This is a genomic window from Halobacillus amylolyticus, assembly GCF_022921115.1.
GTDB classification, from domain to species: domain Bacteria; phylum Bacillota; class Bacilli; order Bacillales; family Halobacillaceae; genus Halobacillus_A; species Halobacillus_A amylolyticus.
On the sequence record NZ_CP095075.1, the window covers coordinates 1,268,087 to 1,325,757 of the forward strand.

Sequence of the window (57,671 nt, forward strand, 5' to 3'; positions counted from 1 at the left end):
TTGGCATAGATTAGTGCTTCTCTCATCGCACCAGAAGTATTCGTCTCGGCAATCGCTAGCGCATCGATCATAACGGTTGGCATATTGTTCATAATCGATGACAAGATGGCTGCAATGAATCCCATCGAAATCGTCGCGACGAACATCCCTTGATCAGCAGTGTATTGGATGACATTAGCTAGCACATCCGTTAAACCGACATTACGCAGTCCATAAACAACCACATACATGCCTATAGAGAAAAACACAATCGCCCAGGGAGCACCTTTTACAACCGTTGTCGTTTCAACTGCAGCACTTCTTCTCGCCATTAACAAGAAGAAGATCGCAACAATTCCAGCAATGATTGAAACCGGGATTCCCAAAGGTTCACTTGCAAAATAGCCAATCAATAACACCGCAAGTACACCCCAGGACATACGGAACATTTTATGGTCTTGAATCGCCTGCTTAGGTTCTTTAAGTTGAGTTAAATCATAGTTGTCTGGAATGCTCTTCCTAAAGAAGAGATAAAGCACAAGGATACTCGCACCTATAGAAAAGAAGTTCGGAACGATCATCCGTGACGCATACTCAATAAATCCAATACCAAAGAAATCTGCTGAAACGATATTTACTAAGTTACTCACAATCAGCGGTAACGAAGCCGTATCTGCGATAAAACCACTCGCCATGATGAATGGCAAGATCATCGCTTCTTTAAAGTTTAAGTTTCTCACCATCGCAAGTACGATTGGTGTGAGAATCAGCGCAGCCCCATCGTTAGCAAAGAGAGCCGCAACGACAGCGCCTAGAAGAATGACATAAACAAACATCTTCTTCCCGTTTCCTTTGGCTACTCTAGCCATATGAAGGGCAGCCCACTCGAAAAAACCGATCTCATCAAGAATTAGTGAAATAATGATGATGGCTACAAAGGCTAATGTGGCATTCCAAACAATGTCTGTTACGGCCAGCACATCTTGAAAATCAACTACATCAAAGAGTAGCGCAAGAATCGCTCCCCCACAGGCGGACCAGCCAATCCCTAGGTTTTTCGGCTGCCAAATCACTAACACCAGTGTAAGTACAAAAATAAATATGGCTACAATCGCTAAATTCAAATGAATCCCCCTACAAATCGCACTGGATACGCAGACCAGCCTTCTCCAATGCACGTAATTTCTCTTTCTGATCAGGTATCTGCTCTAGGATCTGTTGAATGATTGGGTACGTGGCATGAGAAGTATTTAATGAATAAAAGATCCATTGCCCTCGCCGTTGCTCTTTCACAAGCCCTGCATCTCGCAGTTTTCTCAAATGCTGGCTAATGGAAGGCTGACTCATTTGCAGCACTTCAACAAACTCGCACACACAACATTCCCCATCTTTTATTAGCCCCATAATCGTTAAGCGTGTTTTATCGCCCAATAGCTTCAATGTTTGAGCAGCATTTTCTAATTCAATCATCGTTTTTTCCATGAACATCACCTCGCTCAATCATTATATTAGCATATGCTTATATTTGCAACAGATAATTATTCATATTTCCTACCTGACTTCCATCCCCTCTAGGATACATCAATTTTTTTGATTTAATGCTTGCTTTTCAGAATATAATAAACTACACTTTATTATATCAAAAAAAATTGATTTAAAGGAGGGTTCGAATTGAATACACACCTACAACTAACAGATGTATCCTTAGAAAACACCTTTAGTAAATATGAAAAGAAGTTTAAAGCCCTTGCCGATCAAAGAAGGCTCCACATCTTACACGAAATCACAGAGTATGATGAAGTTTGTGTTTGTGACCTGTCAGAAAAGTTACAGTTGCCTCAATCGAAGTTATCGTACCATTTAAAGATATTAATGGATGCCCAGCTGATTGTGAAGGAAACACGTGGTACTTGGAGTTACTATACATTAAATCATTCCGAGATCAATCATTTACTATCCGAAGAGCTTTGTTGCCTATTTCGTCGAGACTAATTTTTTTACTTGATAAATCAAAAAAAATTGATTAATGGAGGGGTTCAAATGAATGTACATGTTGGGTTAAACGTAGTGGATCTTGAAAAGTCTATAGAATTTTATACGAAAGTTTTCGGTGAAAATCCCGTAAAAACAAAGGAAGATTACGCTAAGTACTTACCTAATGGTTTGCAATTAAACTTTACTCTGAATGTAAGACCTGAAGTATCAGGTAATCAAGTGGGCCATTTTGGAATCCAAGTAGAGAAGCAGGAGGACATCACCCATCATAAACAACGCTTAGAAAGGTTCGGTTTTTTCACCCGGGATGAAATGAATACGAATTGTTGTTACGCGCTCCAGGATAAGTTTTGGATTACTGATCCTGATGGTAACGAGTGGGAATTTTTCTATACCAAGAAAGATGCTGAAAAAGATAACATTGAGCAGAAATGCTGCTAACAGGTATATTATAGCTAAAAAGATTAGCAAAACAGATGACTTAAGGCTTAAAAATGAGGTGCTGTCCCTCATATGTTTTAAAGCGCTGAGGGACAGAAAACTTTATTTTTCTTCATCACATTCTTACATGTAGTTAGCTTCCTCCTTCTCATCAGCAAGACAGGTTACCAAACATCATTTCGCCACTTTTTGTAAATAATAAATATCACAGCAAATGAACCAGTATGTAAGGAGAAAGGTGTAATGAACAAAACAGTAGAAATAGAGAATGTCCTAGAACGTTTGTCAGATTGGGACCAGAAATTAAATTTTCACAAACCCGTTAAAAAGACTCCCGATATTAAAGCATACCTGAATTATTATGGCTTTGACCTTCAGAATGTCGATCTTCATTTTGGGAAGATTGAAATTGATGGTAAAGAAATTTTTGTACAACTATTTAAAACCATTAAAAGTCAGGGTACAGTCTTTTTATTACATGGTTATTTAGAGCATGTCGGTTATTTGAACCATATTATTCAATTTCTTAATAAGCATCAGTATAGTGTAATCAGTTATGACCTGCAGGGGCACGGACTATCTAACGGCAAGACAGCTTCAGTTGAACACTTCTCTGAATATGTGTTAACGATGGAAAAATTAATGAGAAAAGCCAAAGAAGAGATGCCGGGCCCTTTTTACGTGATCGGTCATAGTACAGGTGCCGCGATCGTGATTAATTTTGTTTTAAAACACAAACACGACCATTTCGATAAAATAATATTGGTTGCCCCGCTTATTCGGTCAAATCATTGGTATCTGACAAAATTAAGCTTTTATTTAACCCGAATTTTCCCTTTCATCGAAGGGATTAAGAGACGCTTTCGGGAGAACTCATCGAACCATAAATACCTGAAATTCACTCGTAAAGATCCTTTACAACCGGAGGCAATCCCCTCGAATGGATTGAGTCACTTATAAAATGGAACGAAAAAATTCAGACGTATAGTCCAGCAACCATAGATACTTGTGTCATTCAAGGAAACAAGGACAAAACGGTGGAATGGAAATATAATCTCAAATTCGTCAAGGATAAGTTTTATACCTTGCAGGTGGTTCACATAGAAAACGGGAGACATGCACTGTTTAATGAGTCAAAACACATCCGCGAAAATGTCTTCACGAGAATTCATCAATTCTTAAAAAATTAACATCCTCAGGAGGGACCACTGAAAAAGTCTATGTATAGTAAAAAAGAAGATGCCCCACTCTATTATTGTATAGCCGATCGTATTTATACAGAATTCTATCATGCCGATATTTAAGTGAACTCGCTATATAATGGAATACATGATTGCAGGAATAATGGGAATGTGCTTATTGAATTAAAGAGCCGTTATCTAAAATAAAGGTTAGGAACAGAATCACGGTTCCGTTGTTAGAAACAGAGACAGGGGTCAGGGGAACGACGCTTTTCCAGCCCCCTGTCTCTGTTTTATAACGGAACCCACCAAGAGGGCACAGATATACATACTTGTTTTTATTCATCAGCTTGTCTATCTGAGGTCTTTGCACACAGAAATCATACGTCCATTTGCCAAATACATTCCTTATAGAAATGAACAACGTCACTTTTTCAGCGGCCTCCCTCAGGATCGGGATATTTTTAACTCTTCATCACATAAATTAGCCTGTTTTCGATTAAAATATTCTTGCAAAGTTACTTTAATAATGAGGAGTGAAATGAACCATGAGTAAACGATCAAAATCTAAACGTAACATAAAGAAAGGGAAAGATGCTGTGCAGCCTAGTACAGGAGAAGAAAGAATTACTATCTCAAAAGTCGGTAGAGAATTAGGGGATCGAAAAGAGTAGTATTCACAGGTATTCGTTGTAAAAAACTGCCTGTTACCTATAAAAAGCACGGGGTAACAGGCAATTATTGTGAAGGGCTTCTAGCAGGAGTTTAGCCCTTTGATGTTCGTATTAATCCCTTCTTCACCCCATTGTTTCGCCCCTTTTCTAATCGACCATAGTTCACCTTACTCTCCCCTTATGATGAAGATGGCTTACTTTCTCGCCTTAATGGCTGTTTTTTACGGTAGGTTAACGTCCGCCAAAGCCATTCAAGTGGACCAAAACGAAACTTGTTCAACCAAGCTTTACTTAGGAAAACCTGCGACGTGAAGACAACTAAGACAATGATAACACTTAGAGAAGGAGAAATTTGTCCATATAGACCAAATCCAACAGAATAAAAAAGGACGAAACAGACAAGTGACTGAAAGATATAATTCGTCAAAGACATGCACCCTACCCATCTTAATGGATTGAGCATCTTCCTTCCCCTATTTGTTCTAAACATGAGAGTAAGCGATAAAACGTAAAAGATCGCTGAAGCCGTGCCTCCTACATTGTCTTGCAGAAGTTGGAACCATTCAGGATTCCCATACAAATAAGGTCCTGCTTTAAATAGTAGAAAAACAACACCACTAATCCCACACCACTTTTTGATGGAAACTAGGTGTTGGTCTGGTTCATGAAGCCATCTCTCTCTTGCGATATACATCCCAAACAAAAACATAGGAATAAGACTGAAAGCAAGAAATGGGATTGAGCCAACATTGTTTGCATATGTCCAGTCGACAGCATTCTGCTGCCAAATATCTAGTAAACTCCCTTCCCCATAATTTCGCTTAGCCGTATTGATCGCCTCGAGATTATAAAAACCACCCAGACGGTCTCGAATAGAATACAAGGAAAGGGTCAAAGGGATGATAAGAATCGCAAGCATGGAATAAGCCCATAGTAAAAGTGTTCTTTTGGATCTATTAAAAAAGGCAAATAACACTAAGCCAAATAATCCATAAGATAACAGAATATCACCATGCCAAATAAGAAAACTGTGAATGAGTCCAAATCCGATTAAAATGGCCAGTCTTCTTAGAAGAACGGGACGGTAATTCAACCCTTTTTGATCTAAACGGTCTTTCATCATTTGCAGACCAAACCCGAACATCAAAGAAAATAATGTATAAAAGCTCGCTTGAAAGAAAATGTCAATGATCGTTTGGACAGCATCGCTGGTCGGGGAAGGCCAAAAATGCCCCTCCCCTCCATATAAAAAGTACGGAGCATTAAAGGCTGGTACATTCACCATAAATATTCCTAAGATAGCGAGACCGCGTGCTGCATCTATCCAGCTAAGCCGCTCAGCTTCCTTTAGTGGTGTTGCATTCTGTTTCATACGTAACCCCCCTGATTTATTTTACTTTTTATACGTAATTTTCACAATTACGTTTCATATTTATAGATAAGGAGTTTTCCTAATATGCCTGCAAAAGTTGGAATGGTAAAAGTGCTAAACGTTTCTAACTCCAGTATCTTTAACATTGGAGACGTTTATAGCATGTCACCCGCAGCTTCTGCAAAAACGTTCGCTGGAGGCGGCTCTTTTAATACAGGAAATGGTATTCGGATTAATATCAATCGATCCTCCACTTATGTGAATGATCGAGAGCTTGTAGACCAGTCAATAATCAATTCTTAGGAGGGAGAAGTTTGTTATGAATTTGACGATTCACCAAACCATCTCAATTCGTTTTTTAAAAATTGGATCAGTGGCCAATTCATCAGTTGTACAGATTGGAAGTTCCGGTGCCATCCAGGCAAAAGCAGACCTTTATAACACAGGCGGATTCACGGAAGCTGCAGAGGTTCCCCAACCGCTTGAGGGGCAAGTAACTGTACCAGAACCTGGGCCAGCTACCCTCGTACCTCTCTCAGTATAATAGACACATATCACGTATTTTTTCCCATAGGATAGTAATGGGGGGTGAATGCCATTGAATAACTATCAATCATGGAATGAATGGATCAACCAAGTTATGAAACGAATACAGGACCAGCAGCAGACGATCGATCAGCTTACTCAACAAATTGAGCATTTACAATCACAAGACCACCCTAAGACTGTCATTGAAAAAATTGAATACCATTTTGATCAATTAAAAATTGAAACCCTTGAAGGAACTTTGCAAATTGGACTTACCCCAAACGGGATGGATGCAGGCAACATTGAAGATTTATATACCCCTCAACCATCTCAAGAAAAACATGACGCAGCATTAGAAGAGCTGACGAAAAACGGTGTCCCTCTTGATATTGATCATTATGCAGCAGAGTATGGCATCCCACTTTCCAATCAACATCGTCAGCAAATCATTGACGATATCAATAAACAGCTTCCTGAACGGTATGCTTTTTATAAAAAGCAACAACCCAATCTTGACTCGGCTTCCATAGTCGAGAAACTTCAACAAGAAATCCGTCGTTCTGTAGCCCAATACTTTACCCAAAGAGGGGGAGACCAGGAATGAATTACACCGTCCATAACTATGGATTAGACATAGGTAACATTGACGTGTCAAGCGTAGCGTCTTCATCTGTTTTTCTCATTGGTGATAGTGAAACAATTAGGCTTTATTCTTATTATGATACACCACCTGAATCGTTAATTATTGGTCCATTTGTCCCGATTGAACAAGAAGAGGGTTTTACTGATGAATAAGCGGACTGTAGTAACCGAATCCGTTCATGTAAACTCCTTCACCATCAGTTCAGGATTTTTGATTGGCGACTTAGAAAGATTAACCCCAACTTCAAGAGTGATTGCCATTCAAAGAGAAAACCCTGAAGTTATAGAGGAGAATGCCGATTTTAACTCCTATCCTATTTTCCAACGGGAATTACCTCCTCTGTTGCCTCCTCTATCTCTTCCATCCGTATTCCATCATCATCGTAACGAAATTTGTGTAGATTCCGTCACTTCTTTCGGAGCTTCAACAGCCTCGACGATTCAAATAGGCGGAATCAGTTATATCGATGCACACTCTCGTGTAAAACACATTCGAGTATTAAGTGACGAACAGTAGCACTGATGCATGCATACTTTGTAGGAATAGCTCGGGAAGGAGGGCTTTATATGCCAGCCATTGTAGGTCCCATTCGCATCAATAGTGTTGGTGGTGGGGTAGTAAACTTTGGAGATGCCTTTTATCTCGCCCCCAAAAGCACGAGCAAAACAAATGCTGGATCAGGAGCATTAAATACGGGTGATTTTATCTGCACCAATAATGGAATCAGCTCAACAAACCCTTTTGACCCTGATGTGAACGATCAAAATGTAACCGCGAACGCCTAAGAAAGACGCAAAAAAGTCCTGGCCGCATTAAAAAAGATTCAGGACTATTCCAGTGCCGCTGCCACCACATTGTGGGGCATAAATGGAAACAGTGCACTAGACATAAAAAGAAGGTATGGGCCAACCATACCTTCTTTTTAGTGTCACTCCCAAGATAAGATCTAACGAGGACTTGCTTATTGATTTTTTCTTCGATTGGATTTCCGAGTGGTTATTTTCTTTTCAGGATCCTGTTTCTTTACCCAACGTATATACTTTGCCATGTCAGGGTGATCGGCTAGTCTCTCCAATGTATGATAAAAGCCGGCTAGCTCTTCGTTTGTAAATAAGGCGTGAATTTGACGGTGACAGGCACTGCAAAGCATGGCTGTCGCCCCAGCCACGCCCCCATATTGCTTAGGAATTAAATGATGCTCCGTTGTCCTAACCGATGCTCTTGAACAAAGATCACACGTTTCTTCCACGTTCATCAACCTCCACAAGCAGAGATCCATTAAAGAAGTAGAGGCAGCTCCTCACAACAGGCTGCTTCCAGATTTTTTCAAGCGCTGTTTTATACAACTGAAGTTGTGTTTGATACCTTTCCTTCAGTTGCTCAGGTGCTTCTTCATGTGCCTTAGTAATGGCATCACTCTTATAATCTAGAATCAGCCAGCCCTCTTTATATGGAATCATCGCATCAATAACTCCTTGGATAAACACCTTCTCTTCCGTCGGTTCCTGCCAATCCTTATACACTTCATGAGCTGGCAGCGTCATACTGAAGGGAACTTCCCGCTCCACATATTTGGCCTCTTGAGCCAGCTTGCCGATCGGTGTTTGAAAGAAGTTGGCAATGGCCTCAGCATCGATGACATCGGCTTCCTCTCTCCTCAGTAACTCTCTCATAACAAGTTGCTCGACAAATTCGATAACATCTTCAACTGTATGATCTTTTTGTAACGGAATATGCTGCATGACCGTATGCATGGCACTCCCCTTCTCCCCTGCTGTTAAACTTTGGTCTTCTTGCATAAACCGCGGTCTTTTTACAATAGGGGAGCGATGAGGGGTGAGAAGCTGGTCACTTGAATACTCATCCTTGATTTCACGCTGCCGTTTAATCTCCGTCACAGACTGTTTAGCTCTGGACGTGGCGGCCTTCTTGTGCGGGTATTGATAATTCAATCTTGCTGTGATGAACTCATGATCTGTTTCTGTTGGTACAGGGGTCCAGTCTGATATGTGCTCATACACTTGTTCATCCCGCTGCTTCTCAAGCTCACTGAGCTCAGCATAATCCTTTTTATGCTTAAGCATCACTTGCCATTGGGAGGCATCCTTTTCAATCGCTTCCGCCGTTTTAACCATCATATGTTCTGCTCTCAGTGATTCGGTATCTTGATGGCGGATCAATGCAGCCCCTACCCAGTCAAGGTAGGACTTTGCATCAAGGCGGTCATGCGGAGGCAATACCCAATCTTTTCTTTCAATAAAGGTCTCCCACTTTTGCTGTTTTTTCTCAAAAGAGGCCACGTTTCCAATCATGAGCAGTTTTTCCTTCGCCCTTGTTAACGCTACATATAACACCCGCATTTCCTCAGCTAATAGTTCCCTGAGCTTAATCCGCTTCAAGGCATGGTAGGCGAGCGTTGGATACATCAGACGCTTTTCTGGATTAATATAACGTGACCCAAAACCATAGTCTTTGTGAAGTAAATAACGATTATTTAAATCCATCATATTGAATTGCTTATCCATTGCTCCTAAGATAACAACAGGGAATTCAAGGCCCTTACTTTTGTGAATCGTCATGATCCTGACAACATCCTCTTGCTCACCAAGAGCCCGAGCAGCCCCAAGATCATCTCCTCGCTCTTCCATCCTTTCAATGAACCGCAAGAAGCGGAATAGTCCACGGAATGAGGTAGATTCATACGATTTTGCCCGGTCATACAATGCTCGGAGGTTGGCCTGGCGCTGTCTTCCGCCTGGCATCCCGCCTACGAAATCATAGTAGCCGGTCTCACGGAAGATCTCCCAAATTAAATCAGCTAACGCGCCTTGACGGGCACGCTCTCTAAAACTGCCCAACTGCTGTAAAAAATGCTGTACTTTCCGACGGGTCTCCGGCTGATCATGATAGGCACGGATTGATTCATAGTAGCTTACCTTTTGGTTTTCCAGGCGAAGCTGCATTAATTCATCCTCATCGAGTCCAACAATAGGTGATTTAAGCACAGAAGCCAGCGGAATATCCTGCATCGGATTATCGATCACCTTTAACAGGTTGAGCATGACTTTTACTTCAATGGCTTCAAAATACCCCGTTGATAGTTCGGCATACACAGGGATCCCCTGCTTCTTCAGTTCATCAACGATCGTAGGAGCCCACGTCATGGACCTCATCAAAATAACGATATCTCGATATTGCACAGGCCGCTTCATACTGGTGGTTTTATCCACAACCATCAGCGGAGTCTCTTTCCCATGTCCAAGCCATTTTCGAATATTTTCGCCGTAAGCTCTCGCCTCAATTTGAGCTTTTTCCAGATCTTCATAGCCTTCTTCGTTCTCAGCATCTTCGTCTTTCGTTTCACGGTCGATAATTAACAGTTCGGCCTTGGCATCATCACTCGTCCATTCATCATAAATCGTATTACTATAAATAAGTTCTGCTTCTGGCTCATACTCCATTTCACCAACGTCTTCATCTAATAATTGCCGGAAGATATAGTTCGTTGCATCAAGCACCTGCTTCCGGCTTCTGAAGTTACGGGCAAGATCAATTCGCTCGCCCGCGTCAGGACTCTCGCCGTAGCTTTTATATTTTGTTAAAAATAGTGAAGGTTCGGCGTGTCTAAATCGATAAATGCTTTGCTTCACATCACCAACCATGAATAATTGACCAGCATTCTGACCATCTGTTAACAGACGAAGCAATGTTTCTTGAACAAGGTTGGTATCCTGGTATTCGTCAATTAACACCTCGGTAAACTGATCATGAAAGCTTCTTGCTACAGAAGAAGGCACAGGGTTTTCTTTTGTGGACGACTCATCTAACAAAATTTGCAAACAGTAATGCTCTAGATCTGAGAAATCTACCAGCGCTTTTTCTTTTTTCAAGAGGCGGTAGCGTTCGTGAAAATCTTTAATGACGACAGCTAGCTGTTCCATGACGGGATGCAGCTCATGCATGTCTTTCAAGTAGCTGTCGAGCGTACGCTGGAACCACTCGTCCTTCATATCATTCCAGCGTTTCTTATACCCGCTTCTGATGTCTTTAGCCCGTTCTTTCTTCGCTTCATCACATTCCATCTTCTTGCGAGAGAGTGTGGCAAACTTGCTTGTACTGATATAGTTTTGCAGTTCATTCCAAGAAACAGCATGAGCTCCTTTGGCCTGTTGAATCATTTCAAGATCCTGGACGGCGGTTTCTCCGTAGCTTGACGGTCCATCAGGTTCGCGAGTGAGTTCGAGCATTTGATAAGCCTCCGCCTCAATCGCGTGGAGCTGGCTCGTCACATCCCTCTTTAAATGTGACAACCAAACCAACTCATCCTCGTTCTCGACCTGATCCACCTTATACATGTCGACCATCTCATCAAGCCATTGCTCAGGCCACGGATTTTGCATCGCAAATGTGTATAAATTGAGTACTAGTTTTTCAACATCTACATCACTGCGGTCACTTGAGAAGCGATCAACAACATCAAAAAAACGCTCGCGTTCTTCTCCCTCTTTGCCATACCAATCTTCAAATAAATCCTCGAGCACCTCCTGCCTGATTAAATCTGCTTCAATATCATCGGCAATCCGAAAGCCAGGATCGAGATCAAGCAAATAGGCATTCCTTCTTACAACTTCCATACAAAAGGAGTGTAATGTTGAGATGGAAGCATTTTGCACCAGGGAAAGCTGCTTTTTCAAATGTTGTGAGCCTGGATTCTCTTCAAGTGCCTGACTTAATGCCTGGCCGACACGGTTCCTCATTTCCTGTGCAGCGGCATTGGTAAATGTAACAACGAGCAGAGAATCAATGTTCACAGGGGACGTTTTGTGGAGCAGCTTCTGAATAATCCTCTCCACTAAGACGGCTGTCTTTCCCGATCCTGCGGCAGCTGCTACGAGGACATTGGTTCCTTCTGTATAGATCGCACGTTCTTGTTCTTTAGTCCAGCTTACCAAATCGATTCTCCTCTCCCATCGCAATTTGTTGAATCACTTCTTCTTCCTTCCATTCCTTAAGCTTACGGTATTCGTTATCCTCAAGGGATGGATCGAATTGACATACGGAGCGGAATGGACAATAATCACAAGCCCTATGCTGACCTTTTTGATAAGGGTTGAGGTCAACCTCTCCCTCTGTCACCCGTTGGCCCGCTTCTGTCATCACCTGGCGGATATAACTTCTTAGGTCGTTAAACTTATCAGCTTCCACCGTTTTTGAACCTTTATAAAAGCCGCCGTTTGCTTTAAGCCCGGCCGGAATAATTTGGCTTCTGCCTTTTTCAAGACCCGTGTCCATCATCTGGACAAGCTGCTCATTCTCAAGCAAAAGACCCTTCATTTTAAATTTCTTAAGGATCTCTTCTTCTATTTGATCATCTGCAAGCATTTGCTTTCCGGACACCATCGGATTGTGGACATGGAAATACAGCACTCCCGCCGGTATTGCCGGCGCCCCCAGCCAATGCTCAGCGTTTGTTAGAACAACGTCCAAATAGGCGAGCATTTGTAAAGCAAGGCCATAATATACGTCAGTCAAGTCCAGCCCTTTTTCACTAGATTTATAGTCAATGATTCGCAAGTAGAGTTCTTGTTCACTTAAAGCACGATCGACCCTGTCAATGCGTCCTCTTAACATCAGTTCATGTCCGTTCGGAAGCGCAAGCGATAAAGGCGGCAGCTTTGCATCCGGACCCGTGCCAAATCCAAGTTCGAGACCAACTGGCGAGAACCGACTCTTCCGGGCTTGCTCACTTAACATAAAGGCCGCACGCGCTACAACTCCCTCAAGCTTGTGCTTAATGTAGTGATGGCGGTTTGAACTGTGTAGGATTTGGTTTTGCAAAATAGGTGCAAGCTTGGTGATCACTCTTTCGGCATAATGAGTCGTTTCACTTTTACCCAGCTCGGCAAAATCCCGGCCTTCCTGCTGTACCCATTCTGTGATTTGTTTTAATGCCTCATGGAAAAGCTGCCCGATATCTGGTGCATCAAGCTTGTATGTTTTACGTTCCTGCAAATTCAAGCTATGTTGTGAAAAGTATTGGTAGGAACAGCGATGATAGGTTTCAAGCCGTGACACACTTGTCTTAAGCGGGCCGTCAAACATACGTTTTTTTGTATCTTGGGCAAAATTGACGGGCTGATTTTTATAAAACAAACTGTGTAAAATTCGATTAGTCAATCCATTATTTTCCTCATCTTCCATATACCAATTGAGCACATTCCACCAAACAGGCTGAATCGGATATCCTCGTAAATAACGTGAAAGCTGTGAGGTTAAAGCCGATCTCGTTTTGACAGGGGTGGTGATAAACCGTGTCGCATCCTCAATATCATCAGGATCCTGGAGAAGGAAATGGCCTTGCACAGATGGAAATAATTCGTCGACCCGCTGGATAATTTGTGAGGGAACTTTCGATTTACCCTCCTCATTACTTAATGGGTAACTGATCCATACTTGATCCGACGCCATTGTCAACGCTAAATACATGTAGAAACGATCATCAAGCAGCTGTCGATTGGTACCATCAGCTAGCTTGAGTCCACTCTCGGCAAGAAGGGAACGCTCTCGTTCGGACATCATGCCATCCCCTGTTGGTTTCAGCGGCCATACACCGTCTGTCACACCTAATAAAAAAGAAGCTTTGATGCCAGTGATACGGGAACGGTCAACATTGCCTACGATTACATGATCCATACTTGGGGGGACGTGTGCGAAGGTAAGTGACTCTAGTCCGCTTTCTAACGTGCTTCTAAAGACTTGCAGTGAAATCCCTTCATCTCCAGCCATCTCAACCATTTCGTCTAACAGTTGAAGCACTGCATCCCATACTTGCTCTTGCTCGCGCGCATGCTCTATTTCTCCTTTTGCATCGTAATAATCACGCCATGTTTCCAATTGGCTGGGGATGTTCATTGAGTCCAACCAAATGTAGACAGCTCGGGCTCTTTCCTCAATCGTGTCTGCCTCTCGAATGGATCGGTCAAAAGGTTCAAGGACACGCGCCACCTGCTCACGATAAGCATTGATGCGCTCTTGCTTTTGTTTTTCATCATCCGTTTGTGAAGCCTGGTCAAATCCTCTAAACCGTTGGTACACCCATTGGTCTTTACTAAACCAGCGTTCACGCCGTCGTATCCCATACTCAAGCACATAGTTCTCAAGCTCATCAATCGCATCTGCTGTTAAAGGATGCTTGGAATCCTTTACTGGAATAAGTCCAGTTTTAAGTAAGCGGAACACAGCATCGTAACGAAAGTTTCCCTCTACAACATCTAGTCCAGAGCGAACTAACTCCACCACTGGATGGTTCAACATCGTCCTTTTTTCATCGATAAAAACTGGGATTCCATAGTCTTCAAACAACGTTTCAATTAAACTATGATAGACCGCAGGTTCGCGCATGAGTACAGCCATATCCTTGTAGCGATAGCCATCTTCCCTAATCAGGCGCAAAATTTCTTGGGCAACACCTTCAACCTCTGCCCGTGGATGTGCAGCTTCGGCAATCCGGATGGGGGCTTCCCCTTCATACACGGGAGCGGGGCGCTCATCAAAATATCGTTCAAGATGCAGCAAAGCAGGACGTCCCTGCAAACGTCCCTGCTTATGATCAAGCTCGACAACACACTCTACTTCTACCCCTGCTTGTTCAGCCAGCTGCTTTAATGTAAAGTATGTTTCTTGCGTTTCATGAAACAAATCTAATTCTTCGTTTCCATCGTGTTCAGGTGTTTCCATCGTCAACGTAACAAATACACGATTTGCCTTTTTAAGCAATGCTTCAATAACCGTATATTCTTGTGGTGTAAAACTATGGAACCCATCTAAATAGACATCCGCCCCTTCAAGAAACCGGGCTTCGGGAATTTTATCAGCAAGAAGCTGAAGCTGATCCTCGCTATCTATATACTGTTCCCTCAAAGCTTCCGTGAGATGTTCAAAAATGTACGATAAATCATCAAGCTTCTCCCGCAACCCCTCTTCATGACTTGTTTTATGTACAACCTGATCCATCGCACTCATCTGCATTTGCAACGTTTCCGGCGAGATTTTATAGCGTTTAAATTCCGTGATCATTCCTTCAAGCTGCTCAATAAACCCTTGTTTTTCAACAGCTTTTTGAAAAACTCTCCAGTCTGACTTCCGCTCTTCAACAATCTTCCGGAGCATCATTTGCACACCTGTTGAGCTGATAAACTTCTTCGTCCCGCCTCCAGTCTCCTGAAACACACGCCAGGCCAGACGGGAAAAACTGAATACTTGAGCTCTAATTGACCCTTCAAGCCCATCCCTTTTCAGCAAGGCATATTCCTGCTGAAAGGTCATTTGGTCTGGAACAATGTACATGATGGACCGACCCTTAGGATCCTCTTTTAGCTTTGCTTCAATTTCATCTAGCACTCGCACTCCTTTGCCAGTCCCGGAACGTCCAAGCAAAAACTGTATCGCCATTTGATGTAGCCCCTTTTCGGTTATTTTCCTCTTCTTCTAGTATCCTTTATTTTAGGGGATATGGTCAATCATTGCAGTTTTTTCGACAAGGAAATAATCGGCTTCTATACAATCATTTGGAGTTCAACACCCCATTCATCGAAATTTTTATTGTTCCCTAACGTTTAATGATTGTTCCCTAACTGACTGGATTGTTCCTTAGCTCAAAAGATTGTTCCCTAACATTGCTGGATTGTTCCCTAACGCTGTTATGATCACCAGATGTGATCATAATCGGGAAAACTCTGGACCCATGTCGCAACAATAAGAAAGATGACAACTTTTCACCACTCAAAAAGCCGTCCACTTACGGACGGCTTTGTAAAACTATTTAAATTGTAAATCAACTTGTGAAACTGGCCAGTAACGCACATCAACTTTACCCACAATACTTTCAACGGGAACAAATCCAAAGTAACGACTATCCAAGCTGTCCCTGCGATTATCCCCCATTACAAACAGATGCCCCTCTGGAACCACGCTTTGATCTGTTACCCCTTCTAGGGTGAAGTCCCTTGTAAATAACCTTCCATCATCTGGTCGTAATTCCTCTAAATAAGGCTCCGGAACACGCCTTCCATTTACATATAATACATCATTCTCAAAGGCTATATGATCTCCTTCTATACCAATTACACGTTTAACGTAATCTTCTTTTTCATTGGCATGAAAGACAATAACGTCTCCGCGGTTTACACCTTGCCAATCATAGACTACCTTATTAACCATTAATAGATTCCCATCATAAAGTGTAGGCTCCATAGATTCACCATCTACAACATAACTCGCAAATAAATACGATCTTAATACCAACGCCAACAACAACGCAAGCAGCACAGCACGGATGATACTGCGGTATTTTTTCATTACTCTATCCTCCAGCACATGTTCTTTTCCTACTATTTTACCCTTTAGAACATGGTTTTAACCGCTGCGATGAGAACGTTTTTCCGTTTTTTGCTGTAGTCTTTTTTCAATAAATTTTCCGAGAATCCAGAATAACAGGATACAAACACCGACGACGATTGTCTTTACCGGATTTTGCGCAAACGAGGCTATGCTGCTTCCAACATAGGAAACTGTGAAAATCATAACCGATTTCCCTAAAAATACAGCTAAAATAAATTGCTGGCGACTTATCGTGGATAGTCCAGCAACAACATTAATTACCGATGATGGGGAGAAAGGAAAGCACATTAATAGAAACAGAGGACCAAATCCATGGTCCTCAAACCACAACATAACTCGTTTCACTTGTTTATTACGCCTAATCACATTAAAAAATCGCTTCTGACCCAAACGGCGCACAAGCATAAACACAAGAACCGAACCAAACGATGTTCCAATCCACGAGTATAAAAACCCTTGAAACAGACCATAGACAACTGAGTTCGCCAGCACAAAACCTACCAGCGGCAGAATTGGTAAAAATGCCTCCAGCATAGGTAGCAGGATACCGGGCAACGGACCAAGACTCTCAAATTGCTGTAATTGGTTAATGATATAATCAAATAATCGATCATTTTCAGCTAAGTTTTTTATTTTCTCTACCGTGATATTTAACAAATACATGACGGTACTCCTTATCGCTATCAAAACAGCGGATGCTTTTCTTCTATTTTAATGGATACATGAGCTCCTGCCTACCAAAAGGTAAGGTTATCCATAGTTTCTCCTTCATTCCCAAGTTTAACCTTTGAAAAATATTCTTGCATACTTTTTCAAAAACCATGATATACTAAAGGGAACAAACGTTCTTATATGGAGGGGAGCATCATGCGTTACTTAAAACAAAAAGAACTGGATATTGCTTCACGCTATTTATTTTTAACGATGGCCATTGCCGTCATTCGTCAGGATCGTAAACATTTTGAACAGGGACTGTTTAAAATTAAGGAGCCTTATATGGAACTGCTTAGTAAAATGGAGCTTGAAGCTAGAGAAGAAAGAAAGAAGCTGAGAACTCAAATGAACCATCGAAAACTGCAAGTCGTCGAATCAGGACGTAATGATTCATTTACTTCTTTTTTATTCTTAGCACATGGCTATGAAGAAAAACGTAATTACTTTAATCCAGCTATTAGAAAAAAGGTGGAAAACATTCTATTTGAGCTTATCCAAAATTCTCAGCAATCCTCTCAGCCTGAGAAGCAAGAGACTGTGGCGTTGGGAAATTGCTTAAGCGGTCCTCAAGAGTGAATCGAAATTGTGCAGTCCGCTGGATTTGGTTAGCAATCATCCCCTCAGAAACAGGAACATTAACGGAAACGCCGTTGACGAAGTGAATGGTCGTGGTATGATCCATCGCTGGGTCATAATTCCGAATGTACTTATGTGCAATCCAAGAGCACTCTTTTCGTTTCGGGGAGATTATTGGGAAGAAATACATGCCCATCTTCTGGGAAATCACAATAGGAGGCTTATGGGTAAATCCTGCTACTTGTTTTGTACCTGCCATACGACCTTCCAGACTGCTGGCAAAATAACGACAGGACTGGTCAATGATATGACCTGGATAGAAAGGTAAATCAAACCGTCCCCCACTTTCAATAACTTCTGTAATAACCTGCCCATGCTCATCATATTTAGCAATCAGAGCCATAGTCTGGGGGTTCACCTCATATTCTCTTGTTTGAACATAATCCATTTTCTCTACTCCCTTTCTGGTTTTAATGCGACTTTTCCATCACATAAATGGAAGTAATAACTTCCTCTCCTTAAATCTACCAGAAAACGATCAAAAAGTCTAAAATTATTTAAAAATTAACAATTTTATTTTACCCTCGCTCAATCACTATCACAATGCGAGTAGAAAACCTTTAAAAGGGGTACTTTTATTATGTGAGATTAAATTTTTCAAAGGGGGACGAACAAATGTGGAAACGAAAGCAAAAGAAAGATCAGTCCAATAAAGACGATACTCCCAAAGTGAAAGACTTATCATTGGGTGAAGTCCGTAAGGCGGTCCATATGTATGCAGATCATAAACCAAGTGAAATCCCGTTAAGTGTATTAATTAAGAGTGATCTAACATTAGATTATCAACTGCTGTCCCCTTATCTGGATGGAATCCCTAAAAAACGTTATTACATGTCACGTGAAACCTATGAATTATTCACCGAAGAAAATCAACAGTTAGCCCGCGACTTAGATAGAGTTCAACAAGCAGTAGATCAATATATGCAACTAACACAAGAACCTCCAATCATTGAAGGAGATCCTTATAAAAAAGTAAGCTATTTTATGCTTGAAGGTTTGGGATTACTGTCAGATCGTCCAGAAAGAGACTTTTATTTAACGAATGAAGAATTTATGATTACGTACAAAAAGCCTAGTTAGGCTAAGAAAATCGCAGAAGGATGTTTAGCATAATGAAGCAGCACAGCGGGGTGACCTTTTCGAACCAAAGGCAATTGATTAGTCTTTCCTATCTGAGCAGCTTTCGCTAGTCAAAAAAAGAACAAAAAAATGCCAATGCTCCAAGGTTTGGGCATTGGCCAATTGAGACGACTGGTTAACTTTTGAGTGAGGGAATTAATTGTATGAAAAAACTATATCAATTATAGCTCCTTCATAGTGTACACTCATCAGTAAGTTCATTACTGATCCAATTATGACTAAGAGCCATAAATGTTGTGTAATAAATAAGCGCGATCGCTTATCTAATTTTTATTGTAATATATCTTTTTCTTCTCTTCACCGAAAAAGTTTTGCGGAAGACCGCAAGCCATTGCGTTATTACTAGATAATGACATGCTAACCTCTTTCGGTGGAGCACGATATTACAATTTTAAATCTTTTTCCATTCATGACTGTGTAAGCTTTTCACGCAAGTTTTTCCTTAGAATCTTCCCTGTAGTGTTCTTCGGTAATTCCTCCATAAAGTGAATTCTTGCCGGCTGCTTATATTTTGCTAAATATTCTTTGCAATATTCTTTTAATATTGATTCGTTCAGAGATGGATTGTTTGATACAACAAAGCTAATGACAGATTCTCCAGAATTTGGGTCTGGAGTACCGACCACTGCTACCTCAGAAATATCCGGGTGATTATAGAGCACCTCTTCTACTTCTCTCGGGTAAACATTGTAACCGCCAACGATGATCATATCCTTTTTACGATCGACAATATAAAAATAGCCTTCGTCATCTACACGAGCCATATCGCCTGTGTAAAGCCAGCCCTCACGGAGCGTTACAGCAGTTTCCTCAGGCAGCTTATAGTATCCCTTCATTACATTTGGCCCGCGAACAATTAACTCGCCTACCTCCCCAGGTGGCAGTTCCTCGCCAAGCTCGTCTACTACTTTATTTTCTACATTAACGATGTTTGTTCCAATTGACCCGGGCTTACGTGGACGATCAAGTGGATTAAATGCTGTAACAGGAGACGCTTCTGATAAGCCATATCCTTCAGAAACTCGTACATTAAACTGCTCCTCAAATTTGTTCAGCAAGGCAACTGGCATGGAGGCTCCTCCCGAAACACAAATCCGTATATTTTTAAACGTATCTGTCTGATTGGCACCTGTTTGAACTAAATAGTTGTACATTGTGGGCACACCAGCAAACACAGTTGCCTTCTGACTGCTTGCCAGCTCGAATATTTCCTGTGGTGAGAACTTCGGTGCAACGAGCACTGTTCCCCCGTTCATCAATGGAGCATTGAGGGCAACCGTTAAACAAAACACGTGAAACATAGGGAGTGTGGCAATGACGCGGTCTTCACGAGTATACTGCAGATAATCAGCTACATCTTTAGCATTGGAATAAAGGTTCTTATGAGTAAGCATGGCCCCTTTCGGTTTTCCGGTAGTACCTGAAGTGTACAAAATAACAGCCACATCTTCTTCTTTTAATTCAGGCTTTTGAAAAGTTATTTCACCCTCATTAATTGTATTTGTAAACGATTTCATTTTATCAGATAATAAAGACTCTCCAATTCCCATCTCCGTTTCAGCTACAAAATAATGAGAGATCGTTAGTTCTTCGTCCGTTTTCTCAAATTTTTCCATCAGCACATCCATCGTCATAACAGCTTTCACGTCACCATTTTTTAAAATATACTTCATTTCTTCAGCCGTATAAGTAGGGTTAATCGGAATTACTGTAGCCCCCACCCTCAAGGCTCCATACAGACCGATCATAAACGACGGACTATTTCCACTGACAAGGGCTATATGGTCTCCTTCACCATAACCAAGTTTCTCTAAACTTGAAGCAAATTTAGTAACAGATCCATCAAACTCCTGATAGCTTACCCCTTCTCCATGAAATATGTAAGCCTCCTTAGATGGATTCTCTGAAGCTGCGGCAGACAGTTGATCACTTAAATTCATTTGCTGCTCCCCTTTGTTATGAATGACTATTCATTCATTTTATTTTTTGAAAATATTCAACTTTATTATAAAATACAGAAAATTAATAAGCAAATCTTTCATAATAAAATGACCGACGTCAAATGACGCCGGTCCCATTTTCCATTAATACACCATGTCCAGAAAATCGTCTTTTGTAATTTTGCCTAAGTAATGAGAAATGTCCACATCTGATAAAGCACCTGAAATCGCTTGGCGTTCATACTTAATATCAATCAACTTATTTTCAATGTCGGCAATATCTCCTATTCCGAAGAAATCCCCGTAAACTTTGGCATTACGAATATATCCTTTTGCAACATCTAAACGAATATCATAGCTGCCTGCTCCTTCGATCCGTTTCGTATGCTGGATATTAAACTTAGGTGATTTTCCGTAGTTCCAATTCCAATTATTGTAGCGCTCATCAGCAATCTTATGAATTTCTTCCCAGTCTTTTTCGGTTAATTGATAGTAGGGCGCCTCTTTTTCGTCCTCAACATTAAATATATACCGAATGATAAGGTTTTTGAATTCTTTTATCGTAATCGGTTCTTCAAGGAATTCAGAAATATTGGCTACGCGGCTTCGGATCGACTTGATCCCTTTTGACTTAATCTTTTCAGTTTTAACGTTGAGGGCCGAAACGACGTTCTCGATCTCAGAATCTAACATTAACGTACCATGACTAAACATACGGCCTTTCGTTGTAAACTGCGCATTACCTGATATTTTCCTACCGTTCACCACGATATCATTACGACCGGACAGTTCCGCTGCCACTCCTAACTTGTTCAAAGCCTCTGTTACCGGCTCTGTGAATTTGGCAAAGTCGTGGAAACTATCTCCGTCATCCTTAGTTATAAAACTAAAACTCAAGTTGCCAAGATCGTGGTAGACTGCTCCGCCTCCAGATAAACGGCGAACGACATGAATTCCATTCTCTTCTACATAATTCGTATTAATTTCTTCCACTGTATTTTGGTTTTTTCCGATGATAATAGAAGGCTTGTTAACATAAAAAAGTAGATACGTCTCATTAATATCTAAATTTTTCAGAGCGTATTCCTCTACCGCTAAATTAATGTGGGGATCATTACTTTCCACATCATGATTGATTACTAGCATACAATCATCCTTTCCAACTTTTTACCCAATGCCTATTGTACGCAATTCGACACGATTTAACAATTTATTGAGTACCTTCTCCCCAAGTTAATCCTTCGGTCGCTAACTGAATCGTCCCGTGAAAAAAATCTTCCGCTTCTTGTTTCAGACGGGTGTGTTGACCGAAATGGGGAAGATGGCTTAGCCAAAGGGTATCAACATTTGCTTGGCTTGCAATCGTAGCCGCTTCCTCACTTGTCATATGCCCCGGTCCGCTACCATCCATTCCTTTATAAAAATTGGTATCTGTAACTAATAAATCTGCTCCTTTTGCAAATGGGATCCACTCCCTGCTATAACTTGTATCAGCTGTATAAACAAAAGTATCTGTCCCATCACAGATCCTCATACCATAGCAAGGAACAGGGTGAGTTGTTTTTAAGAAACTTATAGAAAAAGGTCCTAATTGAAGGGTCTCCTCTGGGTGATAAGCAATGCCGTCTGTATATTGGTGGGATAGCTTACTAAATGCCACATCTTCTGAATGTCCATAAATGGGCAAAGTCTTCTTCGTTTGCTCTACTGAATTTTGCACGAGCCAAGCATACTGTAATACACCAAGATCAGCTATATGATCATGATGATAATGAGATAAAATCACAGCATCTAAATCTGTAACTTTTTTGAATTGTTGCAATCGTGACAACGTCCCACTTCCACAGTCCACTAATAACGTATAGTTACCTTTCTCCACTAAATAACTCGATGTGGCACTTCCTGCAGCAGGATAGCCACCCCAATATCCAATCACGGTAATTTTCATTTTCTCACTCCTTATAACTTTTCGCCTATTTATTAATTGTTTTATAACAGAATGTTGATTTTTGCATATTGTTATAATACAATGATAGTAATCAATAAATTGGAGGCGATTTTTCATGATGAACGTACTTGAATTCTTCCGTAACCTTCCGAAAAAACAGTGTGCGAGTTGCGGCAATGTCATTCAGGAACAAGCAGACTGCTACGGCAATCTGTGCGATGAATGTAACTCACCTGCTCGTTAAAGATAGTATTCCACACAATAGAATGATTGGAACATCCTCTTTTTTGAGCAGCTGAAATAAGCTGCTATTTTTTTGCCTTACCCGTAGTGAGATCGTTGGTTTTTGACTCATTTCCCACAAGAAGCTTGATATTCGACCGGACTTCGCCACGCTCTACTCGAGTTTCAAATGCTCCCTCAATGATTCTTCCCTAATTCTCAAGTATTCTACCCAAACCTCTCAGGATTCTTCCACAAACTTGAGGATTCAAACCAAATCCAGAAAGATTCTAACCATAATTCCGATGATTCTGTCTAAACTCCGAAAGATTCTCCCCTAACTCAATTTCTCCTTCTCCAACAATTGTTTAAAGCATAAAAAAACCGCACTATAATTGTGCGGAAGAAGAAACAGAATGACGCTTTGTCGAATCTCGAATGATCAATTGGTATGGATAGATAAAGCAGCTATTTTGGCACGATCGTTTATCACTCATTTTCCTTACTAGAACTTCGACTGTTTTAGCAGCCATTTCTTCGATCGGCTGTTCCACTGTCGTAACGGCTGGGACCATAAGTAAAGAAAGCATCTGATTGTCAAAGCCTATGACAGCGAGATCATTAGGTATCGTCCAATTAGACTGGCTGGCGGCATAAATAATTCCGGCGGCTACTTCGTCCGAACCTGTAAATATCCCATCAACATGGGGATGGTTTTCTTTTAAAAACTGAAAAACTTTCTGACCATCACTTACGTCTAATGCCCAGTCGATCTCCATACCCATTTCAAAAGGCAGGTCATATTCAGCTAAGGCCACTAAAAATCCGGCTTTGCGTTCTGAAGCGAGATATGTTTTGTGTCCACCACTCGCATAGGCCAAGTGCTTGCAACCTTGATGAATCAGATGCACGGTAGACTCGTAGGCTGCTTGCCTATGATCGATGTGAATCATGGACACCCCATTAATGGGCATATATTCATTACATAACACAATCGGTCCTGAAGTAAGATAGGGTTCCACATCTTCCCAATCATTGGTCAATGATGCCATCACAATCCCATCGACTTGCTTTGTTTTTAAGAGTTGTAAATAATCGATTTCTTTTTGCTTTTTATCATGTGTTTGACAAACGATTACCTGATAGCCGGATTTCGAGGCTTCTTTTTCCAACGATTCAATTAGGTGGCCGAAAAAAGGATTCGTAACTCTTGGCAATAATACGGCAATAGTTTCCGTTCGCTGACTACGCAATCTGCGCGCTGATGAATTCGGCACGTAACCTAAGTCTTTCATTGCATGTATAATTCGTTTCTTTTTTTCTTCTGTAACGTAAGGCTGATCATTAATGACACGGGATACAGTGGTTCTTGATAACCCCGCTAATTTTGCTACATCTTCAATCGTAGCCATATAATTCCCCCTGCAAGACTTCCTTTTTTGAAATCGCTTTCACAACAAAGCATACTAACAGATTCCAAAAGATGCAAGAATATAGCGCTTGCGTAGTGCTAGGTTAGGGATGGAGAGCATGTTCAAAGTCTATTACCATCGTCGACCTCCAGCCTCCTTTCGATTTCTTACATTCTTCCATTACAATAAAAAATGGCTGCTTAGTCGCAGCCGTTTAGCTTGTCTTCATATTTAAATGTTGTAGTATGTTTTGTACAGCCGTTTCACCTTGATCGATACAGTCTGGCAGACCAATGCCATTATAAGAACCCCCTGCTAAATAAATCCCTGGAAGTTCATTTCGCATGTGTTCCTCCACTTCATTCAAGCGTTCTTTATGACCAACGAAATATTGCGGCATGGCATTATACCAGCGGGTTACGAGGGAAAACTCAGGTTTAGCTGTAATATCCATCGTTTGATTTAAGTCCTTTAAGGCTATTTCAATTATTTCCTCGTCAGATAAATCAACAACTTCCTGATCACCCGGCTTCCCTAAATAGCAGCGAAGCATAACTTTTCCCTCTGGTGTAGAATGTGGCCATTTTTTATGTGTCCATGTACAGGCAGTGATTCTGAACTTGCTGTTTCTGGATACGACAAAACCAGTACCGTCAATATCCTTCTTTATAGCTGATTGATCAAAGGTCATGACCACGTTAGCCACAGATGTAGCTTTCATTTTCTTAAAGGGATCCATGAATGAATACTGAGACAGCATGCGCTGGGCTGCAAAAAATGGTGCCGCAATGACGACAGCATCACATTTTTCTACGGTTCCATCACTTAAGAGAAGATAATAATAGCCCTGTTTCTTCTCGATATGGTCGACTTGCAAACCTTTACGAATCGTTCCTGACTCTAACTGGTCAGCTGTTGCTTCGACAAGAGATTCAAGGCCATCGCGCATTGTCCGAAACATGCTTGGCTTCTTCGCTTTTTTAGGTGGAAGCGTTCTTGTTTTTCTTAACCCTTTAATTAAGCTCCCGTATTCTTGTTCTAGTTCATAGAAATGGGGGAAGGTCGCCTGCAAGCTTAAGTCATCAATATTTCCGGCATAAATCCCTGATAGGAGTGGTTCAATTAAATTTTCTACGACTTGGCTGCCTAATCTGCGTCTAAAGAACAACCCAAGTGATTGATCGTTTTCTGCGGTTTGCTTGGACTTAGCTAAGTCGAAAGCGGCCCTCACTTTGGCTGCTGGCGTAAAAAGGCCAGAAAATAGAAAGGGGCGAACTCTTGTAGGAATGCCCATCACAGACCCCTTAGGCATTTTATGAAGCTTTTCATTGACTAAAATGTAAGATTGACCTGTACCATTTGGAACGAGCTGGTCTTCCATCCCTACTTCGCGAGCCAACCTCATTGCACTCTTTTTACGTTCTAAAAAGGAATCAGGACCGCGCTCAATGGTGTACCCATCATGTTTGAGTGTACTTATTTTCCCACCTAAATGCTCGGTAGATTCGATCAGTTGCACATCCAAGGGCAGTTGATGTTGTTTTTTTTCTTTTTGTAAATAATAAGCAGCGGTTAATCCGGAGATTCCGCCGCCTACTATGATTACTTTTTTTGTTTGAGACATCTGTTACACCTGTTCTTTCACTTTTTGCATGACTACACCAGCTAACGTGTATATAAAAGTCGGATGAGTGTTTGGCATTTCTGGACGATAATAATTCGCTCCAAGCTCTTCACAAACGACTTTACATTCATAATCATTGTCATACAACACTTCTAAGTGATCGGAGACAAATCCAACTGGAGCGTAGACAAACGATCTATACCCCTTCTCGCTATACAAGTCTCTCGTTAAATCTTGAACGTCAGGACCCAGCCACGGATCTGGTGTGTTCCCTTCACTCTGCCAGCCAATCTCATATTGTGTAATTCCTGTTGCTTCAGAGATGAGTTCAGCGGTTTTCTTCAGTTGGTCAGGATAAGGATCGCCGCCATCCAATATTTTCATTGGTAAACTATGTGCTGACACGACTAAACAAGCTTTATCTTTCTCTCCCTCGTCCATTTTTGCGTACTGTTCAAGAATTTTCTCTTTCCAGAATTCAATAAAGCCGGGTGCCTCATACCAGCTTTCAACGGAACTGATTTGGATATTATGCTTGGCCGCTTCTTCTTTCGCGCGTCCATTGTAGGATTTCACGCTATACGTTGAGTAGTGTGGTGCTAGTACAAGGGACACCGCTTCCTCTATGCCATCCTTCGCCATTTGTTCGACAGCATCCTCTACAAATGGTTCAATATGTTTTAAACCTAGGTATAGTTTGAACTCAATATCATCTTGCATTTCATTTAATGCATTCGCAAGTGCTTCCCCCTGATCCTGTGTAATCTGTGCTAATGGAGAAATACCGCCAATCGCATCATAGCGATCTCGCAAGTCCTGCAACATTTCATCAGTTGGTTTACGGCCATGTCGAATATGTGTGTAATAACGTTCTAAATCTTCTTCTTTATAAGGGGTTCCGTAAGCCATGACGAGAAGCCCCATTTGTTTTTTTGCCATTAGTCTTTCACCTCTTAAGATTTTGAGTAGTCATGAATAAGATGTGTGAGTCGTTTTAAAGTTTCAGGTGTAATGTCAGGAGTAACACCGTGTCCTAAATTAAAGATATGGGCTGGATGTTGTTTGCCTTCATCAATAATCTGCTTTGTACGTTCTTCAATAACATTCCAGTCTGCAAGCAGAATGGAAGGATCCAGGTTCCCTTGCAAGGGTTTTGTTATCCCCATCGCGCGGGCTTCCGTCACGGATAGTCTCCAATCAAGACCAAGTACATCGATCGGCAGGTCATTCCATTGCTGCACTAAATGCCTTGCCCCGACACCAAATAGAATCAGAGGAACCTGTTCGGATTTTAATTCACTAAAGATGATGTCCATCACTGGTTTAATATAGGTTTGATAATCTGCCTCATTAAGGGCACCTACCCAAGAATCAAAGATTTGGATGGCACGTGCCCCTGCCGCTACTTGAGAACGTACATAAGTGATCACCATGTTAGCTAGTTTATCCATCAACTTAAACCACGACTCAGGGTCGCTGTACATAAGCGCTTTAGTTTTATTATAATTCTTAGAAGGGCCACCCTCAATCATATAGCTTGCCAGCGTAAACGGAGCACCGCTGAAGCCGATCAACGGTACATTCAGCTGTTCTCTTGTCAGCAGACGGATCGTATCCAGTACATAGGGAACATCTGCTTCGGGGTCGATCGTCCCCAACTTGGCAATGTCTGCTTTGGTTTTTATTGGATTATGAATGACCGGGCCAATCCCTCTTTTAATTTCAACATCCACACCAATCGCAGGAAGCGGAGACATGATGTCTTTGTAAAGGATCGCCGCATCTACTCCATATTGTTCCACAGGCAGGCGTGTGACATAGGCACACAACTCGGGTTGATGGGTGATCTCAAACAAAGAATACTTTTCCTTCAATTTACGGTATTCTGGTTGAGAACGTCCGGCCTGGCGCATAAACCAGACAGGAGTATAGTCTGTCTCCTCTCCTCTAAAAGCCTTTAAAATCGTATCATTCCATTCTTTATTCATCATTCACTACTCCTTTATAGCACGAGTTCAAAAGGTCCCAATTATTATTTGGTGACTTTCTGAAGCTCTTCTTATACACGAACATTGATCATCCATTTTCCACTATACTTTTTAATCATCAATGTGTATAGAAAAACGAACCTTTTGTCACCATTTTGTACGTTTTTCGAACTACCATTCAAGCGTAACAGAATTGGATGGTGTCCCTTCAAGTCCTGTAAGCGGATCGTAAGGAACGACAACAAATGTAGGATGATCCCAAACGTCTAGTACTCCTACATGGTATTCACCTTTCCCGGTCACTTCGTCAACTAACGTTCTTTTTTCCCCTGTACCTTGATAGATTCGATAAACAACCCGATCATCTTCGCCAGGTGTCCAACTGAGAGTCCCGCGTATAATTCCAATTCCGCCAAAGCCAATCGAACCTTCTACATCGTCTACTTTCGGAAGAATAATTGGTTCTGGCAACCTTTTCATACCTTCTGGTTTTGTAAAAGTTTCTGATAGGTTTTGCAGATGGCCTACTCTTGTAAGGATTGATTTCATTAATTTAGTTGGATAGGAGCTCCCGCCCGTCAAATAGTAGTCTTCGCCTGACTGGTCGTACCCCATCCATAGTGTGCCAGTATACTCAGGGGTATAACCCGCGAACCATACTTCTTTATTTTCGCCATTAACAGTTGGATGCTGCTGTGTCCCCGTTTTCCCTGCTAATGCTTTAGGATAGCTTCCTGCTTTTGCTGTACCCTCAGAAGCAGTTGTCTCAAGCATTTCTGTCATATGCCAGGCCGTTTGCTTGTTGAATACTTGCTTCTCTTTTTGCTCATGACGATGAATTATTTCACCGTTACGGTTTATAATCCGCTGTATGGTGTACGCATTTGTCACTTCTCCTTCATGGGCAAAACTTCGATAAGCTTCTGTCAGCTGCAAAGGAGAATACCCCTTAGATAATCCCCCTAGAGCTATCGATAGCCCTCGATCTTCCGTTGGCAAACCAAGTGCATCCAGGTATTCCTTGGCATAGGAAATACCGATCTGATCAAGTAACCAGACAGCAGGTGCGTTTTTAGAATCGACGAGTGCCTGATAAAGAGAAGTGAGCCCGGTATAATTCCCATCATAGTTACTAGGTGAATATTCTCCATAGGATCGCTTTTCATCAACAAGCAGTGAATAAGGGATATAGGTTGGGCTCATTAACGCAGGGCCATATACAGCCAAAGGCTTTATGACTGACCCTGGCTGTTTCTTAATCGTAACGCGATTCAAATCTCCATGCCTAAAGTCTCTCCCGCCAACCGCCGCAACGATAGCTCCGCTTGTATTGTCCATAAGCGTAAATGCACCTTCTACCTCCGCTTTTGAACCAGGTACAAATTCTCCATTTTTCATTTCTGCAGCAGCCATTTCCTGTATTTCGGGATTCATTTTCACAATTAAACGGTATCCTCCGCGCTTCAATTCATCACGGGACAAATGGTACTGCTCAGCTGCTTCTTTAATAACTAAATCAACATAACTGTTTGACCACGTTTCACTTTCTCCTGTACCTTTTTCGACTCCGAGCGTCGCTCCTTGTAAGCTGACCATGTTCTCAGCCTCAATCACCCCTATTGCCTCCATCCGAGAGAGAACGATATTTCGACGGTCCTCTGCTCTTTCTGGGTTTTCAAAAGGTGAATAATTGTTAGGTGCTTTAGGTAAAGCAGCAAGCAATGCACCTTGGGGTACGGTTAGTTCAGAAACAGATTTGTTAAAATATGTTTGCGAAGCTGCTTCGACCCCGTACGCGCCATTGCCAAAATAAATCCGATTCAAATACAATTCTAAAATTTCATCCTTCGTAAAGTTTCTCTCTAAATATATGGCTGCCATGACTTCTTTTGTTTTCCTCATCCATGACTTATCATTGGACAGGAATAAGTTCTTTGCTAGCTGCTGGGTAATCGTGCTGGCGCCTTCTACTTTATCCATAGTAATGATATCACGATATACAGCTCTTAATACGGACTTAAAATCGACACCTGCATGCTCATAGAAGCGGCTGTCCTCAATGGCAACAAACGCTTGCTGCACGTGTTCAGGTATCTGCGAAATATCTACTAACATACGGTTCTCTGTATAGATCCGTTCAATCACTTCACCTTCAACTGTCTCCACTGTTGTCGCCGCATCCAAAATAAGGTCTTTTTCTGAGACGACAAACCTTCCGCCAAACACAATAAATAGATATCCTAGTAAAGCCAGTAAAAATATTGAACCCAAAGCTATTGCTGGCCATTTAAAGGTATTTAGCCATTGTGGGCGATCTTTTAAATATTCTTTGATGTTCACACCTTGTGCATCCTTTCTCATCACGTTAAAACTTGCGGTCCGTACTGTCCAATTGCTACACTTAAAGTAATGCAGGAAAGGGGACATTTCTATATGAAAGTATCTATGACAAATGGTACATTAAACTATTTAGCAAAGCTAGATAAGCAGCATAAAGAAGCAAATCTCTTGTTTATGCAGGATCAGGACAAAACAGTAGCCTATTACGAAGGAAGTGAACCTTCTGTATTTGAAGAAGGCCGTGAGTATGAGATCGTTGATTCTGCGGGTAATCTGCAAAACACAGGCTACGTTGTTATGAATAATATCCCTGTTTCTGATGAAGGCCGTCCCTTGTTTGAGGATCGTTTTAAGAAAAGAATAGGATCTGTCGAGGGAATGGATGGATTCCAGGCTATTCGAATTTTACGTCCAGTGCAGGGGAATACGTATGTTGTATTCACACAATGGCGAAATCAACAAAGCTTTGAGGATTGGAAGAATTCGCAAGCTTTTGAACAAGCCCATCAAAACTCTGGACCCAAACATAAAGAAAAGCCTTCCTTCATCGATGGCAAACCTTATATTACTAAATATCAGATGGTTCAACTCGAACAATAATAAACCAATAGTTATAAATAAAGTGAGCGATCTCTGTCGCTCACTTTTGTTATTGCTGTTCAGATGTGTTAGTCAATACTTCCTGTTGGAAAAAGTCTTTGAACGTTGCCTCTTCCTGTGATCCCACGATTCTCGCGACCTCTTCCCCATTTTCATAATGGACAAGGGTGGGCGTAGCCTCTATCCCGTATTCTTGCCACTGATTAGAAAATTCTAGAAGATTAAGCTTTTTCATATCTATTCCCATTTCCTGTGCGATTGGCACCAAGACAGGAGTTGTCCGTTGACAATGGACACATTCAGGACTATAAAAGTAAACCGTTGTAGGTTCACCTGAATTAATTTGTTTCTCCAGTTCATCTGGTAGAATCTGATTTTGATAATTTGGATCATCCAACTGTTCGATGGTAGCCTGCTCCAAATTACTCTTCCCGTATGGATTACCTTCTGCTTTCTGAGAGTTTTGATAGTTGACGACAAAGGCAAGCACAACAAGCAGAGCGACTAATATCGTCCCAAATATAATCATATTTTTCTTCATTAGCTATTTTCCCCTTTCTGACGAATCATTACTACGTGACTAACAAAAATAATAATAAATGCTGTTCCCGCTAAAAAGGGGATGGTAATAAAGCCAAAGTAGTTTATGTATTCTGCGTTACATGGAACTACCCCGCACGAGTCTCCTGCTGATTGAAAGGCCGGCACCTTTTGTATCAAATAGTGGTAAATTGAGACAAACATGCCCACCCCACTAAGAATCAGGCCGGAAAAAGCAATTTCTTTTTTCTTTTTAATTAAGGCAGCACCATAAATAATGATTAATGGATACATGAGAATTCGCTGATACCAACAAAGTTCACAAGGTGTATATCCAAGGATTTCCGAAAAAAACAAACTCCCCATCGTAGCTACAAGAGCTTGAGCCCATGCAATAAACAACAAAGTCTCACCTTGCTTATTCATATTAATCGTCCCCTCTTCCTCTCTCCATAAGCCATTATACAAGGTATCGCTTTGAAAACAAAACAGTTAAATCAGAAAAAACAACCTTTCACGTTATTTTCACATGTAAACGAGCTAAGGCAGCTTTTTATCTCCGCCCCGGGACAGAGATAGAAATATTCATTTTAACGTTTAAAGAGTGAGGATCAGGGAATAAAACTAAATGGAGACAACTTTTTACCTGGAAGGATGATAATCAATGGATGAAAAAATGAAGAAACTAATCGATGGATTAAATGAAGACTTGGCTCACGAATATGCTGCTTCAATTATGTACACATATAATGCGGCAGTTGTATCCGGGCTTTATCGTTCCGTGCTCAAGCCATTTTTTGAAAGTGAAGTCGCTGATGAACAGGGACATGCTGTTTACTTAGCTGAAAAAATCAGTACACTTGGCGGCACGCCTACAACTACTCCAGCTGAAGTGAAAGCTTTATCAGAGGTAAAAGAGATGCTTGTTGAAGCTAGAAATTCTGAGTATGATACAATTAAACGTTACGAAGTGCGTAAAGAACAGGCAGAGGAGCTTGGGCTAACTGAGCTTTCCATTAAGCTTGACGATTTGATTGCAGATGAGACAGGCCACATGGAAGAGATTGACCGTCTGCTCCAAGATTCTCGTTTACACTAATAAACAATAAGTATATAAGCTCGCCGCATGTGCGGTGAGCTTATTTTAGTTTTATTTGTCAGAATCATTTGGTATATTGATTATCATACTACTAATTGAGAAGGAGGAAAAACAAAATGTGGGATTCTCTTTTTGAAGCAATTGACAGCCAATACGAAAATATGGTGAAAACAAGACGATATTTACACCAACATCCCGAAGTTTCTTTTCATGAATCGGAAACCGCTTCTTTTATAGCAGATACATACAAACGTCTGGGCATTCCATACGAAAGGAATGTAGGTGGAAACGGTATTGTTGCCACATTAAAAGGTGGAAAGCCTGGAAGGAAAGTGGCATTAAGAGCAGACTTTGATGCGTTGCCTATTCAAGAGGAAAATGATGTAGCCTATAAATCTAAAAATGATGGTGTCATGCATGCCTGTGGTCACGATGGACATACGGCATCTCTGTTAGGATTAGCCGAAGCACTTCTCCCTTTCCAGGATCAGATTCCTGGAACAGTTGTTTTCATACATCAACATGCAGAGGAACTTCCTCCAGGCGGTGCAAAAGCGATGATCGATACTGGAGTGCTTGATGATGTAGATGCCGTGTTCGGTACTCATTTATGGGCGACAGCGCCGCTTGGTACGATTCAAACTTCTAAGGGGCCTTTTATGGCAGGCACTGATAGTTTCACGATTAAAATCCAGGGCAAAGGTGGCCATGGAGCTCAACCCCATTTAACAAAGGATGCCATTGTCATTGGTTCCCAGCTTGTTTCATCTTTACAGCAAGTAGTGAGCAGAAGAGTGGATCCCCTTCATACAGCCGTACTTACTGTCGGAACGTTTGAAGCCGGACAAACATTTAACATTATTGCGGATTCCTCCACATTAACAGGTACTGTTCGCACATTTAATCCTGAAGTACAAGAAGTGATCATAGCGGAAATGGAGAAATTGATCAAAGGTGCTTGCATAGGTAACGGTGCAGATTACCAATTCGATTATCAGAAAGGATATCCTCCTGTTATCAATCATCCTGAACAAGCAGACTTGATTTTACAAGAAGCAGGAAAGGCAGACTCCTCTCTTCAAACAGAGGAAGTCGATCCATCTATGGCGGGTGAGGATTTTGCCTATTATTTAGAAAATAAACCAGGCGCGTATTACTTTACGGGCGCACAAATACCTGATCACACCTACCCTCATCACCATCCGAAATTTAATTTTGATGAACGCGCCCTCCCTCATGCAGCCAAAACGCTTATTCAAGCCTACCGCTCTTATCAAGAACAAAACAGCTAATTTTGCAACAGCCGGAGACGATAGGCATTCATTGTCGTCTCCCCTAATTGCTCAAGAAACCTTTTATTTGCCACATAACCGACGATGGCCCCAAACCCCGGTACGAGCTGTAATAGTTTTGCAAGATCAATCGTATCACGGTATTCAATTTGCAGTGTTCTCCAGTCTATCCTTCTTCTCTCTGTTGGTACTTCTCTCCAGTTCAGTACAATGTCCCTCACCTTTGTTTTTTCCTGATCACTTGAAAAAGCTAACATAAATACATGTAGCAAATAGACCCGTTCCTCATAGTCATCTACGTTCAAACCATAGTATTGGGCAGTATCAAATAAAAACTTCATTTTGATGCTTAATAGAAGCGGGAAATCTACAGCTCCAAGCCAGAACCCTCCGAATCCCGTGCCCGCTCCTTCCCATGAAGCTGTATTTTTATACTGTTTGAGTCGTTCCTTCACAAGCTCCTCCCGCTCTTTGAATGTCCATGATTCTTTGATCTCTATGGGGTGAATATATTGCGAGGAAGTTAGCGCAAGCTCAATCATCTTACGAATACTCTCCGTAACGATCGTATGGATGCGCTCAGGAACTCTATCGTTGATCGATGATTGAATGCGTTTTGACGATCGTTGAATGATAGAAGAACGCTTTTCTATCGACTTACTCCATCTCAATGCTTCCTTATACACTTGTGCTTCATAACTCATCCAACAATCCCCCTGTTTTATAAAAATACGGCCCCCAGCAAGGAACCGTACTACACCAATTTTTGTTTCACATAGCCTTGAATAAAAGCAAAGCTGAATAGGGTGCCACCTACCATTACGAGTAAAGCACCTAAAAAGTTCGTCTGGATAATAAACAACACGGTAAATAAAACAGTCTGAACGATCATCAACTGCTTAAGACCATTAAGCATCGCTACTTGCTTCCACTCTGACTTTACCGGGTATAAATCAAGCCAGGCAATAGTACGATGATGATTCCACAATGACATCATCTGAAAGGCACTTAAATAAAGGAACAAAATAGCAAAGGCCACTTTCATCCAAACATTCGGTACAAACCAAATCGCTAGTCCACCAATTCCTACTAACCGTAAGTACATTCCTAAATAATCACTGCTTCGAACAAACGTGATTCGATACAGATAAGTAAAGGTTTGATTCTGACGATAGCTAATTGGAGCTAACAATAAACGGACAAGTGGATGCCTCTTTTTGACGCTGTTTTTTAAATGAGGTACATCCGTGAACATATTGGCTATTCGATAAAAAGTCCGCATCCTGGCTTGATCCTTACTTACGAGTAAATCAAACGCTAGTCCAGCTTTTTTTCTAGAAAGAGAGTAACCATACAGCATCATGGCAACGAGTAAAACAGTCACGATGCTTGCGAAGACCCATTCTCCTTTAGCTAGAAAATAAAAGAGAAGAATACTTATTGCCTCTCTCACTATCTGATCCGCCATACGGATATTTGCATTGCGTTCCTTTAACATCCACCAGTTCGCTAACATGTTCCATACTTTTGCAACGAGAATGACAGCAATCATCATTAAATAATGTCGTGTTCCAAGCTCAGGGTATGATGCAAAATATAATGGGCCGAGTGCAGCGACAACTAGAAAAATCAAATAAAGCTGGATGATAAAGCTATAGTATAAGCAGCGTTTAAAATAATCACCCAGCTGATGCTCCGCTGGCAGCAGAAATACTAAGTCCGGCTCTTTTAACAAGGTGCGAACAGGGCTGTAACTGGCAATGAGGCCAAAAGCTATCCCTACAACCCATGCAGTTGGAAACGATTCAGGAAGCTGCATGAGCCACTGCTGATAGTAATAAGCTAAGGCTGAAACAAAGAAAACCATAGCAATGGCGATATGACCATTGAAAATATAGCGCAAGTAACGACTTGTTTCCTTTATATGATCCTGGAAGCGGTGACTCCAAAATTCCTTCGCATTAATCATCGTCTTCTTCCTTTGTCAATTCAATATAAATATCGTCCAGGGAAGCCCCAGGTTTGTTAAAGGATTTCCTAAGCTCATCTAACGTTCCCATCGCTCGTATTTCACCATCATGCAAAATAATAAACCGATCACAGTATTTCTCAGCTGTCGCTAATATGTGGGTAGACATTAATATACCAGCGCCGTTTTCCTTCATTTCATCCATCCGTTGAAGATAGGATTGAATCCCAAGTGGATCAAGCCCAACAAACGGTTCATCAACGATATAGAGCTCTGGTTCAATAAGGAAGGCACACATAATCATAACCTTCTGCCTCATCCCTTTTGAAAAATGGACAGGAAACCAATTGAGCTTCCGTGTTAACCGGAATTCTTTCAATAACGGATCAAGCCTTTTCTTGAAAGTTTCTTCTGGCACATTGTAAGCCATTGCTGTTAAATGCAAGTGCTCATACAATGTCAATTCATCATACAGAATCGGCATTTCAGGGATATAGGCCAGTTGCTGGCGGTAATTTTCAGGATTCTCTTCGAAAGTTGTCCCATTGATTGCTACTTTACCTTTTTTAGCTTGCATCATTCCGATGACATGTTTAATCGTCGTACTCTTCCCCGCTCCATTAAGTCCAATTAATCCGACGATCTCTCTTGGAAAAACATCAAACGAAATTCCATGCAGTACGTTTTTATGCGTGTAACCACCGTGAAGGTTATCGATATGTAACAATGATTTCATTGTCGTCCCTCTTTTCATTTGCGTACATTCTTCACAAATTTTATCACACTTTTCTTAAGGCTTGCATCTTTCTACTATAGAGGGACGGATATCGTTAAAACACCTTAAATTATGATACAATTATACAAATGATACCAAGGAGTGAATGTTATGACACAAGTAGATGATTGTATTTTTTGCAAAATTATTAACGGTGACATCCCGTCGGCTAAGGTGTATGAGGATAAAGATGTGTATGCCTTCCTAGATATTAGCCAAGTTACAAAGGGTCATACGCTCATTATTCCTAAAGAACATACGAAGGACATTTATCATACTCAATCAGGTGTAGCCGAAAAATTGTTCGCACGAGTACCTAAGATTGCCAGTGCGATTAAGACATCCTTTCAGCCTATCGGTTTAAACCTGTTAAACAATAATGAAGAGCCTGCCGGACAATCTGTTTTTCATCTACATATCCACCTTATTCCCCGCTATGGTGCTGAGGATGGATTTGAACCAAAATGGACGGTTCATACAGAAGATTATACCAACGAAGATTTGCAATCCATTGCTGAGCAAATTAATCAAAATATTCAGAAATAGGCAAAGTGAAGACTTTGCATTCCCATTGTTTTTTGCTATAATAAGGCTATGCTTTTGCAGGCGGTCAAAAAGATACGTCTGAGGAGTAAATTATAGATTAGATGAGTAGAGATGAGGAGAGATGTTCAAGTGAATACACGTGTATTAGTTATGCTATCGTTACTTGTTGGAATTGGTGCAGTACTGCATGCCATTGTCCCCCCGTTTTTCTTGGGGATGCGTCCGGATATGATGCTTGCCATGATGTTCTTAGGAATTATGCTTTTTCCTAAACTTCAATATGTCATTATTCTATCTGTCGCAACCGGCTTTATTTCAGCCTTAACCACAACCGTTCCAGGAGGTCAGTTAGCTAACTTAATTGATAAACCTTTAACTGCTTTAGCATTCTTTGGCTTGTATCTATCACTACGTAAGTTGCTTAAGAAAGCAGTTGCACCTGTTCTTACAGCAGTCGGAACGATCATAAGCGGTACTATTTTCTTAAGCTGTGTCCTATTCGTTATCGGACTTATGGATGCAAGCTTTACGGTTATGTTTGCCACTATTGTGCTACCTACAGCTGCGGTGAATACGATCGTTATGGTAGTTATTTATCCAATTGCACAACGGATTATGAAGCGGACACAGATCAATCCATCTGTTCCTGTACAACCATAGATCCGGCTAGTAGCTACTCAATCATGCCAAATTACAAAGACCGCTACATCTTTTGTAGTGGTCTTTTTCTCTAAGAAACACTCTTTTTTAAACATTTTCATTAATTTAGGTTTCAATCGTACATATTAAGAGAAAATAATAAGTAGGAACTTGATACGAAAGGGGATTTTTTATGCCAAACGCAAAATCGCTTGTACTCGGAATGATCGTGGGTGGGGTCACTGGCGCTGCCTATACATTATTTAACACACCATCATCTGGACGTGACTTCCGTGAAAACGCCAAACTTAAAAGTGAAAATCTAAAAACAACGATTATGAGTTTAAAAGAGGAAGGAATGCAGTTAAAAGATCAAATTGCTCAAACTTCCAAAGAAGGTGCTGAACTGATCAAGGAACTTTCTGAGGATGTGAAAGTATCCATTGAAAGCTGGAAGCAAACGGTTGAACCTCACCAAAAAAATATTCAAAAATACCTTGAACAGATTGAAGAAAGCCTAAAAGAACTTGAGGAAAAGGCAAAGGCAGAGCAAGATACCGACACACAGCCTAGTCATGAAGTCATTAATCACCAATAAAGTTCTTGATATTTTTAATAAAAACAACCCAAAAAGGTTCAGCTCCTTTTTATTGGGTTGTTTTTTTATATACAAAAGGCTGCACACAAACCTATTGCTGTGTGCAGCCTTTTTATTTATGACTCCATTACTCCTTTGGCTGCAGGTCTTCGATTGAATCCACATCCATGTAAGATGGAACCACAAGTCCAACTTTAGCCCCTTCTAGATTTTCACCTAGATCAACTAGACTATCTTTATATTCTGCATATAAATCACCGTGAGTGGCTGGTAGCCAAGCCGCGACCATACCTGCTACTTCACCTTCTGCAACAGCTTCCCACATTGGCCCATTATTCAGTGGTGTAATCGTTACATCAAATCCTTGCTGTTTCAATACTTCTGCGACCACGTTTGTTGATGCTATTTCGGTATCCCAATTTACATAAACAAGCTCCACTTCAGTACCATCAACTGTTTCTGTACCTTCTGTCCAAGAACTTACTTTATCTTGGTTCTCTTCGATCCATGCTTTTGCAGCTTCTTCCGGGGCAACACCGTCATTAATTTCTAGCATCACGTTCTCTATATCTTCTCCAGTCCACTGAAATGCATCAAGAATTTTATAGGCATTCGGCTTATCTTCTTCAAGTCCTTGACGAACCATTGTCTTAATTTGCTCTGCTTCCCCAAATACGCCTTTAGGGTCCTTAAGATATTTCAGGTCATATTTTGCGAATTTCCAGTGTGGAGACCAGCCAGTTACTACGATAGGTTCTTCATTTTCAATCGCATCACCTAGAGCCGTCGCCATAGCACCTGAAGAAGAAGTTGCAACTTCCCACCCTGCGAGGCTTTCGTATTCTTCAACAGCTTTCTGTGATGCTGCTACAACACCAGCACCTGCTTCGATACCAGTAATTGTATAATCCAATTGCTCTCCATAGCTTGCTTTTTCACTATCTTCTCCACCGCTTGTATCTGTAGATGCCTCTTCTTCAGATGATCCACACCCTGCAGCTACAAGAGTAAGTGAAAGTCCTGCAGTAATTCCTAGACGCTTCCAGTCTAAATTAAACATTAAAACCTCTCCCCTTTATAAAGTTATCTATTGTTAAAAGACTGAGACCAGCCTTTTTAACCTCTTACTAACACAATTTATTAAGCTTGATCTCCACGCTGAGTGTTTAAGTTTTGTGTGAAGCGGTCAATAATAATAGCTAGGATAACTATCCCAAGACCCGCAACGAAGCCTGTTCCGACTTCAGCACGTTGAAGACCTGTTATAACTGTTTGACCAAGTCCCTTCGCACCAATCATTGAAGCAATTACAACCATGGATAGGGCTAACATAACGGTTTGGTTGATTCCTGCCATAATTGTTTTTTTAGCCATAGGGAGCTGGACTTTAAAAAGCTTTTGGAATCCTGTTGTACCAAAGGCATCAGATGCTTCAATTAGTTCATGTGAAACTTGACGAATACCCAGGTTTGTAAAGCGAACCGTTGGCGGTGTTGCAAAAATAACGGATGCAAATACACCTGGAACCATACCAATACTGAAGAAAGCAACAGCAGGGATTAAATAAACAAATGCTGGCATCGTCTGCATAAAATCTAAAATTGGTGTAAGAATACTCTCTATCATTTTACTTTTCGCCATCCAGATTCCAAATGGAACACCAATAATGACGGATATTAAGCTGGCAAAAACCACCAAAGTAAATGTATTCATTAGCTCTGGCCATAGCTCTTGGTTTTGGATAAACCATAGTCCGATTACCGAAAAAGCTGTAAGTCCGAACTTTTTACCTGAAACAAAGAAGGATAGCAAACCAACGACTACAATAAACAGCCAAATTGGGATTTCCATTAGCAGTCCTTCAGCAAAGAATTCAATAAAATTACCAAAGTCTTCTTTTATAAAGTCAAATAAAAATTCAAATGTGTCTGTTGTCCATTCTGTAGCTGCAGAGACCCATTCAGCTACTGGGAGTTTAGGAATTAGTTTCATTTAAATTCACCTCATTTCCAGCTAATGCTGCAATGACTGTTCCTCTAACAATAATCCCGATCAATTTGCCATCTTCAATAACAGCAACAGGTACTGGGGCATCATGAATAATCGTAAAGATTTCTTGCATTGACGTGTCTTTTTTAACCTGTGGCACATCTTTACGCAAAATCGATTTTAGATCTCTTTGTTCTTTTTTAGCTGCTTCGGAAACATCATCAGCTGTCACAAATCCGTGAAGATTTCTTTTCGCATCTGTAACATAAATACTAGAAAGCCCTTCTTTACGCATCCTCTCAAGCGCTGTTCTCGGACCGTGTTTCTCGATGTCGACCGTTTCCGGACGCTTCATGACATGCTCAGCCGTTAATACTTTCGAGCGGTCCACATCCTCGACGAATTTCTCTACATAATCGTTTGCAGGATTAACTAAGATTTCTTCAGGTGTTCCAATTTGAACAATACGTCCATCCTTCATTAATGCGATACGATCGCCAATTCTTAATGCCTCATCCAAATCATGTGTAATGAAAAGAATAGTTTTCTTCATCGATTCTTGAAGCTCTAACAGCTCATCCTGCATTTCTTTTCGAATAAGCGGGTCAAGCGCGGAGAAAGCTTCATCCATAAGTAATATTTCTGGGTCATTGGCAAGCGCACGCGCTAACCCCACACGCTGCTGCATTCCGCCAGAAAGCTGGACTGGAAATTGATGAATATATCCGCCAAGCCCTACCATTTCTAAGGATTCTTGAGCTTTTTTCTTTCTTTCGTCTTTATCCACACCTTGGACTTCCAAGCCAAACTCCGCATTTTCTAAAATCGTCCGATGCGGAAACAAAGCAAAACGCTGAAACACCATACTTAATTTTTGACGACGTACTTCTCGTAATTTTTGCTTATCGATTTTAGCTAGGTCTTCCCCATTAATCAAAACACTTCCTTCAGTCGGTTCAATTAATCTATTAATTAGACGGACTAAAGTAGATTTACCACTTCCGGAAAGACCCATGATGACGAAAATTTCTCCTTCCTCTACATTAAAGGAAGCTCGGTTCACGCCTACTGTATTTCCGGCTTTTTCTAATATTTCTTCTTTAGATAAACCCTTATCTAAATACTTCGTTGCCTTTTTCGCATTCTTTCCGAAGATTTTAGATAAGTCTTTAACTTCAATGATCGGCACATCTCTCACCTCTTAGCTTAAATTGTTCATTAGTAGTACAGGCCAACGTACTTTATTACAGCGACTTATATACTGTAACCTATTTGCAATATAAAGTTCAAACGATAAATCCTATTGTATAAGTTTAAAAATTACGTACAGTTTAAACTGTACGTAATTTAGCGCAGGAAACGTGGCTATTTTCGCCTATTTCCTTCGAATTTCAACTCAATCTGTAATTTTTCAATTTATGGTATATATAGTAGTGTGTTGTTGACCCTACTTGAGCGGAGGAGAGATCTTATGGAGCTTTATGATCGTCAAACACTTGAACACTTGAATACCAAGGTGATCCAGGAGTTCTCTAAAACACTAGAAATGTTTGGGCTATCACCAGGGGATGCTCGCTTATTTGTTACCCTTTATATCCATCGTACACCCATGACCTTAGATGAAATGAGCGAAGCGCTCGGCAAGAGTAAAACTTCTATGAGTACAGGTGTCCGCAATTTAGCTGACCAAGGATTAGTTGAACGCGTCTGGAAGAAGGGGTTTAGAAAAGATCTATATAAAGCAGATGAAAATTTATATAGTAAGTTTATGAATACTTATATTAAGAAGTGGCTTACAGCGAGTCATGAGCAGATGGTTACACTTCAATCACTCGACAACCAAATGGAAGCGGATTCAGATGAAAAGGAACGGCCTTATGAAGTCGCTCAATTGCAGAAAAGAGTGGATGATATGATTCGTTTTCATAGACTCATATCTGAGGCATTTAAAGAAATCCAACCAAATAGCTCAAGGTAACCCAACCTATGCTAAGTGAACGACTTAGTATAGGTTTTATTTTTGTTTAGGAAGGAAGATATTTGATTATGGTAAGAATTTGACTCCTCGAAGCGTGAGAATGATAAGCGTAGTACATATATTGAACTATCCAATGAGGGGGGGGAATTTGCTTGAAGATACTCTAAAGAAATATAATCCTGAAAATAATTCAGTATTACGTGGATCATTACCTATGACCGAAATGTATGGTAAGCTCCGGAATTTCTTGATTTATCTGCATTGATCAGAGAGATCTATGGGGATAAATACATGGGCATCCTTGAACGTTCCCTTGAAAATATCGAGACCAAGAAGCCCAATGGAATCAAGCATCTCAGATCGAACATCCAAACAACGGTCCAAATCCTCCTAATACAATAAAAAGAAGCCCTTTCTAAGTTTGCTAAGGAAAGGGCTTCTTTATATTTTTAACAACTGCAATAACTTATTTGTAAGTGATGGGTAAATATTTTCTTCATACATAGCTATAATTGTTCTCTCAACGGGCATTTTGTAAGAAAGCATCCCCGCAAAGTGGATAAGCAATGAGGAGTGATCAACCAATCCGTTCTCAAGATCCTGTTCGTATGTATCCTCAAGCTCCTCAAATAATCGTATGGTCTGCCAATATTCTTCCTCAGTCAGGCCATGTTGAATCACCATATTTGTAAAGGGATATTGTTTCATCTCCTTCACCTGTAACAATAACTGCAGATGAAAATGAAGCCGCGTGCACGGGTCCGATCTTTCCACTTTCCTCTTCCTCCTTATGACGTTCACAACAAGGCTATTTTACTGTAAATGTAGGCTTTTATAAAGGCAAAAAAAATTAATATTTTTTTCCTCAAAAACCTATTGATTTTTCACGAGAAACATACTAACATACGTCTTGTGCTAATCGCTTTTCAACCACTACAGTAAACCAATCATAACGATATTTTAGATAAATTCACAGTACTTTCTTTTGTAAAGGAGGATTCTTAGATGAATTGCTGGAAAACAGTCGATATCAACAAAGAATTCGGTCCAAACCGTATAAATTTACTATCACTATTAACCGGACTTATGTCTTTTCTTATCATTTATCTTCCGTTCTCAATCATTCATGGAACGCATGAACTGAAGGATCATGGCTTTGTACCTTTAATGATGATCTTATTCTTGCTGCCCGCTATGCATAGATTAATGCACATATTACCTTTAGTATTGCTGTACAAACGAGTACGGGTGACTTTTAAGTTCAGGAAAAGATTCACACCGACATTCACCTATCAATGTACGTCCAAACTTTCAAAACAAACATCCATTATAATGGCACTTGCTCCGACATTCTTAATTACAATGCCAGCCCTTATGATGAGCTTTATTTTTCCAGGTTACTTCGCTTACTTGGTTCTGTTCGCAGCTGTTAATATCGGCCTTTCGTTTTCCGATTTTCTTTATTTAAACCAATTTGCCCGTGCACCACGCCGCTGTGTCATTTCCAACTCAAAAAGTGGGTATGACATTCTTATCCAAAGACCGGAATTGTAATAAAAGTGAAGCGCCGCTCTTATAAATAAGAGCAGGCGCTTTTTTAGAGGTTGTTCAAAAAGTCGCCAAATGATAAGAGGCGAATCTCTTCGTTGGCTTGCTTTTGAAGAGCGTGTGCCCCTGCGTCTACGGGCCTATTCAAAGAAGTAAATTCCTCGGGCAAGGCAGCGAGGAAGGATATTCTCTGAAGTGCTACTCACGTATCAATAAGCAGCAGTGAAACTTCTACTAAAACCGTGCACGTCCTGTGCAAGTCCGTTCCTTGGAAAAGAAGGACATTTTTCCTTCGTGCGAAGCCGATTCGGGGAAGATTTCCTTAATACCCAAAGCTATGACGCCTCGACCTTCTTTCTTCCAACTTCTAATTTGGCAACTTTTTGAACACTCACTTTTAAGGGTTTCTTCTGTTCAACCTCAGGAAATTTTGATAAAGTAGTTTAATAGGGAATAAAGGAGGTTCTTCACTTTGGCATTTGTATTTGTTATTTACGGTCTAATCGTCTTATTTGTATTCAATTCTCTCACTCATTCCTTATGTTTGAAAACTAAAATGTCTAATGAAAAACAAGCACGAGTATTTCGAACTATTAACGTGCTTATAACGATTCTATTGATCACCTCATATGTGGATGTCATCAATCATATGTAAGGAAACAGGCTATGTTCCTAAACGTAAACATAGCCTGTTTTTTATTGCTAAATTACATCCAAGCTGCACCTACAATGATGAGCAAGATAAATAAAACTACGATTAACGCAAATCCACCACCATATCCGTAACTCATAAACTCACCCCCAACCTTGAGACATATCATATCCTATGCGTTTAAAATCTTATTTGAATGGGCCCGCACCTAGCCTTTTCTGATTTTTTACTCTTTCTGTGGAATAGATGAGGCAAAATATGTTATATTAACTCATGGGCTGTTAAAACCTCTACGTCAAAAGAAAGATTACAAATTGTTTGAGGAGTGTACGTGATATGAAAAAAATAGCTATAACTGCTGCACTAGCAGCTAGTGTATTCACTTTATCTGCTTGTTCCTCTGGAGAATCAGAAGCGGTTGTTGAAACAAGCGGCGGAGAAGTGACTAAAGAAGAATTTTACGAAGAACTTAAGAATAAACACGGTGGACCAGTTCTGCAGCAACTAGTTCTGGGAGAAGTGCTGTCCGCTAACTATGAAGTATCTGATGAAGCAGTGAATCAAGAGTTAGAAGCACTGAAGGAACAGTACGGCGACCAGTTCGAAATGGTCCTTCAACAAAGCGGTTTCGCGAATGAAGAACAGTTTAAAGAGACCATTCGTTTAAGCCTTCTACAGGAGCAGGCAGCTGCTGAAGAGGTAGATATTTCTGAAGAAGAGATGAAGCAATACTATGAGCGTATGAAAACAGAAATACAAGCAAGTCATATTTTAGTAGCCGATGAAGAAACGGCAAAAGAAGTGAAACAAAAGCTTGAAGATGGCGAAGACTTCGGAACATTAGCTAGTGAATACTCTAGCGATGGCACAGCGAAACAAGGCGGTAAACTTGGCTACTTCGGACCCGGTAAGATGGCGCCTAAATTCGAAGATGCTGCCTACAACTTAGAAGTTGGAGAAATCAGCGATCCCGTACAAACACAGTTTGGCTACCACATTATTAAAGTAACGGACAAGCGTAAAGTTGAAGATGTAAAGCCATATGAAGAAGCGAAAAAAGAAATTAAACGTACACTTGTCAGTCAAAAAATCGATCAGCAGACACTACAAGCAAAAATGAATGAGCTTATGAAAGAAGCTGAAATCGATGTGAAGATTGAACAATATAAAGATTTGTTTAAACAACCAGAAGCTCCTGCCAATCAAGGAGGAGGTTCTTCTGAAGGAGGAGAAAATGGCTCCTCTGAAGGTGGCAATTCTGGAGAGGGCAATGGTTCCTCTGAAGGAAACAATTCTGAAGAAGGAAATAGCTCTTCTGAAGAAACCAACTCTGAAGAAGGCAATTCTTAATAATAATGAACAGAAGCCAGGTGGTTTGAACCACCTGGCTTCTTTCTAGTTTAAGAAATTGCCTCTCTTTCACGCTTTTTCAAACCACATCTCTCGCTTTTTTCCCTCGCTTTTCCTTTTCCTCATTCATTCTAGCCAAATAAACTCGTCCCTCACGCTCGATAAACTGTTGCTCTATCTTTTGTTCTGCTCTCATAGCACGGAACGCCATGTATCCGCTGATAAATATGAAAACAGTGCAAAAGAGCACCCAAATTGGAATACCAAATATCATCGTGATATCCTCCCTGTCCCATTTATTATCATTTTATGAGTGGATGCACATAAATATGATTAAGAATTGGACAAGGACGCTCTTTCCATTTTGGCAAACATCAAAGAATAGATAACTGCACCGCCAATGGCTAGCAGACCGATCACAGTAAAAACAACTTGATAGCTAAAGTAATTTGTCGCTACTAGAGAAAACGGTGCAAGTAAACGTCCTAAAGTAAACCTTAAGGAAGCAGCAGAAAAATATTGTCCCCTCATATCTAGAGGTGCAAGCTTTGCAATAAAGCTCTCCTGAATCCCGACGACCATTAATTCAGCTAATGTAAAAATACCCATAGCCAAAATAAACACCCAAACGTTTTGTGTCAAACCGTAAAGGGTCATGCCAAAAGCGTAAAGAAGGCACGAGGAAATGAATACGCGCTTTTCTTTTAACCGATTCATGTACCTTGTAACAAGGACTGTAAATAAAGCAACAAGCAGGCCATTCTCTGCCAGGATTAAACCAAAGGCCCGTTCTCCTGAAATCGTCCATTTGAAATCTCCAATATGAACAAGCGTCTGATCTTGTACAACCTCGCTCGTATAAACGGCGATCAGAATGTCAAGCTGCATGAAGGTTTGCGAAACAAGTACCCCGGCTATGATAAATAGCAAAAATGTTCTATCTTTAGCAATAATCCTGTAATCATTCAGCTCCTCCCATAAAACTGTCGTCCACTTCTTCCCTTTTTCCTTCACACGCTCCTTCACGGTAGTCGTTTCATCAAGGAAATAGGCTAAAACAACGGCAAGAATAGCTGTTATAATCACTCCAGTGAGGAGCATTTCAAACCGATGGGTATAAAATATATAGCTCCCCACAATCGGACCAATAACGACAGCAATATTGATTGACGTATAGAACACGGCAAAGACACTTGCCCTATGTTTCTCAGCAACCACATCAGCAACCATAGCGTGAGATGCAGGCCAATACAATGCCCCAAACACTCCAAGTAGACTAAACGAGAAAAACGTCAGCAATGGAGAGCTTAACCACGGGGAATTAGCCGCAGCAAACAATATAAACGATACACTTTCCCCTATAGCTGCAAACACCATCATTCTCTTTCTGCCAAATCGATCAGCACAGTATCCGCCTATTAAACTCGCTGCTACCGAAAACACTTGTGAAAGTACGAGCAGCAACCCGGCTGAATTCTTACCAAATGAACGTTCAAAATAGATCGTCATGAAGGGAAAGAACGCCCAAAACAATACATTCATCGTCCCTTCCCCAAATAGACGAATTTTTAAATTCCTATCCCAATCTCTCCACTTCATTCTTCTATCCCCTATGATCTATACTTAGTCCTCAAACGTCGGCTTGTAAAATGAACGTTGGTCCATCGCATAAATTCTCTCTGTAAATTCTCCCGGCCCTACTTTTTGCAGTGACCGGTTTAACATATTCAATCCAGCATCCATCATGTCAATTTGATGCAGCAATTCTGCTTCTCTCACGAGTGGTGGCTTTGGACTTCCCCATTCAGACCTGCCATGATGGGATAAAATCATATGCTGTAAAATCGTGACCTCTTCCCCTTTAATTTGCAGTTCATCGGCTACCGCCCGAATTTCTTCCACCATGAGTGGAATATGGCCAATCAGTTTTCCCTCTAAGGTGTAACTGGGTGATGTAGCTGTTGAGAGCTCTTTAATTTTTCCTAAGTCATGCAGGATAATTCCAGCATACAGCAGATCCTTATTTATATCGGGATAAAGAATGGTTAATTCTTTTGCAATATTTAACATCGATACAATGTGGTGAGCAAGTCCAGAGACATACTCATGGTGATTACGAACAGCGGCTGGATAACTTAACAAATCTTTTTGATAATGCTTCAGGAAATGCTTTGTTATTCGTTGAATGGTGGGATTTTCCATATCAAAAATGGCTTCGGTTAAACGCTCCATTAAGTCTTCTTTATTTACAGGTGCTTTTTCTATAAAATCTGTCGCCTGAACCCCATCCGTAGGCTGTGAAGGTCTAATGCTTTGAATCTTCAGCTGCGGCTTGTTGCGGAACTGACCTACCTCCCCCTGTACCTTGACAAGCTCCCCTTGTTGAAATAGTGATTCATCTTCAGGAGTAGACTCCCAAAGTTTTGCATCAATCTCTCCTGTCGTATCAGTTAACAATAATGTTAAAAAGGGCTTATTGTTGCTAGCCACTCCTTTAACAGCTGATTTAATGAGCAGATAGTGATCGAAGGTTTCCCCTAATGTGTAATGAGCAATTCCTTTCTTCATTTTGGCATCTCCTCCTCTAAGTAAAAAGACTGTTCCCATTATACGTCTTTACCCAAAATACTTTTCTTTAGGATAAGAGACAGGAACAGTCCTTCATATTGGTTCAATTAAGCTGACAAAAGAGTCATTTGTTCCGGCACTCTCCTGTCAAGGGTCATGTATTGTTTTTTTGATCAATCTTAGGTACATACTCAAAAATTTCGCCGGATTCTACGACATAGATGAATCGCATCAGCCATCGATAATAATTTTGAGCATATTGTAAACGCTCAATGTCACTGTCAATCTTCTCTTGAAGGGATTCATCTTCCGTATGATCCCTAATCGTTAATAGTTCTTGAATCGCCTCATCGGCTTCCTCAATATTTGTTTCCGTATGATGTCTCCATCTGCTTCCGAAAAGTGAGGTAAAGGATTTATACCAGTCTTCCTCAGATTTGTATAAATCCTTTCGCACGCCTTTTTTAAACGACGGTTCCACCATTTTCATGTCAGATAAAGCTCGTACACCTGTAGACATGCTGGTCTTACTCATCTCAAGAGCTGACCGCATATCGTCAAGCGTCATAGGGTCCTCTGCGAAATAAAGCACACCATACAATCGGCCGATAGAAGGTGTCACTCCATATAAACTCATGTTTTTTGCTATGACCTGTATAAATTGTTCAATCGTCTCTTCATATTTTGTCCAGTCTTGCTTGTGCTTTTCTGGCAATGGAAAACCCTCCATTTGCTTTGTCATCTTCTAATCTGAAAACATTTTATCATTAATACTGTCAATTTGCGACCTAATCCTTGATTTAGTTTTTCCAGAGGGAAGGAAATATCCTTTCCACTCTTCAGCCAGATCCTTTCTATACGTAAAAACAATCATCTGATTCTTGTTCGATAATGAATGAAGGATCTCCATCATAACCTTTCTCCTTGTTTCATCAAAGTTGACAAAAGCATCGTCCACAATGAACGGGGCTTGAATTGTATCAGACATCGATTCACCCAAAGCCAGCCTGAGTGCAACATATAGTTGATCAGCCGTACCTCTTGATAATTCGCTTGTTGTATAAAGATGACCTTGTTCGTCCTGAACTACTAAATGGCCAGCATTCTGATCTATAAATAATCGATCATATTTCCCAAGCGTTAAACGAACAAAGAAATTCTCAGCAAGCCTGATCACTTCAGGAAGGTACTTTTCTTGATAACGTGCCTTTGTAGACTTTAATACTTTGGACGCGATCTGGTAAACTGCCCACTCCTTTGCTTGTTCATTGAATGCGGCTTGTTCAACAGATTGTTGGTGAAGGAGCTTTGAGTGTTGCTCAGAACTTTCAAGAAATTCAAGGTAGTGTTTTTTTTCAGCTATGTGCTCTTGTAATGATTTCTGTTCATCCTCAAGCGATTGAAGTTCCCTGTCTATCTCCTCGATTTCAAACGCAAGTCCAGATGGATCTTTGGGCTTTTCCCAAACTTCGAAGTCAGCTTGATCTTGTTGGTTCAACACACTTTTTATCTGTACAATTAATTGTTCTTTTTGCTTCTCTCGTTCTTTTTTTTGTTCAACGAGCATGGACTGTTCATAAAATTGCTCCACATCTTTGGCGTTAGCACGTTCCAACAGGTTCGATTTTTCTGTTTGATGTGGGCTGATTTGATCATTGACACGCAGCAGCTCCTCTTCATAACGATCAATTTCTTCTTGGATCCGTTCGATTTCAACAGTCATCGCTTGTTGTTTTTCTACCCAGGCTGCTAAATCCGCAAATTTTTCTGATATTGGTTGCCTGCCAGCTTCCCAATTTTGGGTGAAATAAAAATCCTCTAACGTTCCTTGTATTTCTAACTTTACTTGTTGTGCATCCTTTAGTTCCACCTCTAAATCATCCGCTTCTTTTTGCTTGTCTTTAACTTGTTTTAACAAGTTGTAAAGCTGTTCCCAGTGTGGCGATTTCAGTGAAGATAAGAATGGATAAACCGTTGTTTGTTCAACAATGCGCGCTTCTAAACGTTTCTTACGTTCTTGGAGATTATGGCCCTTTTCACTAACCATCAGTGCTTCATGTTCCAACTGTCTTAAGCGATCCTTCATATACGAATATTCGCCTCGAGCCCGGTCATTCTGTTCAATCAGCTGTTTGGCTTGCAAATAGTCCGACTCACTTAATTCTTTCGACCTTACGTCTTGCTTTATGCTCCCAAGCAATTGACTATAATCATTAGCTGTTCGTCTAATGAAATAGGCAGATGCTGCTATCCCAACGCTAATAACTAGGATAACGAAAGGCACGATTAAGCTTGAAGCAAAAAAAACTGAGAAACCACTTATTATAAGGAACAGTAAAGAACTGAGAAACCATCGATTGCTTGCTGATTTCTTTTCTTTAATCATCTGTTTTATCTGATTTAATTGCGAACTATTATCCTGGGCCTCTGCTTGTACATATGAGTTGACGATCTTCTGGTGCTGAGCCACTTCTTCTTCACTAGGTCGTCTGCGTCTCAGTTCCTCCATCTGCTCTTCAAGCCGCTTTTTCTGTACTGTTAAAGAATGTTCGTCTGCAAGGACTCTTCCTTCTTCTCCATCAATAACCTGTGCCTCGTTTTTTAAATTTCGCCATGTTTCTTCAATATAAAAAGGAAGATCATATTCACGGAGTTCATGCTCGTCAATATGTAGTTCACCTAATTCCGAACCTACTTGTTCCTTTATCCTTTTGATCCTGTCGTATAAGCGCTGGGCGTCCTGATCAGCCTGCTCATAGACTGATTTTTTGCCTAAAATCGTTATTGCTGCACCAAGTGATGGTGAGGACTCGGCTTGTAATTGGTCTTTGCGCTGCTGTTTCTCTTTACGTTTAGCCAGTAACAGCCGTTGTTCACTTTCTAAGGGCAATAAGGATTCTTGTAGTCTATGCAGCCTCTCTTCCCCATGTTCAGGGAAAGTGCAAACAGGCTCTTGGTAAGTCGTATTTACAGCTTGGTGATATTCTTGCACGAGAGGCAGAACCTTTTGAAGTCGAGAATAGCTTGAGCTTTTTAACCATTGCTGCTGAATGATCTGCTCCACTTCTTCAAGCCTCTCAACTAGGTCCTGTTTTTCTTCAATAACTTGTTGATATTGGTGAACTTCAGCTTCTGAAGCAGCCCGCTGCTTGTCCACTTCCTCCAAAGCATGGAGTTGTTGATTGAGGATTGGCTTTTTCCCTTTCGGTTTAAAGCGTTCCTCAAGTTCCTTTTCAAGTCTTTTGTTCGTTTGATAAATATGATCAGAGCCTGTTAAACCAACACTAAGCAGAACCTCCCCTAAATCTTCACCTGTTAAGCCATGCAGCCCCGTTAAATCCTCCGCGCTAAAACTGTAAATGGATTGATAGGCTGATTGTGTAAGATTAGCCGTTAATTCCCTAAGAAACTGTTCATCCCGTTCTTCACCACTAGCAAGCCGGCAGACAGCCGCCCCATTATTTCGGTCATGAACCCGCTCAATCGTTACCTGTCCATGATCCTCCGTCTGTATAACGAGCATCCCACCTACAGGTCCGCCTGTCTTCGGTTGGTAAAGCAATCTTTTTTTGGGAGGCAGCCCAAATAAAACAAATAAGATGAATGTTTGGATCGTTGATTTCCCTGCTTCATTATCGCCCGAAATGAAAACAAAATCATCCGCTGGTAATGTAATAGAGAAGTCCCGCCATTTTCCGAAACCATAAATGTGCAAGGCCTGTATCCTCATTCATTCAGCTCCCCTTTGGACAATAGCTGTTCAACAACTAACTGCTTGGCTCGTTCTATAATTTCTTTATAATCTGATTCAACTAATGGGTCCAAGTATTTTGCAGCTCGTCGATTTTGATATAAAGGCGATAAATGCTTCCTCCACTCTTCTGAGGTGAGCTGTTCAGCATTTCGTATGTATTCACCAGTAAAGTGATGGCCCGTACTCAACTCTTCCATGTCAAAAGCGGGGCGATCGTGAACCGTGATATCATCAATCCAAATCCATGATTTTTCTAAATCCTCGGCTTCGTTGATCATATCCACCCACTCTTGCAGAACTCCTTCTGTCTTCCACTTTTGCAAGGCTCCATTTCTTCCATACAAAGTCACGCTCAACATGACTGGATAATCGGCTTGGACTTCTTTTTTCGCTTGTTCAAATATAGCCTCTAACTCTTCAGGCCGCTCCAAAGTCTCGACAGGAAGGGAGACTTCCTCAAATGCAAAGCTATGCAGCGGAATAAAGGTATGTTGGATATCATTTTCCTCGAGCTGCACTAACGAACATCCCTTCATACCTTGCTCCTTACGGGATCGCCCTTGAATATTTCCCGGATATACAACAGGAGGATGCTGTGATAAATGCTGACGTTTATGGATGTGTCCAAGCGCCCAATAATCCATAGGCTGGTGACGCAATTCTTCTAGTTTAAAAGGGGCGTAAACATCATGCTCATTGTTTGCTTCAAGGCTTCCATGAAGCATGCCAATGTGATAGACAGGTGTCCCCTCTTTAATGAATTCCTTTACTTTTCTATCTTTCACCTCACGATTTACATAGCTGAACCCATAAATGTTAGCAAGATGGATATTATCTTGGTAGAAAGGCAGTGCCTGGACAGTTTCTTGATCAAAGCTATGGACATTACTCGGATATGTAATCGGATAACGCATTCCCTGAATGTAATCATGGTTTCCATAGCTGATAAACACAGCAATATCATGTTTTTCCAAACGTTTAAATCCTTCTCGAAGCTGCACCTGTGCTTTTAAGCTTCTCGTTTCTTCATTAAATAAATCCCCAACGATCAATACAAAATCCACACGGTGGTGTATCGCTTGTTTAATTAACCGCTCAAATGCTTCAAAAGTGCTTGCACGCATTTGTTCTCTTAGCACTTCCGGAAGCCTGCCTCTTCCTTTAAACGGGCTATCGAGATGCAAGTCGGCACTATGTATAAAGCGAAGTGTATGCATGTTTCTCCTCCATCAGTCTATTTTCCTTAAGTTTAACAAAACAAACAATCGAATGCACGTTCGATACACGTCCTATGTATTAAGCTCCGAACGATATTTGTTCCGAATTGATTTGATTCCTTCAACTTATCCAAATAGTTGATTGATTTACTTTCCTAAAGATCAAAATGTTTGGAGGAGCCCGTGTCATTAGAAGATGATTTCACAGGAAGGATTATGTTATAATATTTGAATTAATAGTTCGTTTTGCTCCTTCTAAGACTGTTTTCGTAAGGATTTGTTGTTTACTGATTAACGTAGTGCCGTGGATCAATGTTACATGCCTTTTTTGTCGGGATTCATCCCTTCATCGACGGAAACAAACGTGTGTCACGCTTGTTATTAAATTTAGAACTAATGAAGGATGACTTTCCACCAATAGTCATTAAAGTAAAAAATCGATTGGATTATTACGGAGCATTAGATAAAGCTCACTAATAGAGTTAGTATAAAAAGTGGACACAATTATTGAACCATGTTTTAATCATCACAAAGCATTAAAGGACGTGTTCACATTGACCAAGAAGTACAAAATTATGACCCTGAGTTTAAGATCTATGTTACGAAGTTAATTGAATTGGATGGACACAAAATGTACTTTTAGCTCAGAAAAATTGACTCTTTACATACGATATTGGCGCTATTTCTCCCTTTAAATGAACAGTGAGTACATTATCAAAGCGGTAGATGTATTTCCCTTTTTGGGTTATAAACTTTAAGCCAATTCTCTGCTTCTTCCTTCATCCAAATTCCAAAGTGATCCAATAATTCCAATATTTCTTCTGAATTTGATAAGGGGTTGATTGCGTACCAAAGCGCTGTTCTCATCTCTTGCTCTTTTTCAGGATAATGCTTCGAAAATAGTTTAAAGGCTGGGAATAGATCCCTTGTGTACGACTGTTCTTGAACAATGACAAGCGCAAGACCAGCCCTCACAATAATTCTCATGATCCATGAACAGCAATCCTTAATGTCCTCAATGTCGTCATTTCCCGTTAAATCATGCTTGGCTTTATCAATCAGAGATGTTAAATGAATGAGGTGTTCATTCGCCAAGGAGCTGTCGGGTTTATAATCAGGGAGCTTACTTATTAGGTTTTCACCATAAACACAAATACCATAGGTTTTTAGAATAAACGGAATCATGGAGCAATATTTTGACTCCTCAACCTCACTTAAAGGGCAGAATCCTAATTCTACACCGTTTATAAAAGGGAATTTCTGATCAATGAATTGTTCAGTCTCCTCCACCCAATCAAGGTCAATATCTTGAGGATTAGAATAGGTTACTATTATTATGTCAACATCAGATACACCTTCAATGTCTAACCCTCTTGGCACAGATCCTCTTATATAAATGCTGTGAATTTCCTTTGGTAAAACGGAAAGACAGCTTTCCTTTATTCTTTGGATTACTTCTTGAAATTTATTATTGATTTTTTTGGGATCAGACTGGTTTATTAAATAGCCTTTGTCGTCTACAGAACATAAAGATCCTATTTCTTTAATTTCAGTCATTACTTAAAAGTCCCCATTTCTCTTCTGATTGTATTTATTCAACAAAATGGCCTTTTCACAAACAAGGAGCGCATGTCTTATTCAAGATTTGCGCCCCTTTTCATGAAGACTTGATTTCAAGATTATATTAATAACGATCTTCTGTTTTTGCTCCCGTTTGTCGAAGAGCAAACGTTATGTAACTAATCAACTTTGTTAGACATTTTATTTATGTTCCCGTTTTTCATTTCGTTTAAGGTGCTGTTCTGAGGAATTCATCTATAAATTCCATAATTAGAGCATAAACAACAAGGCTGATAGGCAATAAATTTATAATTAAAGCAAAAATTCTCTTAGCTAAATTTTCTTTGCTGAACATTGAAACGATACTTATAGGAATGCCAGCCAAGGAAGCGAGAAACACAAGTAATGCAAAGACTCCAAAGATAGATTCCACATTCTCATTCGAAGTTATTGACAATATGTATACGAGAGTTGGGATAACAACAATCGTAGCCATTGCTATAAAGAAGGAGATCTTAGTGAATATCTTCAGGTTTTTTCTACACATAATTTCGCTCCGCTTAATTGCTCATTTTGCAAGTGAAAAATAGCTCACTATTCACTAAGTAAGCTACTCTCTTTATTTACAATATCTCTACAGTCATTTTGTAAAATAGTTCTCCCCCAACAAGAATATCCAGTTCCCAAGTCCCTTCTGATGGGAAGGTCATATTTGAGGGAATGTGGGCATCTGCCCCATTATTAGGCCCAGCTATTGGGGAAGTAACTAAAGTTTTTTCATCACTATTATCTAAGTTAATCCCCTTAACTTCAAAGTCTTTATTTTCAAATTCCTCATTACCCCATAAGTGCCACATATACTTTTTTGTGTTATTGGCGACTAAATCCTCATTTTGACCTAATATAAATCCAACTTTACCTTCCTCACCGAGCATTGTGTAATTTTCTGTTTCAAAATAAGATGCCTCTACTGGGCTTTCTTCACTAGTTGACGCGTTAGAGCAACTAGTTAAAAGAAAGATTGAAAAAGGTATGATTAGATATAACAAACTTTTAGACATTAGCTCCTCCTTCCTAAATGTATATTTGCAATTAGACAACGTAGAATTTCATTTATGAGGACCTATTTATAAATTATACCAAGCTCTACTGAAATCATAACTGCTCTTAAACATAATACCAATTTTTTAAAATTCACAACCTTTATGCAATCGCTTATTAAACAAAATGGCCCGATCGTATTGCGGAACAAGAAAAAATCCTGAATTACCACAGTAAAATTTTTTGACCAAAACTTTATAAATCATTCTTTATCCTATATCTACATACAAACAGTTCATCTTTTTTCAAAGCAGTTCATCTTTGTTTTAAAGATGCAATAGTGGGTATTCCCAGAATACCTTTCGATACAAAAAGTCTTCACCCCTTTGGAGGGATGAAAACTTCTGTTTATCAATCACTTTTCTTTTTTCGATAACTGCATTGCTTTTTTAATATCTTTAAACGATGATGATTTCCCGTAAAGCAGGACACCACCGCTATAGATACGAGCACCAAACCATGCAAGAATGGCGATAGAAGCGACTAGAACCCCAACGGAAAGAATGACTTCCCAAACCGGAATATCTAACATGCCCACACGCAAAAACATGATGAGTGGTGAAAAGAATGGAAAGTAGGACGAAACTGTCACAAAGGTGGACTCAGGAGCGTTCAATCCAAATACAGAAATAAAGAAGGCCGCTAAGATTAAATAAATCATCGGTGCAATCATCTGCTGGGCATCCTCCAAACGACTAACGAGCGACCCAAGTGTTGCTGCAAGCGTCGCATAAAGCAAATAACCAAGGATAAAGAATAAAACTGCATAGGCGATGATCGAACCTTGAATATTAGTTAATCCAAACGCTGCCATCATTGATCCTTCTCCACCATTTTGGGTAACACCAAAATAGCCGACTATCAGGATTAAACAAAACTGCAACATCCCGACCAAGGCAATGCCGATAATTTTAGCAAACATTTGTGATACAGGTGACACACTTGAGATTAAGATTTCCATTACCCTACTCGATTTTTCTGTAGCAACCTCAGTTGCGATCATACTGCCATACATAATGACAGACATATAGAGCAGGAAGAGCATGACATAGACTAATCCACGTGTCTGTGCTAGTTCTTCTTCAGATTTTGCGCTTTCCTCCAATGATACGGTTTCAAATGCTACAGGTGATGATATTTGCTGTAATGTCGCTTGATCCACACCAGCCTCCTCTGTAGCAATCCCAACTTTAATTTGCTGCAAAGCTTGCTTAATTTGATCACTATGTCCAGCTGAAGCAATTTGATTGGCATAATAAGTGGCTTCTGGCAGATTGCTCTCACCCGTAGTAATTTCAACTACGGATTGATATGTACCTTCCTCCACCGCTTCTTTCGCTTCATCTAAAGACTTGTCATACATTTCTATTTCAAAAGAATTATTAATTGCTGCCGTTCCTTCAAGGGTCTGGAACCATTCTTCATTATCAGTTATAACAGCCACACGATCTGTCTCATCCTCGCCGCTGAATGTACCAATGATCGTTTGAATATTTGTTACAGCTACGATCAGTGCTAACGTTACAAGTGTTGTAATTAGAAATGATTTTGTCTTCACTCGATTCGTAAACGTGTGACCTACCATGATGAAAAACTTATACATAAGAGGCACCTACTTTCTCGATAAAAATATCGTTTAAAGAAGGTTCTTCCAAATTAAACGTACGGACAAAACCACGCCCATTTAATTCCTTGAAAATCTTTTGGGATACTTCTTCAC

General features: G+C 40.6%; 62 protein-coding genes (2 of these 62 running past the window's edge). 24 read left to right on the forward strand and 38 right to left on the reverse strand.

What is annotated here, in order from left to right:
• On the reverse strand, positions 1–1,103 hold the 5' portion of the coding sequence (locus MUO15_RS06670) for an arsenic transporter (RefSeq protein WP_245034577.1). The gene continues 196 nt to the left of window position 1, outside the view; the window shows 1,103 of its 1,299 coding nt (coding positions 1–1,103); the start codon lies at positions 1,101–1,103; the stop codon falls past the left edge of the window.
• A 10-nt stretch (positions 1,104–1,113) separates the two neighbouring features.
• The gene (locus MUO15_RS06675; RefSeq protein ID WP_245034579.1) at positions 1,114–1,461 is read right to left on the reverse strand and encodes an ArsR/SmtB family transcription factor; all 348 of its coding nucleotides are present in this window, start codon (positions 1,459–1,461) and stop codon (positions 1,114–1,116) included.
• A gap of 189 nt (positions 1,462–1,650) precedes the next feature.
• On the opposite strand from MUO15_RS06675, the gene MUO15_RS06680 reads away from it, so the two are divergent.
• The 3 genes from MUO15_RS06680 to MUO15_RS06690 all read left to right on the forward strand — a co-directional run bounded on the left by MUO15_RS06680 (position 1,651) and on the right by MUO15_RS06690 (position 3,375).
• Positions 1,651–1,971, forward strand: a complete 321-nt coding sequence (locus MUO15_RS06680) for an ArsR/SmtB family transcription factor (RefSeq protein WP_245034581.1) — start codon at positions 1,651–1,653, stop codon at positions 1,969–1,971.
• Positions 1,972–2,019: 48 nt separating this feature from the next.
• Positions 2,020–2,415 (forward strand): ArsI/CadI family heavy metal resistance metalloenzyme, encoded by a 396-nt coding sequence (locus MUO15_RS06685; RefSeq protein ID WP_245034583.1) that lies wholly within the window; start codon positions 2,020–2,022, stop codon positions 2,413–2,415.
• Between the two features lie 243 nt (positions 2,416–2,658).
• Positions 2,659–3,375: an alpha/beta hydrolase gene (locus MUO15_RS06690; RefSeq protein WP_245034585.1), complete on the forward strand. Its 717-nt coding sequence runs from the start codon at positions 2,659–2,661 to the stop codon at positions 3,373–3,375.
• A gap of 396 nt (positions 3,376–3,771) precedes the next feature.
• Here the strand turns inward: MUO15_RS06690 and MUO15_RS06695 are convergent, their stop codons facing one another.
• Positions 3,772–4,026 carry a hypothetical protein gene (locus MUO15_RS06695; RefSeq protein ID WP_245034587.1) on the reverse strand — a complete coding sequence of 85 codons (255 nt, stop codon included), beginning with the start codon at positions 4,024–4,026 and terminating at the stop codon, positions 3,772–3,774.
• A 118-nt stretch (positions 4,027–4,144) separates the two neighbouring features.
• Between MUO15_RS06695 and MUO15_RS21610 the strand changes: the two genes are divergently transcribed.
• Entirely contained in the window at positions 4,145–4,270 is a 126-nt protein-coding gene (locus MUO15_RS21610) for a hypothetical protein (RefSeq protein ID WP_255822139.1), read from the forward strand.
• Positions 4,271–4,448: 178 nt separating this feature from the next.
• Here the strand turns inward: MUO15_RS21610 and MUO15_RS06700 are convergent, their stop codons facing one another.
• Entirely contained in the window at positions 4,449–5,642 is a 1,194-nt protein-coding gene (locus MUO15_RS06700) for a DUF418 domain-containing protein (protein ID WP_245034589.1), read from the reverse strand.
• 84 nt (positions 5,643–5,726) lie between these two features.
• Between MUO15_RS06700 and MUO15_RS06705 the strand changes: the two genes are divergently transcribed.
• The 6 genes from MUO15_RS06705 to MUO15_RS06730 are packed head-to-tail and all read left to right on the forward strand — an operon-like array spanning position 5,727 to position 7,598.
• Positions 5,727–5,945 carry a spore germination protein gene (locus tag MUO15_RS06705; protein WP_245034591.1) on the forward strand — a complete coding sequence of 73 codons (219 nt, stop codon included), beginning with the start codon at positions 5,727–5,729 and terminating at the stop codon, positions 5,943–5,945.
• 16 nt (positions 5,946–5,961) lie between these two features.
• Positions 5,962–6,186 carry a spore germination protein GerPB gene (locus MUO15_RS06710; protein ID WP_245034593.1) on the forward strand — a complete coding sequence of 75 codons (225 nt, stop codon included), beginning with the start codon at positions 5,962–5,964 and terminating at the stop codon, positions 6,184–6,186.
• 54 nt (positions 6,187–6,240) lie between these two features.
• Positions 6,241–6,774 carry a spore germination protein GerPC gene (gerPC, locus tag MUO15_RS06715; protein WP_245034595.1) on the forward strand — a complete coding sequence of 178 codons (534 nt, stop codon included), beginning with the start codon at positions 6,241–6,243 and terminating at the stop codon, positions 6,772–6,774.
• The gene (locus MUO15_RS06720; RefSeq protein ID WP_245034597.1) at positions 6,771–6,965 is read left to right on the forward strand and encodes a spore gernimation protein GerPD; all 195 of its coding nucleotides are present in this window, start codon (positions 6,771–6,773) and stop codon (positions 6,963–6,965) included. The genes gerPC and MUO15_RS06720 overlap by 4 nt, the downstream gene beginning before the upstream one ends.
• Entirely contained in the window at positions 6,958–7,329 is a 372-nt protein-coding gene (locus tag MUO15_RS06725) for a spore germination protein GerPE (protein WP_245034599.1), read from the forward strand. Before MUO15_RS06720 ends, MUO15_RS06725 begins: the two co-directional genes overlap by 8 nt.
• A gap of 50 nt (positions 7,330–7,379) precedes the next feature.
• Complete coding sequence (locus MUO15_RS06730) at positions 7,380–7,598, forward strand: spore germination protein (protein WP_245034600.1); 219 nt, start codon at positions 7,380–7,382, stop codon at positions 7,596–7,598.
• A 176-nt stretch (positions 7,599–7,774) separates the two neighbouring features.
• Here the strand turns inward: MUO15_RS06730 and MUO15_RS06735 are convergent, their stop codons facing one another.
• From MUO15_RS06735 to MUO15_RS06755, 5 genes are all read right to left on the reverse strand, one after another.
• Positions 7,775–8,068, reverse strand: a complete 294-nt coding sequence (locus tag MUO15_RS06735) for an HNH endonuclease (protein ID WP_245035886.1) — start codon at positions 8,066–8,068, stop codon at positions 7,775–7,777.
• Positions 8,046–11,765 carry a helicase-exonuclease AddAB subunit AddA gene (gene addA, locus MUO15_RS06740; RefSeq protein WP_245034602.1) on the reverse strand — a complete coding sequence of 1,240 codons (3,720 nt, stop codon included), beginning with the start codon at positions 11,763–11,765 and terminating at the stop codon, positions 8,046–8,048. The genes MUO15_RS06735 and addA overlap by 23 nt, the downstream gene beginning before the upstream one ends.
• Positions 11,749–15,264: a helicase-exonuclease AddAB subunit AddB gene (gene addB / locus MUO15_RS06745; RefSeq protein WP_245034604.1), complete on the reverse strand. Its 3,516-nt coding sequence runs from the start codon at positions 15,262–15,264 to the stop codon at positions 11,749–11,751. Before addB ends, addA begins: the two co-directional genes overlap by 17 nt.
• Positions 15,265–15,630: 366 nt before the next feature.
• On the reverse strand, positions 15,631–16,185 hold the full coding sequence (gene lepB / locus MUO15_RS06750; protein ID WP_396266345.1) for a signal peptidase I: 555 nt from the start codon (positions 16,183–16,185) through the stop codon (positions 15,631–15,633).
• 42 nt (positions 16,186–16,227) lie between these two features.
• The gene (locus tag MUO15_RS06755) at positions 16,228–16,875 is read right to left on the reverse strand and encodes a TVP38/TMEM64 family protein (RefSeq protein WP_245034608.1); all 648 of its coding nucleotides are present in this window, start codon (positions 16,873–16,875) and stop codon (positions 16,228–16,230) included.
• Positions 16,876–17,079: 204 nt separating this feature from the next.
• Between MUO15_RS06755 and MUO15_RS06760 the strand changes: the two genes are divergently transcribed.
• Complete coding sequence (locus tag MUO15_RS06760; RefSeq protein WP_245034610.1) at positions 17,080–17,502, forward strand: YhjD family protein; 423 nt, start codon at positions 17,080–17,082, stop codon at positions 17,500–17,502.
• Here MUO15_RS06760 and MUO15_RS06765 read toward each other — a convergent pair.
• Positions 17,417–17,950, reverse strand: a complete 534-nt coding sequence (locus MUO15_RS06765; RefSeq protein ID WP_245034612.1) for a competence protein ComK — start codon at positions 17,948–17,950, stop codon at positions 17,417–17,419. The genes MUO15_RS06760 and MUO15_RS06765 overlap by 86 nt on opposite strands.
• Before the next feature lie 227 nt (positions 17,951–18,177).
• Here MUO15_RS06765 and MUO15_RS06770 point away from each other — a divergent pair, with 227 nt between their 5' ends.
• On the forward strand, positions 18,178–18,642 hold the full coding sequence (locus MUO15_RS06770) for a DUF3939 domain-containing protein (protein WP_245034614.1): 465 nt from the start codon (positions 18,178–18,180) through the stop codon (positions 18,640–18,642).
• 467 nt (positions 18,643–19,109) lie between these two features.
• Here the strand turns inward: MUO15_RS06770 and MUO15_RS06775 are convergent, their stop codons facing one another.
• From MUO15_RS06775 to MUO15_RS06785, 3 genes are all read right to left on the reverse strand, one after another.
• Complete coding sequence (locus MUO15_RS06775; protein ID WP_245034617.1) at positions 19,110–20,642, reverse strand: fatty acid--CoA ligase family protein; 1,533 nt, start codon at positions 20,640–20,642, stop codon at positions 19,110–19,112.
• A 144-nt stretch (positions 20,643–20,786) separates the two neighbouring features.
• Positions 20,787–21,788 (reverse strand): lipoate--protein ligase, encoded by a 1,002-nt coding sequence (locus tag MUO15_RS06780; RefSeq protein ID WP_245034619.1) that lies wholly within the window; start codon positions 21,786–21,788, stop codon positions 20,787–20,789.
• A 64-nt stretch (positions 21,789–21,852) separates the two neighbouring features.
• Entirely contained in the window at positions 21,853–22,590 is a 738-nt protein-coding gene (locus MUO15_RS06785) for an MBL fold metallo-hydrolase (RefSeq protein WP_245034621.1), read from the reverse strand.
• 115 nt (positions 22,591–22,705) lie between these two features.
• Here MUO15_RS06785 and yhfH point away from each other — a divergent pair, with 115 nt between their 5' ends.
• Positions 22,706–22,834 (forward strand): protein YhfH, encoded by a 129-nt coding sequence (yhfH, locus tag MUO15_RS06790; RefSeq protein ID WP_245034623.1) that lies wholly within the window; start codon positions 22,706–22,708, stop codon positions 22,832–22,834.
• Between the two features lie 367 nt (positions 22,835–23,201).
• On the opposite strand, the gene MUO15_RS06795 is transcribed toward yhfH, so the two are convergent.
• The 5 genes from MUO15_RS06795 to MUO15_RS06815 form a co-directional block, all read right to left on the reverse strand.
• Positions 23,202–24,224, reverse strand: coding sequence for a LacI family DNA-binding transcriptional regulator (locus tag MUO15_RS06795; RefSeq protein WP_245034625.1), 1,023 nt, complete (start codon positions 24,222–24,224; stop codon positions 23,202–23,204).
• A gap of 214 nt (positions 24,225–24,438) precedes the next feature.
• Complete coding sequence (gene hemY / locus MUO15_RS06800; RefSeq protein ID WP_245034627.1) at positions 24,439–25,848, reverse strand: protoporphyrinogen oxidase; 1,410 nt, start codon at positions 25,846–25,848, stop codon at positions 24,439–24,441.
• A gap of 3 nt (positions 25,849–25,851) precedes the next feature.
• Positions 25,852–26,787 carry a ferrochelatase gene (gene hemH, locus MUO15_RS06805; protein ID WP_245034629.1) on the reverse strand — a complete coding sequence of 312 codons (936 nt, stop codon included), beginning with the start codon at positions 26,785–26,787 and terminating at the stop codon, positions 25,852–25,854.
• Between the two features lie 14 nt (positions 26,788–26,801).
• On the reverse strand, positions 26,802–27,836 hold the full coding sequence (hemE, locus tag MUO15_RS06810) for a uroporphyrinogen decarboxylase (protein ID WP_245034631.1): 1,035 nt from the start codon (positions 27,834–27,836) through the stop codon (positions 26,802–26,804).
• A 171-nt stretch (positions 27,837–28,007) separates the two neighbouring features.
• The gene (locus MUO15_RS06815) at positions 28,008–30,176 is read right to left on the reverse strand and encodes a transglycosylase domain-containing protein (protein ID WP_245034633.1); all 2,169 of its coding nucleotides are present in this window, start codon (positions 30,174–30,176) and stop codon (positions 28,008–28,010) included.
• Positions 30,177–30,269: 93 nt separating this feature from the next.
• Here MUO15_RS06815 and MUO15_RS06820 point away from each other — a divergent pair, with 93 nt between their 5' ends.
• The gene (locus MUO15_RS06820; RefSeq protein ID WP_245034635.1) at positions 30,270–30,776 is read left to right on the forward strand and encodes an antibiotic biosynthesis monooxygenase family protein; all 507 of its coding nucleotides are present in this window, start codon (positions 30,270–30,272) and stop codon (positions 30,774–30,776) included.
• Positions 30,777–30,825: 49 nt separating this feature from the next.
• On the opposite strand, the gene MUO15_RS06825 is transcribed toward MUO15_RS06820, so the two are convergent.
• Positions 30,826–31,317, reverse strand: coding sequence for a thioredoxin family protein (locus tag MUO15_RS06825; RefSeq protein WP_245034637.1), 492 nt, complete (start codon positions 31,315–31,317; stop codon positions 30,826–30,828).
• On the reverse strand, positions 31,317–31,742 hold the full coding sequence (locus MUO15_RS06830; RefSeq protein WP_245034639.1) for a disulfide oxidoreductase: 426 nt from the start codon (positions 31,740–31,742) through the stop codon (positions 31,317–31,319). The genes MUO15_RS06825 and MUO15_RS06830 overlap by 1 nt, the downstream gene beginning before the upstream one ends.
• Positions 31,743–31,980: 238 nt before the next feature.
• Between MUO15_RS06830 and MUO15_RS06835 the strand changes: the two genes are divergently transcribed.
• Positions 31,981–32,415 (forward strand): ferritin-like domain-containing protein, encoded by a 435-nt coding sequence (locus tag MUO15_RS06835; RefSeq protein ID WP_245034641.1) that lies wholly within the window; start codon positions 31,981–31,983, stop codon positions 32,413–32,415.
• 116 nt (positions 32,416–32,531) lie between these two features.
• The gene (locus MUO15_RS06840; protein ID WP_245034643.1) at positions 32,532–33,707 is read left to right on the forward strand and encodes a M20 metallopeptidase family protein; all 1,176 of its coding nucleotides are present in this window, start codon (positions 32,532–32,534) and stop codon (positions 33,705–33,707) included.
• Here MUO15_RS06840 and MUO15_RS06845 read toward each other — a convergent pair.
• The 3 genes from MUO15_RS06845 to MUO15_RS06855 are packed head-to-tail and all read right to left on the reverse strand — an operon-like array spanning position 33,704 to position 36,412.
• Positions 33,704–34,411: an EcsC family protein gene (locus MUO15_RS06845; protein ID WP_245034645.1), complete on the reverse strand. Its 708-nt coding sequence runs from the start codon at positions 34,409–34,411 to the stop codon at positions 33,704–33,706. The two genes, MUO15_RS06840 and MUO15_RS06845, sit on opposite strands and share 4 nt — an antisense overlap.
• A 50-nt stretch (positions 34,412–34,461) precedes the next feature.
• Entirely contained in the window at positions 34,462–35,676 is a 1,215-nt protein-coding gene (locus tag MUO15_RS06850; protein ID WP_245034647.1) for an ABC transporter permease, read from the reverse strand.
• Positions 35,669–36,412, reverse strand: coding sequence for an ABC transporter ATP-binding protein (locus tag MUO15_RS06855; RefSeq protein ID WP_245034649.1), 744 nt, complete (start codon positions 36,410–36,412; stop codon positions 35,669–35,671). Before MUO15_RS06855 ends, MUO15_RS06850 begins: the two co-directional genes overlap by 8 nt.
• 150 nt (positions 36,413–36,562) lie before the next feature.
• On the opposite strand from MUO15_RS06855, the gene MUO15_RS06860 reads away from it, so the two are divergent.
• From MUO15_RS06860 to MUO15_RS06870, 3 genes are all read left to right on the forward strand, one after another.
• Positions 36,563–36,997, forward strand: coding sequence for an HIT family protein (locus MUO15_RS06860; RefSeq protein WP_245034651.1), 435 nt, complete (start codon positions 36,563–36,565; stop codon positions 36,995–36,997).
• 129 nt (positions 36,998–37,126) lie between these two features.
• Positions 37,127–37,657 (forward strand): tryptophan transporter, encoded by a 531-nt coding sequence (locus MUO15_RS06865; RefSeq protein ID WP_245034653.1) that lies wholly within the window; start codon positions 37,127–37,129, stop codon positions 37,655–37,657.
• Between the two features lie 172 nt (positions 37,658–37,829).
• Positions 37,830–38,234, forward strand: a complete 405-nt coding sequence (locus MUO15_RS06870) for a YtxH domain-containing protein (RefSeq protein ID WP_245034655.1) — start codon at positions 37,830–37,832, stop codon at positions 38,232–38,234.
• A 127-nt stretch (positions 38,235–38,361) separates the two neighbouring features.
• Here the strand turns inward: MUO15_RS06870 and MUO15_RS06875 are convergent, their stop codons facing one another.
• From MUO15_RS06875 to proV, 3 genes are all read right to left on the reverse strand, one after another.
• A complete protein-coding gene (locus tag MUO15_RS06875) occupies positions 38,362–39,294 on the reverse strand; it encodes a glycine betaine ABC transporter substrate-binding protein (RefSeq protein WP_245034657.1) in 933 nt (310 codons plus the stop codon).
• A gap of 80 nt (positions 39,295–39,374) precedes the next feature.
• A complete protein-coding gene (locus MUO15_RS06880; protein ID WP_245034659.1) occupies positions 39,375–40,226 on the reverse strand; it encodes an ABC transporter permease in 852 nt (283 codons plus the stop codon).
• A complete protein-coding gene (gene proV / locus MUO15_RS06885; protein ID WP_245034661.1) occupies positions 40,210–41,412 on the reverse strand; it encodes a glycine betaine/L-proline ABC transporter ATP-binding protein ProV in 1,203 nt (400 codons plus the stop codon). The genes MUO15_RS06880 and proV overlap by 17 nt, the downstream gene beginning before the upstream one ends.
• A gap of 282 nt (positions 41,413–41,694) precedes the next feature.
• Between proV and MUO15_RS06890 the strand changes: the two genes are divergently transcribed.
• Positions 41,695–42,201, forward strand: coding sequence for a GbsR/MarR family transcriptional regulator (locus MUO15_RS06890; RefSeq protein WP_245034663.1), 507 nt, complete (start codon positions 41,695–41,697; stop codon positions 42,199–42,201).
• A gap of 441 nt (positions 42,202–42,642) precedes the next feature.
• Here MUO15_RS06890 and MUO15_RS06895 read toward each other — a convergent pair whose 3' ends face one another.
• On the reverse strand, positions 42,643–42,975 hold the full coding sequence (locus MUO15_RS06895) for a DUF1878 family protein (protein ID WP_245034665.1): 333 nt from the start codon (positions 42,973–42,975) through the stop codon (positions 42,643–42,645).
• A 231-nt stretch (positions 42,976–43,206) separates the two neighbouring features.
• Between MUO15_RS06895 and MUO15_RS06900 the strand changes: the two genes are divergently transcribed.
• Entirely contained in the window at positions 43,207–43,755 is a 549-nt protein-coding gene (locus tag MUO15_RS06900; RefSeq protein WP_245034667.1) for a DUF3267 domain-containing protein, read from the forward strand.
• 466 nt (positions 43,756–44,221) lie between these two features.
• A complete protein-coding gene (locus MUO15_RS06905; RefSeq protein ID WP_245034669.1) occupies positions 44,222–44,404 on the forward strand; it encodes a hypothetical protein in 183 nt (60 codons plus the stop codon).
• A 52-nt stretch (positions 44,405–44,456) separates the two neighbouring features.
• Here MUO15_RS06905 and MUO15_RS06910 read toward each other — a convergent pair whose 3' ends face one another.
• Positions 44,457–44,540 (reverse strand): YjcZ family sporulation protein, encoded by an 84-nt coding sequence (locus MUO15_RS06910; protein ID WP_079529326.1) that lies wholly within the window; start codon positions 44,538–44,540, stop codon positions 44,457–44,459.
• A 197-nt stretch (positions 44,541–44,737) separates the two neighbouring features.
• Here MUO15_RS06910 and MUO15_RS06915 point away from each other — a divergent pair, with 197 nt between their 5' ends.
• Entirely contained in the window at positions 44,738–45,751 is a 1,014-nt protein-coding gene (locus MUO15_RS06915) for a peptidylprolyl isomerase (RefSeq protein WP_245034671.1), read from the forward strand.
• Positions 45,752–45,830: 79 nt separating this feature from the next.
• On the opposite strand, the gene MUO15_RS06920 is transcribed toward MUO15_RS06915, so the two are convergent.
• The 6 genes from MUO15_RS06920 to MUO15_RS06945 form a co-directional block, all read right to left on the reverse strand.
• Positions 45,831–46,025, reverse strand: coding sequence for a sporulation YhaL family protein (locus MUO15_RS06920; RefSeq protein ID WP_245034673.1), 195 nt, complete (start codon positions 46,023–46,025; stop codon positions 45,831–45,833).
• A gap of 59 nt (positions 46,026–46,084) precedes the next feature.
• Positions 46,085–47,350: an MDR family MFS transporter gene (locus MUO15_RS06925; RefSeq protein ID WP_245034675.1), complete on the reverse strand. Its 1,266-nt coding sequence runs from the start codon at positions 47,348–47,350 to the stop codon at positions 46,085–46,087.
• A gap of 24 nt (positions 47,351–47,374) precedes the next feature.
• Positions 47,375–48,319 carry a 3'-5' exoribonuclease YhaM gene (gene yhaM / locus MUO15_RS06930; protein ID WP_245034677.1) on the reverse strand — a complete coding sequence of 315 codons (945 nt, stop codon included), beginning with the start codon at positions 48,317–48,319 and terminating at the stop codon, positions 47,375–47,377.
• A 154-nt stretch (positions 48,320–48,473) separates the two neighbouring features.
• Positions 48,474–49,034, reverse strand: a complete 561-nt coding sequence (locus MUO15_RS06935) for a GbsR/MarR family transcriptional regulator (RefSeq protein ID WP_245034679.1) — start codon at positions 49,032–49,034, stop codon at positions 48,474–48,476.
• Positions 49,035–49,064: 30 nt separating this feature from the next.
• Complete coding sequence (locus MUO15_RS06940) at positions 49,065–52,049, reverse strand: ATP-binding protein (protein WP_245034681.1); 2,985 nt, start codon at positions 52,047–52,049, stop codon at positions 49,065–49,067.
• Positions 52,046–53,290 (reverse strand): metallophosphoesterase family protein, encoded by a 1,245-nt coding sequence (locus tag MUO15_RS06945; protein ID WP_245034683.1) that lies wholly within the window; start codon positions 53,288–53,290, stop codon positions 52,046–52,048. Before MUO15_RS06945 ends, MUO15_RS06940 begins: the two co-directional genes overlap by 4 nt.
• 312 nt (positions 53,291–53,602) lie before the next feature.
• Between MUO15_RS06945 and MUO15_RS06950 the strand changes: the two genes are divergently transcribed.
• Positions 53,603–53,767: a Fic family protein gene (locus tag MUO15_RS06950; protein ID WP_245034685.1), complete on the forward strand. Its 165-nt coding sequence runs from the start codon at positions 53,603–53,605 to the stop codon at positions 53,765–53,767.
• 237 nt (positions 53,768–54,004) lie between these two features.
• Here MUO15_RS06950 and MUO15_RS06955 read toward each other — a convergent pair whose 3' ends face one another.
• From MUO15_RS06955 to MUO15_RS06970, 4 genes are all read right to left on the reverse strand, one after another.
• Positions 54,005–54,847 carry a nucleotidyltransferase domain-containing protein gene (locus MUO15_RS06955; protein ID WP_245034687.1) on the reverse strand — a complete coding sequence of 281 codons (843 nt, stop codon included), beginning with the start codon at positions 54,845–54,847 and terminating at the stop codon, positions 54,005–54,007.
• A gap of 626 nt (positions 54,848–55,473) precedes the next feature.
• A complete protein-coding gene (locus MUO15_RS06960) occupies positions 55,474–55,911 on the reverse strand; it encodes a DUF4871 domain-containing protein (protein ID WP_245034689.1) in 438 nt (145 codons plus the stop codon).
• A 395-nt stretch (positions 55,912–56,306) separates the two neighbouring features.
• Entirely contained in the window at positions 56,307–57,554 is a 1,248-nt protein-coding gene (locus tag MUO15_RS06965; RefSeq protein ID WP_245034691.1) for an ABC transporter permease, read from the reverse strand.
• On the reverse strand, positions 57,547–57,671 hold the 3' end of the coding sequence (locus tag MUO15_RS06970; protein ID WP_245034693.1) for an ABC transporter ATP-binding protein. The gene runs 775 nt beyond the window's last position; only the last 125 of its 900 coding nucleotides appear in the window; its start codon lies beyond the right edge, outside the window; the stop codon is at positions 57,547–57,549. Before MUO15_RS06970 ends, MUO15_RS06965 begins: the two co-directional genes overlap by 8 nt.

Bases quoted from the DNA above. Each gene is read 5' to 3' on its own strand.
- MUO15_RS06675 (WP_245034579.1), bottom strand. From the start codon at position 1,461: ATGGAAAAAACGATGATTGAATTAGAAAATGCTGCTCAAACATTGAAG.
- MUO15_RS06685 (WP_245034583.1), top strand. From the start codon at position 2,020: ATGAATGTACATGTTGGGTTAAACGTAGTGGATCTTGAAAAGTCTATA.
- MUO15_RS06690 (WP_245034585.1), top strand. From the start codon at position 2,659: ATGAACAAAACAGTAGAAATAGAGAATGTCCTAGAACGTTTGTCAGAT.
- MUO15_RS21610 (WP_255822139.1), top strand. From the start codon at position 4,145: ATGAGTAAACGATCAAAATCTAAACGTAACATAAAGAAAGGGAAAGAT.
- MUO15_RS06700 (WP_245034589.1), bottom strand. From the start codon at position 5,642: ATGAAACAGAATGCAACACCACTAAAGGAAGCTGAGCGGCTTAGCTGG.
- MUO15_RS06705 (WP_245034591.1), top strand. From the start codon at position 5,727: ATGCCTGCAAAAGTTGGAATGGTAAAAGTGCTAAACGTTTCTAACTCC.
- MUO15_RS06710 (WP_245034593.1), top strand. From the start codon at position 5,962: ATGAATTTGACGATTCACCAAACCATCTCAATTCGTTTTTTAAAAATT.
- MUO15_RS06720 (WP_245034597.1), top strand. From the start codon at position 6,771: ATGAATTACACCGTCCATAACTATGGATTAGACATAGGTAACATTGAC.
- MUO15_RS06725 (WP_245034599.1), top strand. From the start codon at position 6,958: ATGAATAAGCGGACTGTAGTAACCGAATCCGTTCATGTAAACTCCTTC.
- MUO15_RS06730 (WP_245034600.1), top strand. From the start codon at position 7,380: ATGCCAGCCATTGTAGGTCCCATTCGCATCAATAGTGTTGGTGGTGGG.
- MUO15_RS06735 (WP_245035886.1), bottom strand. From the start codon at position 8,068: ATGAACGTGGAAGAAACGTGTGATCTTTGTTCAAGAGCATCGGTTAGG.
- addB (WP_245034604.1), bottom strand. From the start codon at position 15,264: ATGGCGATACAGTTTTTGCTTGGACGTTCCGGGACTGGCAAAGGAGTG.
- MUO15_RS06755 (WP_245034608.1), bottom strand. From the start codon at position 16,875: ATGTATTTGTTAAATATCACGGTAGAGAAAATAAAAAACTTAGCTGAA.
- MUO15_RS06760 (WP_245034610.1), top strand. From the start codon at position 17,080: ATGCGTTACTTAAAACAAAAAGAACTGGATATTGCTTCACGCTATTTA.
- MUO15_RS06765 (WP_245034612.1), bottom strand. From the start codon at position 17,950: ATGGATTATGTTCAAACAAGAGAATATGAGGTGAACCCCCAGACTATG.
- MUO15_RS06770 (WP_245034614.1), top strand. From the start codon at position 18,178: ATGTGGAAACGAAAGCAAAAGAAAGATCAGTCCAATAAAGACGATACT.
- MUO15_RS06775 (WP_245034617.1), bottom strand. From the start codon at position 20,642: ATGAATTTAAGTGATCAACTGTCTGCCGCAGCTTCAGAGAATCCATCT.
- MUO15_RS06780 (WP_245034619.1), bottom strand. From the start codon at position 21,788: ATGCTAGTAATCAATCATGATGTGGAAAGTAATGATCCCCACATTAAT.
- MUO15_RS06785 (WP_245034621.1), bottom strand. From the start codon at position 22,590: ATGAAAATTACCGTGATTGGATATTGGGGTGGCTATCCTGCTGCAGGA.
- yhfH (WP_245034623.1), top strand. From the start codon at position 22,706: ATGATGAACGTACTTGAATTCTTCCGTAACCTTCCGAAAAAACAGTGT.
- MUO15_RS06795 (WP_245034625.1), bottom strand. From the start codon at position 24,224: ATGGCTACGATTGAAGATGTAGCAAAATTAGCGGGGTTATCAAGAACC.
- hemY (WP_245034627.1), bottom strand. From the start codon at position 25,848: ATGTCTCAAACAAAAAAAGTAATCATAGTAGGCGGCGGAATCTCCGGA.
- hemH (WP_245034629.1), bottom strand. From the start codon at position 26,787: ATGGCAAAAAAACAAATGGGGCTTCTCGTCATGGCTTACGGAACCCCT.
- hemE (WP_245034631.1), bottom strand. From the start codon at position 27,836: ATGAATAAAGAATGGAATGATACGATTTTAAAGGCTTTTAGAGGAGAG.
- MUO15_RS06820 (WP_245034635.1), top strand. From the start codon at position 30,270: ATGAAAGTATCTATGACAAATGGTACATTAAACTATTTAGCAAAGCTA.
- MUO15_RS06825 (WP_245034637.1), bottom strand. From the start codon at position 31,317: ATGAAGAAAAATATGATTATATTTGGGACGATATTAGTCGCTCTGCTT.
- MUO15_RS06830 (WP_245034639.1), bottom strand. From the start codon at position 31,742: ATGAATAAGCAAGGTGAGACTTTGTTGTTTATTGCATGGGCTCAAGCT.
- MUO15_RS06835 (WP_245034641.1), top strand. From the start codon at position 31,981: ATGGATGAAAAAATGAAGAAACTAATCGATGGATTAAATGAAGACTTG.
- MUO15_RS06840 (WP_245034643.1), top strand. From the start codon at position 32,532: ATGTGGGATTCTCTTTTTGAAGCAATTGACAGCCAATACGAAAATATG.
- MUO15_RS06845 (WP_245034645.1), bottom strand. From the start codon at position 34,411: ATGAGTTATGAAGCACAAGTGTATAAGGAAGCATTGAGATGGAGTAAG.
- MUO15_RS06850 (WP_245034647.1), bottom strand. From the start codon at position 35,676: ATGATTAATGCGAAGGAATTTTGGAGTCACCGCTTCCAGGATCATATA.
- MUO15_RS06855 (WP_245034649.1), bottom strand. From the start codon at position 36,412: ATGAAATCATTGTTACATATCGATAACCTTCACGGTGGTTACACGCAT.
- MUO15_RS06860 (WP_245034651.1), top strand. From the start codon at position 36,563: ATGACACAAGTAGATGATTGTATTTTTTGCAAAATTATTAACGGTGAC.
- MUO15_RS06870 (WP_245034655.1), top strand. From the start codon at position 37,830: ATGCCAAACGCAAAATCGCTTGTACTCGGAATGATCGTGGGTGGGGTC.
- MUO15_RS06875 (WP_245034657.1), bottom strand. From the start codon at position 39,294: ATGTTTAATTTAGACTGGAAGCGTCTAGGAATTACTGCAGGACTTTCA.
- MUO15_RS06880 (WP_245034659.1), bottom strand. From the start codon at position 40,226: ATGAAACTAATTCCTAAACTCCCAGTAGCTGAATGGGTCTCTGCAGCT.
- MUO15_RS06890 (WP_245034663.1), top strand. From the start codon at position 41,695: ATGGAGCTTTATGATCGTCAAACACTTGAACACTTGAATACCAAGGTG.
- MUO15_RS06900 (WP_245034667.1), top strand. From the start codon at position 43,207: ATGAATTGCTGGAAAACAGTCGATATCAACAAAGAATTCGGTCCAAAC.
- MUO15_RS06910 (WP_079529326.1), bottom strand. From the start codon at position 44,540: ATGAGTTACGGATATGGTGGTGGATTTGCGTTAATCGTAGTTTTATTT.
- MUO15_RS06915 (WP_245034671.1), top strand. From the start codon at position 44,738: ATGAAAAAAATAGCTATAACTGCTGCACTAGCAGCTAGTGTATTCACT.
- MUO15_RS06920 (WP_245034673.1), bottom strand. From the start codon at position 46,025: ATGATATTTGGTATTCCAATTTGGGTGCTCTTTTGCACTGTTTTCATA.
- MUO15_RS06925 (WP_245034675.1), bottom strand. From the start codon at position 47,350: ATGAAGTGGAGAGATTGGGATAGGAATTTAAAAATTCGTCTATTTGGG.
- yhaM (WP_245034677.1), bottom strand. From the start codon at position 48,319: ATGAAGAAAGGAATTGCTCATTACACATTAGGGGAAACCTTCGATCAC.
- MUO15_RS06940 (WP_245034681.1), bottom strand. From the start codon at position 52,049: ATGAGGATACAGGCCTTGCACATTTATGGTTTCGGAAAATGGCGGGAC.
- MUO15_RS06945 (WP_245034683.1), bottom strand. From the start codon at position 53,290: ATGCATACACTTCGCTTTATACATAGTGCCGACTTGCATCTCGATAGC.
- MUO15_RS06950 (WP_245034685.1), top strand. From the start codon at position 53,603: ATGTTACATGCCTTTTTTGTCGGGATTCATCCCTTCATCGACGGAAAC.
- MUO15_RS06955 (WP_245034687.1), bottom strand. From the start codon at position 54,847: ATGACTGAAATTAAAGAAATAGGATCTTTATGTTCTGTAGACGACAAA.
- MUO15_RS06960 (WP_245034689.1), bottom strand. From the start codon at position 55,911: ATGTCTAAAAGTTTGTTATATCTAATCATACCTTTTTCAATCTTTCTT.
- MUO15_RS06965 (WP_245034691.1), bottom strand. From the start codon at position 57,554: ATGTATAAGTTTTTCATCATGGTAGGTCACACGTTTACGAATCGAGTG.